This window comes from Neobacillus mesonae (genome assembly GCF_001636315.1).
Taxonomy (GTDB): Bacteria; Bacillota; Bacilli; order Bacillales; family Cytobacillaceae; genus Neobacillus; species Neobacillus mesonae.
Window position 1 is genome coordinate 1,505,419 of record NZ_KV440949.1, and the last position, 57,671, is coordinate 1,563,089.

Annotated in this window: 47 protein-coding genes (1 of these 47 running past the window's edge); 9 read left to right on the forward strand and 38 right to left on the reverse strand. The window is 42.0% G+C overall.

The annotated features are described in order from the left end of the window. The 8 genes from uvrA to A6749_RS07600 all read right to left on the reverse strand — a co-directional run. Window positions 1-749, reverse strand: the 5' portion of a protein-coding gene (gene uvrA, locus A6749_RS07565) for an excinuclease ABC subunit UvrA (RefSeq protein ID WP_066387341.1). It extends 2,125 nt beyond the left edge of the window; only the first 749 of its 2,874 coding nucleotides appear in the window; it begins with the start codon at window positions 747-749; its stop codon lies beyond the left edge, outside the window. A 7-nt stretch (window positions 750-756) separates the two neighbouring features. Next, entirely contained in the window at window positions 757-2,736 is a 1,980-nt protein-coding gene (gene uvrB / locus A6749_RS07570; protein WP_066387348.1) for an excinuclease ABC subunit UvrB, read from the reverse strand. 231 nt (window positions 2,737-2,967) lie between these two features. Beyond that, window positions 2,968-3,210, reverse strand: a complete 243-nt coding sequence (locus A6749_RS07575) for a CsbA family protein (RefSeq protein ID WP_236719628.1) — start codon at window positions 3,208-3,210, stop codon at window positions 2,968-2,970. Window positions 3,211-3,288: 78 nt separating this feature from the next. Beyond that, window positions 3,289-4,719: a sodium/pantothenate symporter gene (panF, locus tag A6749_RS07580; protein ID WP_066387359.1), complete on the reverse strand. Its 1,431-nt coding sequence runs from the start codon at window positions 4,717-4,719 to the stop codon at window positions 3,289-3,291. Then, on the reverse strand, window positions 4,716-5,000 hold the full coding sequence (locus tag A6749_RS07585) for a YhdT family protein (protein WP_066387366.1): 285 nt from the start codon (window positions 4,998-5,000) through the stop codon (window positions 4,716-4,718). Before A6749_RS07585 ends, panF begins: the two co-directional genes overlap by 4 nt. A 239-nt stretch (window positions 5,001-5,239) precedes the next feature. After that, complete coding sequence (locus A6749_RS07590) at window positions 5,240-6,163, reverse strand: cation diffusion facilitator family transporter (protein ID WP_066387370.1); 924 nt, start codon at window positions 6,161-6,163, stop codon at window positions 5,240-5,242. Between the two features lie 72 nt (window positions 6,164-6,235). After that, the gene (locus A6749_RS07595; protein ID WP_066387373.1) at window positions 6,236-6,853 is read right to left on the reverse strand and encodes a class I SAM-dependent methyltransferase; all 618 of its coding nucleotides are present in this window, start codon (window positions 6,851-6,853) and stop codon (window positions 6,236-6,238) included. A gap of 207 nt (window positions 6,854-7,060) precedes the next feature. Further along, the gene (locus tag A6749_RS07600; protein ID WP_066387380.1) at window positions 7,061-7,432 is read right to left on the reverse strand and encodes an ArsR/SmtB family transcription factor; all 372 of its coding nucleotides are present in this window, start codon (window positions 7,430-7,432) and stop codon (window positions 7,061-7,063) included. Window positions 7,433-7,524: 92 nt separating this feature from the next. On the opposite strand from A6749_RS07600, the gene A6749_RS07605 reads away from it, so the two are divergent. After that, on the forward strand, window positions 7,525-8,202 hold the full coding sequence (locus A6749_RS07605) for a YqjF family protein (protein WP_066387383.1): 678 nt from the start codon (window positions 7,525-7,527) through the stop codon (window positions 8,200-8,202). Window positions 8,203-8,209: 7 nt separating this feature from the next. Here the strand turns inward: A6749_RS07605 and A6749_RS07610 are convergent, their stop codons facing one another. The 6 genes from A6749_RS07610 to A6749_RS07630 form a co-directional block, all read right to left on the reverse strand. Beyond that, complete coding sequence (locus tag A6749_RS07610; protein ID WP_066387390.1) at window positions 8,210-9,385, reverse strand: chromate transporter; 1,176 nt, start codon at window positions 9,383-9,385, stop codon at window positions 8,210-8,212. Window positions 9,386-9,829: 444 nt separating this feature from the next. Continuing rightward, window positions 9,830-9,952, reverse strand: coding sequence for a cytochrome bd oxidase small subunit CydS family protein (gene cydS / locus A6749_RS29135; protein ID WP_269085736.1), 123 nt, complete (start codon window positions 9,950-9,952; stop codon window positions 9,830-9,832). Between the two features lie 14 nt (window positions 9,953-9,966). Next, window positions 9,967-10,992, reverse strand: a complete 1,026-nt coding sequence (locus A6749_RS07615; RefSeq protein ID WP_066387393.1) for a cytochrome d ubiquinol oxidase subunit II — start codon at window positions 10,990-10,992, stop codon at window positions 9,967-9,969. Then, window positions 10,977-12,335: a cytochrome ubiquinol oxidase subunit I gene (locus A6749_RS07620; protein ID WP_066387395.1), complete on the reverse strand. Its 1,359-nt coding sequence runs from the start codon at window positions 12,333-12,335 to the stop codon at window positions 10,977-10,979. The genes A6749_RS07615 and A6749_RS07620 overlap by 16 nt, the downstream gene beginning before the upstream one ends. Window positions 12,336-12,421: 86 nt before the next feature. Continuing rightward, complete coding sequence (locus tag A6749_RS07625; protein WP_066387397.1) at window positions 12,422-13,270, reverse strand: cytochrome c oxidase assembly protein; 849 nt, start codon at window positions 13,268-13,270, stop codon at window positions 12,422-12,424. A 151-nt stretch (window positions 13,271-13,421) separates the two neighbouring features. Continuing rightward, complete coding sequence (locus A6749_RS07630; protein WP_066387399.1) at window positions 13,422-15,866, reverse strand: penicillin acylase family protein; 2,445 nt, start codon at window positions 15,864-15,866, stop codon at window positions 13,422-13,424. Between the two features lie 377 nt (window positions 15,867-16,243). Here A6749_RS07630 and A6749_RS07635 point away from each other — a divergent pair, with 377 nt between their 5' ends. The 3 genes from A6749_RS07635 (at window position 16,244) to A6749_RS07645 (ending at window position 18,751) form a co-directional block, all read left to right on the forward strand. After that, on the forward strand, window positions 16,244-16,849 hold the full coding sequence (locus A6749_RS07635) for a TetR/AcrR family transcriptional regulator (protein WP_066387409.1): 606 nt from the start codon (window positions 16,244-16,246) through the stop codon (window positions 16,847-16,849). A gap of 119 nt (window positions 16,850-16,968) precedes the next feature. Beyond that, window positions 16,969-17,712, forward strand: coding sequence for an ABC transporter ATP-binding protein (locus A6749_RS07640; RefSeq protein ID WP_066387411.1), 744 nt, complete (start codon window positions 16,969-16,971; stop codon window positions 17,710-17,712). Next, window positions 17,690-18,751, forward strand: coding sequence for an ABC transporter permease (locus tag A6749_RS07645; protein WP_066387413.1), 1,062 nt, complete (start codon window positions 17,690-17,692; stop codon window positions 18,749-18,751). The genes A6749_RS07640 and A6749_RS07645 overlap by 23 nt, the downstream gene beginning before the upstream one ends. A gap of 69 nt (window positions 18,752-18,820) precedes the next feature. Here the strand turns inward: A6749_RS07645 and A6749_RS07650 are convergent, their stop codons facing one another. Both A6749_RS07650 and A6749_RS07655 read right to left on the reverse strand, forming a co-directional pair. After that, on the reverse strand, window positions 18,821-19,030 hold the full coding sequence (locus A6749_RS07650; protein WP_066387420.1) for a hypothetical protein: 210 nt from the start codon (window positions 19,028-19,030) through the stop codon (window positions 18,821-18,823). Between the two features lie 126 nt (window positions 19,031-19,156). Further along, a complete protein-coding gene (locus tag A6749_RS07655) occupies window positions 19,157-19,819 on the reverse strand; it encodes a TetR/AcrR family transcriptional regulator (protein WP_066387424.1) in 663 nt (220 codons plus the stop codon). A gap of 493 nt (window positions 19,820-20,312) precedes the next feature. On the opposite strand from A6749_RS07655, the gene A6749_RS07660 reads away from it, so the two are divergent. After that, the gene (locus A6749_RS07660; protein WP_066387432.1) at window positions 20,313-24,308 is read left to right on the forward strand and encodes a discoidin domain-containing protein; all 3,996 of its coding nucleotides are present in this window, start codon (window positions 20,313-20,315) and stop codon (window positions 24,306-24,308) included. Window positions 24,309-24,837: 529 nt separating this feature from the next. Here the strand turns inward: A6749_RS07660 and A6749_RS07665 are convergent. The 14 genes from A6749_RS07665 to A6749_RS07730 form a co-directional block, all read right to left on the reverse strand. Next, window positions 24,838-26,028: a PDZ domain-containing protein gene (locus tag A6749_RS07665; RefSeq protein WP_066387434.1), complete on the reverse strand. Its 1,191-nt coding sequence runs from the start codon at window positions 26,026-26,028 to the stop codon at window positions 24,838-24,840. Window positions 26,029-26,503: 475 nt separating this feature from the next. Further along, on the reverse strand, window positions 26,504-27,955 hold the full coding sequence (locus A6749_RS07670) for a S41 family peptidase (RefSeq protein WP_066387437.1): 1,452 nt from the start codon (window positions 27,953-27,955) through the stop codon (window positions 26,504-26,506). Between the two features lie 201 nt (window positions 27,956-28,156). Next, complete coding sequence (locus A6749_RS07675) at window positions 28,157-29,464, reverse strand: murein hydrolase activator EnvC family protein (RefSeq protein ID WP_066387441.1); 1,308 nt, start codon at window positions 29,462-29,464, stop codon at window positions 28,157-28,159. 145 nt (window positions 29,465-29,609) lie between these two features. After that, on the reverse strand, window positions 29,610-30,503 hold the full coding sequence (gene ftsX, locus A6749_RS07680; protein WP_066387443.1) for a permease-like cell division protein FtsX: 894 nt from the start codon (window positions 30,501-30,503) through the stop codon (window positions 29,610-29,612). Next, entirely contained in the window at window positions 30,493-31,179 is a 687-nt protein-coding gene (gene ftsE / locus A6749_RS07685) for a cell division ATP-binding protein FtsE (protein WP_066387446.1), read from the reverse strand. The genes ftsX and ftsE overlap by 11 nt, the downstream gene beginning before the upstream one ends. A gap of 313 nt (window positions 31,180-31,492) precedes the next feature. Continuing rightward, window positions 31,493-31,828, reverse strand: coding sequence for a cytochrome c551 (cccB, locus tag A6749_RS07690; protein ID WP_066387450.1), 336 nt, complete (start codon window positions 31,826-31,828; stop codon window positions 31,493-31,495). A 52-nt stretch (window positions 31,829-31,880) separates the two neighbouring features. Beyond that, window positions 31,881-32,747 (reverse strand): YitT family protein, encoded by an 867-nt coding sequence (locus A6749_RS07695; protein WP_066387453.1) that lies wholly within the window; start codon window positions 32,745-32,747, stop codon window positions 31,881-31,883. A 191-nt stretch (window positions 32,748-32,938) separates the two neighbouring features. Beyond that, window positions 32,939-34,040, reverse strand: a protein-coding gene (gene prfB, locus A6749_RS07700) for a peptide chain release factor 2 (protein ID WP_153043010.1) whose coding sequence is annotated in 2 segments (ribosomal slippage) — window positions 32,939-33,967 and window positions 33,969-34,040 — 1,101 coding nt in all. Because the reading frame shifts where the segments join, the coding sequence is not laid out codon by codon here. 132 nt (window positions 34,041-34,172) lie between these two features. After that, window positions 34,173-36,167, reverse strand: coding sequence for a cytochrome c3 family protein (locus tag A6749_RS07705; protein WP_066387461.1), 1,995 nt, complete (start codon window positions 36,165-36,167; stop codon window positions 34,173-34,175). Between the two features lie 219 nt (window positions 36,168-36,386). Next, entirely contained in the window at window positions 36,387-37,478 is a 1,092-nt protein-coding gene (locus A6749_RS07710) for a cytochrome c3 family protein (RefSeq protein WP_066387466.1), read from the reverse strand. 115 nt (window positions 37,479-37,593) lie between these two features. Continuing rightward, on the reverse strand, window positions 37,594-38,559 hold the full coding sequence (locus tag A6749_RS07715; protein ID WP_066387469.1) for a 6-bladed beta-propeller: 966 nt from the start codon (window positions 38,557-38,559) through the stop codon (window positions 37,594-37,596). 16 nt (window positions 38,560-38,575) lie between these two features. Beyond that, window positions 38,576-39,265: a tetratricopeptide repeat protein gene (locus A6749_RS07720; RefSeq protein ID WP_066387470.1), complete on the reverse strand. Its 690-nt coding sequence runs from the start codon at window positions 39,263-39,265 to the stop codon at window positions 38,576-38,578. Window positions 39,266-39,385: 120 nt separating this feature from the next. After that, on the reverse strand, window positions 39,386-40,540 hold the full coding sequence (locus tag A6749_RS07725) for a NapC/NirT family cytochrome c (RefSeq protein WP_066387472.1): 1,155 nt from the start codon (window positions 40,538-40,540) through the stop codon (window positions 39,386-39,388). A gap of 23 nt (window positions 40,541-40,563) precedes the next feature. Then, window positions 40,564-41,952, reverse strand: coding sequence for a NapC/NirT family cytochrome c (locus tag A6749_RS07730; RefSeq protein WP_066387474.1), 1,389 nt, complete (start codon window positions 41,950-41,952; stop codon window positions 40,564-40,566). Window positions 41,953-42,460: 508 nt separating this feature from the next. Here A6749_RS07730 and secA point away from each other — a divergent pair. Continuing rightward, window positions 42,461-44,971: a preprotein translocase subunit SecA gene (gene secA / locus A6749_RS07735; RefSeq protein ID WP_066387477.1), complete on the forward strand. Its 2,511-nt coding sequence runs from the start codon at window positions 42,461-42,463 to the stop codon at window positions 44,969-44,971. 261 nt (window positions 44,972-45,232) lie between these two features. On the opposite strand, the gene A6749_RS07740 is transcribed toward secA, so the two are convergent. Together A6749_RS07740 and hpf are read right to left on the reverse strand one after the other, a co-directional pair. Further along, on the reverse strand, window positions 45,233-46,843 hold the full coding sequence (locus A6749_RS07740; protein WP_066387480.1) for a gamma-glutamyltransferase family protein: 1,611 nt from the start codon (window positions 46,841-46,843) through the stop codon (window positions 45,233-45,235). A 118-nt stretch (window positions 46,844-46,961) separates the two neighbouring features. After that, window positions 46,962-47,504, reverse strand: a complete 543-nt coding sequence (gene hpf / locus A6749_RS07745; RefSeq protein ID WP_066387482.1) for a ribosome hibernation-promoting factor, HPF/YfiA family — start codon at window positions 47,502-47,504, stop codon at window positions 46,962-46,964. 257 nt (window positions 47,505-47,761) lie between these two features. On the opposite strand from hpf, the gene A6749_RS07750 reads away from it, so the two are divergent. After that, the gene (locus A6749_RS07750; protein ID WP_066387484.1) at window positions 47,762-48,256 is read left to right on the forward strand and encodes a spore coat protein; all 495 of its coding nucleotides are present in this window, start codon (window positions 47,762-47,764) and stop codon (window positions 48,254-48,256) included. A 185-nt stretch (window positions 48,257-48,441) separates the two neighbouring features. On the opposite strand, the gene A6749_RS07755 is transcribed toward A6749_RS07750, so the two are convergent. The 6 genes from A6749_RS07755 to A6749_RS07780 form a co-directional block, all read right to left on the reverse strand. Then, window positions 48,442-49,158: a ComF family protein gene (locus A6749_RS07755; protein ID WP_066387488.1), complete on the reverse strand. Its 717-nt coding sequence runs from the start codon at window positions 49,156-49,158 to the stop codon at window positions 48,442-48,444. Between the two features lie 143 nt (window positions 49,159-49,301). Further along, window positions 49,302-50,792 carry an ATP-dependent helicase ComFA gene (locus A6749_RS07760; protein ID WP_084797696.1) on the reverse strand — a complete coding sequence of 497 codons (1,491 nt, stop codon included), beginning with the start codon at window positions 50,790-50,792 and terminating at the stop codon, window positions 49,302-49,304. After that, window positions 50,774-51,772 carry a nuclease-related domain-containing protein gene (locus A6749_RS07765; protein ID WP_161487120.1) on the reverse strand — a complete coding sequence of 333 codons (999 nt, stop codon included), beginning with the start codon at window positions 51,770-51,772 and terminating at the stop codon, window positions 50,774-50,776. The genes A6749_RS07760 and A6749_RS07765 overlap by 19 nt, the downstream gene beginning before the upstream one ends. Before the next feature lie 697 nt (window positions 51,773-52,469). Next, on the reverse strand, window positions 52,470-53,309 hold the full coding sequence (locus A6749_RS07770) for a DegV family protein (protein ID WP_066387494.1): 840 nt from the start codon (window positions 53,307-53,309) through the stop codon (window positions 52,470-52,472). A gap of 169 nt (window positions 53,310-53,478) precedes the next feature. Beyond that, entirely contained in the window at window positions 53,479-54,162 is a 684-nt protein-coding gene (locus A6749_RS07775; RefSeq protein WP_066387496.1) for a response regulator transcription factor, read from the reverse strand. A 73-nt stretch (window positions 54,163-54,235) separates the two neighbouring features. After that, window positions 54,236-55,378 (reverse strand): sensor histidine kinase, encoded by a 1,143-nt coding sequence (locus tag A6749_RS07780; protein ID WP_066387499.1) that lies wholly within the window; start codon window positions 55,376-55,378, stop codon window positions 54,236-54,238. Window positions 55,379-55,723: 345 nt separating this feature from the next. On the opposite strand from A6749_RS07780, the gene A6749_RS07785 reads away from it, so the two are divergent. After that, window positions 55,724-56,359 carry a YigZ family protein gene (locus A6749_RS07785; protein WP_066387506.1) on the forward strand — a complete coding sequence of 212 codons (636 nt, stop codon included), beginning with the start codon at window positions 55,724-55,726 and terminating at the stop codon, window positions 56,357-56,359. A gap of 200 nt (window positions 56,360-56,559) precedes the next feature. Beyond that, complete coding sequence (locus A6749_RS07790) at window positions 56,560-57,555, forward strand: LCP family protein (protein WP_066387509.1); 996 nt, start codon at window positions 56,560-56,562, stop codon at window positions 57,553-57,555. The last annotated feature ends 116 nt before the right edge of the window (window positions 57,556-57,671 follow it).

The window sequence follows — 57,671 nt, forward strand, 5'->3', positions numbered from 1 at the left end:
TGATTTTCGCTAAACATCAGCTCCTCTTCCCCTATGACGTCCACAATGACCTTACCTTCGCCAAGACCGAGGGCGGTTTCTAGTGAGTCGGCAATCCTGGCAGCGATTCCTTCCTTGACAACAATTCGGTCGACGACGACTTCGATTGAATGTTTTTTATTTTTCTCAAGCTCAATGTCTTCACTGAGGTCTAGCATTTCTCCATCTACACGTACGCGGACGAAGCCTTGCTTTTTAATATCTTCGAACACTTTGACATGCATGCCTTTTCTTCCCGAAACAATCGGTGCAAGAATTTGCATCTTTGTCCGTTCCGGATATTCAAGAATCCGGTCCACCATTTGTTCAATCGTTTGCGAGGAGATTTCAATATGATGATTCGGGCAGGTCGGATGTCCCACCCTGGCAAATAAAAGCCGTAAATAATCATAGATTTCGGTCACTGTTCCAACAGTCGAGCGCGGGTTACGGCTTGTCGTTTTTTGATCGATGGAAATCGCCGGGGATAATCCCTCAATCGTATCAACATCCGGCTTATCCATTTGCCCGAGGAATTGCCGGGCATAGGCCGACAGCGATTCCACGTATCGGCGCTGTCCCTCGGCATAAATCGTGTCAAACGCAAGCGAGGACTTTCCCGACCCGGAAAGTCCTGTTATCACAACAAGCTGATCTCTCGGAATGGTGACATCTATATTTTTTAAATTATGGGCTCTGGCGCCTTTGATAATTAATTTTTCCATCGCCATGTGCAGGTCATCCTTCCGCTTTCAATTCCAAAATTAAGTCACGAAGCTCGGCGGCGCGTTCAAAATCAAGCGCTTTGGCCGCGGCTTTCATTTCTTTTTCCATGTCGGTAATTAATTTGTCTCTTTCCTTCTTCGTCATCTTGCCAAACGCAGCAGTTGGTTTGTACTCCTCCTGCTCCTCCGCCGCATGGGTGGCGCGAATGACATCGCGAATACCCTTTTGAATCGTTTTCGGCGTAATGCCATGCTTCAAATTGTATTCCTCTTGAATGCTGCGGCGCCGCTTTGTTTCACTGATAGCTTTTTCCATCGAATCAGTCATACGGTCGGCGTACATGATGACGCTGCCATTAGAATTCCGGGCGGCACGGCCAATTGTTTGAATCAGCGAACGCTCGGAACGGAGGAAGCCTTCTTTATCGGCATCGAGAATCGCCACCAGTGATACTTCTGGAATATCCAGACCTTCCCGGAGCAGGTTGATTCCGACCAGAACATCGTACGTACCAAGGCGCAGCTCACGGATAATTTCAATCCGCTCGAGCGTTTTTACCTCCGAATGCAAGTACTGAACTTTGATTCCGATTTCTTTTAAATAATCGGTCAGATCCTCAGACATTTTTTTCGTTAGCGTCGTGATGAGGACACGTTCGTTCCGCTTCACCCGGTCCTGAATTTCGCCGATGAGGTCATCAATTTGCCCTTCAATTGGACGCACATCGATGATAGGATCAAGCAAGCCGGTTGGACGAATAATTTGTTCAACCATCAATGGGGTGTGTTCTATCTCAAATGGACCCGGTGTTGCTGATACAAACACGATATTATGGATATGTTTTTCAAACTCATCAAACATCAGCGGGCGGTTGTCGAGAGCTGACGGCAGGCGGAAGCCATGATCGACCAGCACCTGTTTCCTCGCCTTGTCACCATTGAACATTCCCCTGATTTGCGGCAATGTAACATGGGATTCATCAATTACGATTAAAAAATCCTCAGGAAAATAATCCAATAAAGTATATGGTGTTGCCCCAGCCTGTCTTAAGGTGAGATGGCGCGAATAGTTTTCAATGCCCGAGCAGAAGCCCATTTCCCGCATCATTTCCAAATCGTAGCGGGTGCGCTGTTCAAGGCGCTGCGCTTCAAGCAATTTGTCTTCAGCCCTAAGGATTGCGAGTCGTTCCTCGAGTTCTTTTTCAATATTCTCAATCGCTATCCGCATCTTTTCTTCTCTGGTAACGAAGTGGGATGCCGGGAAAATAGCCACATGCTCGCGCTCACCCATAATTTCGCCGGTAAGGGCATCAACTTCACGAATCCGGTCAATTTCATCCCCGAAAAATTCTACACGAATGCAATGTTCGTCTCGGGATGCCGGGAAAATCTCGACCACGTCGCCGCGGACACGGAATGTTCCCCGTTTAAAATCGATATCATTCCGTTCATATTGAATGTCAACGAGTCGGTGCAGCAGCTGATTGCGTTCAATCTCCATTCCCGTTCGGAGGGAAAGCACCATTTCGCGGTATTCTTCCGGATTACCGAGACCATAGATGCAGGAAACACTGGCAATGATGATGACATCGTTGCGTTCGAACAACGAGGATGTTGCCGAGTGACGCAGTTTATCAATCTCATCGTTAATGCTGGCGTCTTTTTCAATAAACGTGTCTGTCTGCGGTACATAGGCTTCCGGCTGATAATAATCATAATAACTGACGAAATACTCGACCGCATTGTTCGGGAAAAATTCCTTAAACTCGCTGTATAGCTGGCCAGCCAGCGTTTTATTATGTGCAATGACTAAAGTGGGCTTATTTACCTCTTTAATCACGTTGGAAATTGTGAATGTTTTCCCCGTACCAGTTGCGCCAAGAAGTGTTTGATAGCGCTTGTTCTGGCGGATGCCTTCAACTAGCTCTTTAATGGCTCCCGGCTGGTCTCCTTGGGGTGAATATTTTGACACTAATTCAAATTGGTTCTCCACGAAAAGTTCCTCCCAAATTAAATTCCCGGTCTATCTACTTTGAAAAATTCAATAATATCATTTTACCACATTCCCCCTAAAACAAACCAACAATATGCGAACTAATATTCGATTTTTTTATATTAAAGGCTTAGATGGCGATTAAAACACAACAGGCAATGATGCATAAGAAAAGTCCTCATCCCTCATCAACAAAAAAGCCTGCCTTAAAAAAGACAGACCTTGAATGAATTATCCGTTTTTGGGTGTGCGGGGCTTCATTTTGGCGGCGAGCCAGAAGCCGGCCGTCAGTGATAGGGCATCGACAACAATTAAAATAAAGGAATTGGTGTACCCCTTATAAACTGAAGCCGCAATTAAAGCAACGGTTAGCACAAGACCAATTATCCGATTATAGGTAACGCGTGTGAACAATAACACGAGCAGGCCGGGCAAAATAAACCCTGATAAATATCTAATGATTACGATTTCCAAATGAGTGCACCTCATTTAATTAATTTCCTGTCCATTTATTCTAGGAATTAATTCGAAAAATTGCAATTAAAATGCCATTTATTTAACGGTTTTAACGCTCGCAGCATAGCTGACAACCACAAATCCAATCATTGAAATCAAAATCGGCATAACAACGGTGTGCATTCCGAAGGCATTTGGATAAAAACGGTCCAATATTATATAAGAACACATTCCTAAAACCATTGAAGCAATCGCTCCATATTTATTGCCCCTTGCCCAGTACAAGCCGAAAATAACCGGCCAAATAAACACCGACTCAAGACCGCCAAAGGAAAATAAATTTAGCCAAATGATTAAATCGGGCGGACTTAAAGAGAGAATAATCACAATCAAGCCGATGATGGCCGTTACACTAAAGCTGATTTTTTTCACATGGCTTTGGCCGGCATTTGGCTTAATGTAATTCAAATAAACATCTTTCACCAGCGCCGAGCTGACGAGAATTAATAAAGCGTTAACGGTCGACATGATCGCTGCCATTGGTGCGGCAAGAACAATTCCGGCAGCAAACGGCGGAAGTACCTTCATCGATAATAACGGCATGACGGTATCACCAATTTTAACACCAGGCAGCACCGGTCGCGCAAAAACCCCAATTAAGTGCATGCCAAGCATGATAAAGCCGACGACAATCGTCCCAATGATAATCGCGCTGTGCATCGCTTTGGAATTTTTATATGACATCGCCCGGACGGTGATTTGCGGAAGCCCAACAACTCCAATTCCCACTAAAATCCAAAAGGAAGAAACATAGGATGGTGTCAATGTTCGCTCTGCCCCAAATGGGCTGATTAAGTTCGGATTTTCAGCCGCTAAATCGGAAATGATTTTGGGAATGCCCCCGCCTGCTTTAATGGTAGCAATCAACAAAACCAGCGTACCGGCAAACATGACAACCCCCATAACCGCATCGGTCAAAGCAACTGCCCGGAATCCGCCAATAATAACAAAGATTAAGACAGAAAAAGCAAAAATCAATAATGCCGTTTTGTAAGGTAAACCGGTTAGGCTCTCAACAAGCCGCGCCCCTCCAATCCACTGGGCGGTCATAGAGGAAAACAGGAAAATAATAATGCTGGCCGCTGATAACAAGACAACGGTCTTACTTTGATACCGCTCTTTCAAAAAGTCTATTAACGTGATGGCCTTATATTGCCTCGCAACAATAGCAAACTTTTTCCCCAAGACCATTAGTGTAAAATAGCCGGTGGCTAGCTGGGCCATGGCCAAGAGAACCCAGCCAAGACCTTGAGTATAGGCTACGCCGGGACCGCCGATAAAGCTTGAGGCGCTTCCATATGTCGCGACCATTGTCATCGCGAGGATAAATCCGCCCATCTGCCGTTCGCCTAGAAAATATTCCTCCAAGAAGGAATTGGATTTAAGTACAAATTTATGCGACCAAAAGCCGACAGTAAAAATAATTAGTAAGAAAATTATTAATGGTGCAATAACGCCCCAATTCATCTGCGTTCCCCCTCTTCTTCATCAAAGGGAACATCTTTAAATAGGAATTTTACTGTGATGCTCACAAGGATCACCATCACAATAAATCCAGCAATACAGCTATAAAAGAACCAAGCCGGCAGCCCAAAAATGTATGTATATTCTTCCACCTTGTCCGAACCAAGCCCATAAGCAAACCCATACCACCAAAGAAAATTAATGATCACCAGAACAACGCCAATCAGCGCTTCCCGATGGGCAATCTTAAACCGCTTATCCTTGGGATTAACTGGCTTCTTCACCAGGATTCCTCCTTATCAAATGCTGCTATAATGCGAAATGATTACCGCTATTGTTCCCGTATCTTTCAGAAACAAAGCAAAAACCTTATTTTCACGGTATTTATCGTACCACATGAAAATAAGGTTTTGTACATTTTTCTATTACAGTGTCCACCCCAGGCGTACAAATGTCCACGAGTGGTGTCAGGCACCAAATTAGTACTGCCGCATCGGCACTGCGGCAGCGACACCACCATTGTTTAGTTGCAGGTTCCATGCGGGCTGGGGCAGCCATTTGCTGCTTTTTCGACTTGGATGGTGCTGTGTTCGATATGGAATTCGTCATGTAATATTTTTTGTGATTGGGCAAGGATTTCATCATGAATTCCATTATTGGCGATGGTGATGTGGCAGCTTAATACCGGGTATCCGGAAGTGATCGTCCAAATGTGCAAATCATGAACCTCCTGAACGAGCGGAACCTTCTGCAACGCCGCTTTTACGTCATTGGAGTTTATTTGCGTTGGTGCTCCTTCCATTAGAATATGGAAGGAATCCTTCATCACCCGCCAGCCGCTGATGAGAATTAATACGGCAACAATCACACTGGCAATTGGGTCAGCAATTCCCCAGCCAAAAAACATAATTAACAACGCCGCAATAATGGCCCCGACCGAGCCTAGCATATCGCCAATCACATGCAAAAAGGCGCTTCTGACGTTTAGGTTTTCGTCCTTATCACCGCTCATTAAAATCCAAGCGGCCACAATGTTGACCAATAATCCAATAACAGAAATAATCAACATTCCCGTACTTTGCACTTCTGGCGGGGCAAAAAAGCGGTGAATGGCCTCGTAAAATATAAACAGGGAAATTACAATTAGCGTTAAGCCGTTTAGTGCTGCGGCAATAATTTCAAATCGTTTATAACCGTATGTTTTTTCCTGTGAAACTGCCTTTTCCCCTAGCTTAATGGCAAAGAAGCTTAAACCCAATGCCGCCGCGTCGCTCAACATGTGGCCTGCATCTGAAAGCAGTGCTAAGCTGTTAGTTAAAAATCCTCCGATTACCTCGACAACCATAAAGGCTGCAATTAATAGAAATGCACTGAACAACGCTTTTTTGTTGTTTGTATGTGAATGGCCATGTGAGTGTCCGTGTCCATGTCCATGATGGTGACCCATAATTATCCCCCCTAGAACCGCAGCCCATGCGGCCCCCTGATTTCTCTCTTGCCTAAACCGAAAATGTTCCAATTAAGCTTTAGTTTTTCTAATCTTTATGTTTCGATACATATCGCCGAATAGGACGGGATGGTTTTCTAATAAAAAAATCGTTTGGCCATCGTGTTCTTCAACTATTTTTTCAAACGAGATACCGATATCTGTTCCAAAAACTTTAACGATGGGACGCATCAACTTTTTAACAAGCGAAGGTTTTGACGAAAATTTATCGAAAATAACAATCAGTCCGTCCGGCCGCGATACTCGAATCATTTCTGAAAAGGCCTTGCTGCTATCCGGGACAACGGAAAGAATTAAGCTTGCTACCACATAATCAAATGAGTCGTCGAGCAGCTGTAATTCTTGAGCGTCCATTTGATAAAACTTGATCACGTCGGACGAGAATTTCTTCTTCGCCTGCTGGAGCATTTCTTCTGAATAATCAATGGCTGTTATTTCCAGTTGATTAACGGGAATCAGTTCAAGGTCTGCACCGGTTCCGACACCCACAAATAAAACTTTATCTCCGGGCTGAAAGTTTATTCCGTTGAACACCTCGCGCCTAGCCTTTAAGAATGGCCCTTTGTTGAAAAAATAATCATATACAGGCGACCACAGACTGTAAATCCATTGATTCCAATGATTGTTCAACGAAATCCACCCCCTTACTTTGTACAGAACCAGCAGCATCTATATCGGCGAAATTTTGCAAGTTATCGGCGAATCGTAAAATTTAAGTGTACTCTTTTACCCGCATGAGCCGTAGACCATTTAAAGTCACAACAGCGCTCAGGAAAAACCTAAGACTCGCTAGACATGTTTAACAAGCGCCTCGACCATTGCCGCTCCCCTTCTTGTTTACTCACGTTCGGCCACCTCTTCTTGGTGTTCAAGCGCAATTTGAATTAATTGTTTTACATGGTCATCATCAAGGGAATAATAAACTAACTTCCCTTCTTTTCGGTATTTCGCTAAACCAAGGTTTTTGAGATGACGCAAATGATGCGATGCTGTTGCTGTTGTAGCCCCAACAATATTTGCAACATCGCAGACACATAGCTCATCTTCAAGCGTGAGCGCATAGGCGATTTTCATCCTGGTTTCGTCCGATAATGCTTTAAAAAGTTTCGTCACTTCAATGATATGGCTGGTTTGGGCAAGTTCCTGCTGGACGCGTTCGGTTTTCTCGCTGTCTACACAGGTAATCTCACAAACATCGCTCTCTTTCATTGGTCCACCTTCTTCATTCAAATATTCGTTTGAATATATCATATTCAAATACAGGTTTGAATGTCAATCACTTTATAAGGAGTTTTCTAAAAATGGGCTGGATTATGAAGCAGACTTGGGAGGATATATTATTTTGCCACTGGGAGGCGGCTCCTGAGCGTTTACGAGGATTTATTCCGGCTGAACTGGACCTGGATTTATTTGACGGTAAGGCCTGGCTGACGATTCTCTCGTTTCGGGTCAACCATCAAAGATTCCGATTTCTGCCGGAGATCCCGTTTCTGAACCGTTATTTAGAATTAAACGTAAGGACGTACGTCAAATATGGAGATACGGCAGGAGTTTATTTTTTCTCACTGGATGCTAATCATTTGCCCAGCATTATTGGTGCGAGGATGACGGCATTGCCATATGTGCTGGCTAGGATTTCCTTTTTTAAGAGGGACCGTGAGTTTATTTTTAACAGTAAGCGGATGTTAGGAAATGGGGAATATTCACTGCAATATAGGGTGTCCAGCGGTCCAGGCGAGCGGCTTGAGCCGGGAACCTTGGGTAATTGGCTTTTGGAGCGTTATTGCCTATTTACAACGTGGGGACCGTTTTTGTTGAAGGGAAATATTAGCCACGAAAGCTGGGAGATCAGCAAAGCTCAGATCAAGTTGGCGACGAATTTAGTTACCCCTTTTGGTGTGGATGAAGGTCCGCAGCTTGTCCATTATTGTCCGCATAAAACGGCATTTATTTTTCCATTAAAAAGGGTGCGGCGGTAAGGCATTTTCATAAAAATAAAATGCCCCCGACCGCACCCGTAACGACTATCACCCATGGCGGCAGTTTCCAATATGCAAGCATACTAAAAAGAATAGCCGCAATAGCAAAGTCTATCGGTGCTAAAATGGAACTCGTCCATATCGGATTATAGAACGCCGCAATCAAAATGCCCACCACTGCTGCATTTACCCCGATTAACGCCCCTTTGATTTTCGGATTTTGCCTCATTGGGTTCCAAAAAGGCAATGTTCCTAATATAAGAAGGAAAGCCGGTAAAAAGACCGCAATCGTTGCGACAAGACCGCCCACCCATCCATTCGTCACTGCCCCAATGTACGCCGCAAACGTGAATAACGGCCCCGGTACGGCCTGCGCCGCACCGTATCCCGCAAGAAATTCTTCTTTCGTTAACAAACCTGTGGGTACAAATTCCCGTTCCAATAATGGCAGTACCACATGCCCGCCGCCAAACACCAATGAACCCGAGCGGTAGAAGCTATCAAATAATGCAAGCCAATAGGACGATGTGAATTCTTTTAAAATTGGAAGGAAAATTAGCAAGCTGAAAAATAATACTAAGCAAATGGCGGCAAACCGGTGTGAGATGGCAACTGAAATGTTACCTGATGGTTCTTCTTTGGTTTGTTTGAACAGAATCAAACCGGCAGCAGCAGCCAAGACAATAATTCCGACCTGTGTAAAAGCAGTCTGCCACAAGAGTGTAAGTGTTAGGGAAAATAGGGCAATCGCTTTCGTCGGTTTATCAGGTGTTAATTTTTGGGCCATTCCTGCGATAGCATGGGCAACGACTGCGACTGCGACAATTTTCAACCCATGAATCCAGCCTGCGTCATGAATGTTCAATCCTTTTAACAACAGTGCAAACAGGATTAAAGCAATGGCTGATGGTGCAGTGAAGCCAATGAATGCTAGAATTCCTCCAAGGAGACCGCCTCGTTGGACACCAATTCCGATACCAACCTGACTGCTCGCCGGGCCGGGTAAAAATTGACACAGCGCCACCAAATCGGCATAACTTTTTTCATCAAGCCATTTTTTCCGGCGGACATATTCTTCGTGGAAATATCCCAAATGGGCAACAGGCCCTCCAAATGATGTAAGCCCAAGTCTTGTTGAGACTAATAGAATTTCCAATAGCTTGTTTTGATTATTCTGTGGCAATCTTCATCTCCCCCTGTGTTAATTCTATATTTATACTTTAGTAGACTTTCACACAAAAGCCAATTAAAAGGGGGTAGAAAATCATTTTTCCCGCTGTTGAATTTTTAACGGAGTTACGGGGAGAATCAGGTGCTGTTATTGACCGTTTGGAGCTTTGGATGGAGAGGAGCGGGCAGAATCGATACTCGATTTTTACCTTTTAGGCCCTCGGGTGGGCGGTGGCGGGCAGAATCAACCCTTTATTTTTAACATTTGCTCCTCTTGAGGGTATCTTCGGGCAAAATCATGCCTGGTTTTTGACCGTTAAGACTCTTGGGTGGCGGTACCGGCAAAATCAACGCTTTATTTTTACCGTTGCACCATCTTTTTCAACCTACGCGGGCAATTGAACTCACCTATTTTTACAAATAACGCCACCCAACACACACCCAATGGGCGATAGAACTATCTCCGCCCGCTCTTCCCATTATCCCTCACTGCCCGATCCATCGGGGCCAGCCAAAAAGCCGCCAAAATCGAAATCACCACAACAAGAAACGGTGCATAAAAAATAAAGAAACTCTCCACAGACATCCCCCTCCCTACACATGATCATCACGATTGCCCTGCACGTACTCTTTGTTAAACAGAAACAGCCGCAACAATAAATACAATGACGGCACCAGAAGCCCAAGCCCAGCGATAAACGCAATCACCAAGGAAGTTGCCATCGCTTCATTCGTAAAGCTGTCATAAATAGTCAAGTACGGATACATTAAGTACGGATAGTGGGAGATGCCGTACGCCAAAAAGGCAAGCGCAAACTGCCCGGTCAACAGCACAAATGCCAAGCCATAGGCAATTCCCTTCCACAGCAAATACACCGTACCGGCAAACAAGAGCACCGATAGCGCAAACATCCACCACAAATCTACAAGCCGGTCATAATGTTCCGGGTTATGGGTCCGCATCTCCACAATGATGCCAGCTGCCGTGATAATCGCCGGAAGCGACCATCCAAGCGCATATTTTCGCAGCAGCTTCACAGCTCCCCAGTCTTTTGCTTTCCGCGAATACCATGTTAAAAACACCGCCGAAATATACAACACCGATGTCAAACTTAAAACGACGATACTCCACGATAACGGACTAGTAAACAACGTCCAGTAATCAAGCGCTGGTCCAAAATGCTCCATCGTGACAAAACCGCCTTCGGAAATCACCAGCACGATTGACAAGGAAGCCGGAATAAACAAACCAGTAAGTCCGTATAAAAGGGTATAACGGCGATGCTTCAAACCGCCATAGATGGTAAAGGCATAATAAGAACCTCGGATGGCCAGCAAAATAATCGCAATGCTTGCCGGCACAAGCAATGTCGAGCCGTAATAATAAGCGGTTTTTGGAAAAAAGCCAACAATCCCGACGAAGAAAAACACTAAAAAGACATTTGTTACTTCCCATACTGGGGACAAATATCGTTGAATCACCTTCGTCAAAATATGCTGCTTGCCCGTTAAGGTGCTGTAAGCGTTAAAGAACCCGGCACCAAAATCAATCGACGCTACCATGATATAGCCAAAAAGAAACACACCTAAGACAGTAATCCCAATTATTTCAAGATCCATTTTTGATCCCCTGCTTTCTCTGCCGCTCGGTCAGCCAATTCGCGTTCCACTGGATTCTTACGGAACATCCTCCATAACACTAGAACGCTGCCAATTCCTAGAATTAAATAGAGCCCGACAAAAAGCCAAAGCATCACATCCACTTGTCCACTGCTGGTGGCTGCCTCATGTGTCCGCATTATTCCCCTAAGAATCCATGGCTGCCTGCCAACTTCTGCAAGCCACCATCCAGCTTCAATGGCAATAATCGAGAGCGGGCCGCCAAGAACGATAAGCCAGCGGAACCACTTTGCCTCAATGAAACTCCATTTTAACCACATACCAAGCAAATAAAAGACGGACAGACCAACCATCCACATGCCTATCGTCACCATTACATCAAACAAATAGTGGATATAAAGAGGCGGTATATCCTCTTCCGGAAATTGATCTAATCCAATCACACTGGAGTATAAGCTGCTATGGGCCAAAAAGCTGAGAGCATATGGAATCTTGATCGCATATTTCACTTCGTCATTAGCGAGAACTCCATATAAAATCAGCGGCGCTCCTTCTCCTGTTTCAAAATGCCATTCAGCGGCGGCTAATTTTTCCGGCTGATATTCCGCTAAATACTTGCCAGAGAAATCTCCGATAATGGCCGTTGCAATGGAAAAAACAAAACCAAGCTTCATCGTTAAAAATAACGCCTTCTTATGATATGTATGGTTGGAGCCTTTTAACAAACGATAAGCCCCAATCGCGGCCAGAATAAAAGCGGAGGTCATATAGGCGGTCACCAACACATGGGCCACTTTGGTCGGCATGGCCGGATTAAACATTGCCACGAGCGGTCTAACATTCACGAGCTGCCCTTTCACCAAGTCAAAACCCTGCGGCGCATTCATAAAGGCATTGACAATTGTAATGAAAATAGCCGAAAAGGACGCCCCAAGTGCAACCGGAATTAACAGGAGCAAATGCCGTTTCGCATTTTTAAACCTGTCCCATGTATAGAGATAAATGCCTAAAAAAATCGCTTCGAAAAAGAAAGCGAATGTTTCCATGAATAAAGGCAGCGCAATCACATTTCCCGCCAGTTCCATAAAATTCGGCCATAACAACGAAAGCTGCAGACCAATCGCCGTACCTGTCACAACGCCAACCGCCACAGTTATCACAAAGCCGCGCGTCCAGCGTCTGGCTAATAAAATGTAGTGTTCATCCTGTTTTTTGATCCCCACCCATTGTGCAATCATAATCATCAGCGGCACGCCAACTCCAATGGTTGCATAAATGATATGAAAGGACAACGTCAATTCTGTTAAAACCCGGCTAAAAAATACAGCCTCTTCATTTCCCATCTCTCAATCACCTTTCTCTTATCCCGAAAAAATCCGTCCAATAATTGACAACCCCAATACAAATGCCACAATCAAGGTAAGCCAAATCAACCCTCGTTCTTGTTTTTTATAGATAGGAATTCCTCCTTTATGTTTCTTTTCCCCATTTCCCAATGTTGTACTCTCTTTTCTAGGTAAAAAGTTAACAGAATGGATAATTTATGCATCCCCAGCATTAAAACCCCTGCCAGCAGCTGGTCCCATTGTGAATGAAAACCACCAGGCAGAATGTGCAAGTTATCGAGACCAGAAACAGGCATACAAAGGGCCGCGGTCATTTGCGCCAAATATGGCGTGTTGCCACCACCCATCCAGGCATTTACGATGAAAAGCAAACAAGCCGGCATTAAGAATAACCCGCTGAGAAAAGCAAAGCGTTTCTTTTTGGCATTAGTATGATCAGGTACAGCGATGGGCATCCACATACGGAAAGCCAGGACCAGCAGTACTAATAAATAGCTACTTTGAATAGCTGGATGCTGCGACAGAAACGTTAAAACAGCTGAAACATGGTACAGCAAGAACAACACAGCAAAGACCGATAAAGCAGCCATCGGTTTTGGAAAAATATTAGCCACCCCAGCTGCGCTTATTTTTCGAAAAGAACGCACCGGAATACCCAATAAACAAAGCGGCGGAAAAATAAAAAAGAGAATGCTCATTTGGACCATGTGGGTGCTAAAGGTCAGATGGCTTAGAGCCGCCAAAGGACTGCCGATTGTTATATATAAAATGGCTAAACTGGTAAAAAACAATAGCGGATGACGTCCAAATATTTTTATATTCGTAAAATAGGTAACGAGAATCCCATATAGAAAGGCGACTAGCAGCAGACCCATTAACAGCGGTATATTCCAAGCTAATTGACCGCTAAGCAACAGTGTGTAATAAAACATGAATCTTCCCCCTCTGCCTTTAATCCCTTGGCCGCTGACCGCACGACTCATGCTTTATAAATCCACTAATTAACTAATATGACAAAAAACTGAATTTCAGAATAAAAAGCGCCCAGAAACGAATGTACGTCCCTGGGCGCTTTTGATGTTCCTATTTTTTAAACTGTAAATAATCAATCGACTCAGCATTCGCCTTTACATCTTTTTCAGTAAAAAGAATCGGTTTAAATTCCCAATTGGCATACATGTCAATTTGATCTGCATAATGCTGATGAACCGTTCCGTATTTACTGATAAAACCAATCTGGCCTGGAGGTGTGATGTTAAAGCCATGTGGACCTTTTTTGGTCATTTCCACATAGTGATTCTCACTTCCCCTATTCATCTCCGGAATTGGTTTATCAGAACCAAGCCCATGCGGGAATCCGATAAATGAACTACCGCCAAAGGCTGTTGTCCGTGCTTTGGTTAACCATTGGTCCATTTTCTCGCCTGTCTTATTTTCCAATTGACTGATTGTTTGATCAAGGCTATCAAGAATCAATTGGTCTCGGGATTCCCCGTTTAACCAATCATAGCCTACAGGTTTTTTTGCATCCTTCCCTTGGAAAGTTCGTAAACATACACCACAGCCATAAGCCTGGTCAATAATTGGCTTTAACTCGCCATAACTTTCACCAAGGTCCGCTTTAAATAAGTTTTCAACTACACGGGACCACCAAGCTTCGAAAATCGTAACAGCAGGGCTGTCGTAATTTCCATCCTTGTTCAAATCTTCATTAAGGTTGTTCCAGTCTTTCAAATAGTGATAAACTTCCTCATATTTTTGATTCTTATCGAGATTGTTCTTAAGCGCTTCTAATAAATATGGCTTAAACCATTTAGTTCGCAAATTAGCAAGACTTGCATGATAGTTAAAGTCATTGATTTTTTCTAAAGTGATATTATCAGCTTCTTTAGCTTGGTCGATGTATTGCTGGACCCTTTGATCCGCGGTCCATCTAAAGCTTTGCTCCCCATTACCCCAGTCTGGAGCGGGTTTATTATTCCAGTTGGCCACAAAACCAGCCTTAGGATTAATTACATGCGGGTTATTTTTAGGATCTAGGAAGCCTTTCCACTCATATTCACCGGTACCTGGAGTTGGCAGCCTGTCATCTACACGCTTATCGCGGTTAGGAATTTTTCCAACATGGAAATACGCGATATTTCCCCGTTTGTCAGCATAATGCCAGTTGAGTGACATTGTGTATTTCCTTGCTGCTTTCTCAAATTCATTCAAGTTATGGGCATAGTTTGATTCTAAATAGGCAGACCAGCTCTGTGCCTCTGTTCCGCGGAACGCCCATGCTTTACTATAAGCAGAATGACTATTTTCATCTAAATAAATGACAGGACCGTGCACGGTTTCGTAGAATACCTTTTCTAGCTTTTTCGATTTACCGTCTTCTGTACGAACAGCAAAGGTCTCAACCCGCTTTTTCATATCATGCCATTTACCTTTGTAAAAATATTGATGCGGGTTCGCTGGATTGAGCTTTTCCTTGAAAATATCAACGACATTTCCATAGCCTGCGGTAGCCGTAAAGCCAATATCTTTTGTTGCGCCAAACATAATGAACGGATAGCCGGTGAATGCAGAACCTTCAATGTCAATTTCCGGGGAGTGGAGTCCGACTTCATAAATGAAACCCGGTGCCGTCAGCCCTACCTGAGGTCCCCCAAACACCATGGCATTCCCGGATTTTGATTTCTTAGGACCAACTACCATCGCATTGCTTCCCACTTTTAACGGCAGACCTAGTTCATGTGAGTTGGCTTCGAAATCCTTCCGCTTCTTTACGAGATTAGCGGCAGCCTCCGTTACCTCTTTAGAAACTTGCGATACATTCCTTGAGTGCTTGGCCTGAACAGTTGTTTTCGCTTCCATAATGCTGGTTGGTGATGCCGGGTCATCAGCTGGAATAATATCGTTGAACATTTTTTCCGCCTTTTCAGCCCCATATTGTTTTGTTAGTTTCTCTAAAATCGCAGCGTTCTGAACTTCCTGTTCCTGATCCATAAAAACAGTCATCGACGACATGTACAATCTTAGTACATCAACATCTGTCCATTTTTCTGGAGTAACATGGTAATCATGAAACTCTTTCGATAATAAATGGTCTGGATCTTTTAATGCCTCATTTACATACTGAGTAATCCCTTCAGCGAAGTATTCCATTACTTTTTGCGAAAACGGATCCATTTTGGCTATCATGTTTTTTATTTCCCGATCGCTGTAACCGTCCCGGCGCATTTTCAAATCAAGGTCTAGGTACTTTTCCCCGAAAACTGAGGCTACCTTCCCCTCATTGCTGAGGCGAAACATCATTAGTTGAAATAAACGGTCTTGTGCCATCGTATATCCATAGGCACGATATAAGTCTTTTGTCGATTTTGCGTAAATATGTGGAACACCATATTGGTCTCTCACAATTTTCACGGCACTCTTGTTATTTGTAACACTTTTATGATTATTTGGTTGTTTTGCCATTGTCTTTGTTGTAGAAAAGACTAAGATAAAAACAGTAAAAATAACTAGAATCCGTTTACACATAAAATATCCTCCTATTCCTTCATGGCTAATGTTCAGCATGCCGATTTATTAAATAATGTGAATTTTATGTAACGTTACAAAACGTAGTATAGTTGAAATGTTATTAATAAGTAAAGAATATTCAGTTAGTTTATGAAAATCAGTCCTATCATCATGTGAAAATAACACTATAAAAAAAGGAGAGCTTTTCCATTTATTACTTTTATCTAGGACTACGGTTATGCGTTAACGCATGATAGCAGTGTCAGTAAGCTCTATCTTTAACGTGGTTGTTAACGAATTCGGTTATACCATAAATGTAATGAACAAGCTGTTGATTATCTTCAGATTTGGATCATATAATTTGTCTATCAAGAATCGTAAAGGAGTCCATAACAATGACCGAACGAGCAGCGGAAAAACGAGTAAATCGCACCAAACGACTGATTCGCGACACTCTTACAGAACTAATCGAGGAGAAGGGCTTTGAAGGAGTAACTATCCGCGATTTAACCGAGAGAGCCAAGATTAACCGCGGTACCTTTTATTTACATTACCGGGATAAATATGATTTATTGGAGCAAAGTGAAGACGAAGTCATTAAGGGGATTGTTCAGCTCGTACATGGAATCAGTCCTATAGAAGCGGTTGCCTATACCAGCCAGAATGAACCATTCCCAATTATTCAAAAGCTATTTGAATACTTTCAGGAAAACGCCAATTTCATGAAGGTGATCCTTGGACCAAAGGGAGATCCCGCATTTCAAGTTAAACTTAGAGAACTCATTACCGAAACGTTTCTAAACAAAATGGCAAAAGAAATCAACAGCGAAGCGATGATGGTTCCTGTGGAGTTTTTAACAACGTATGTCAGTGCCGCACATGTTGGTGTCATTCAACATTGGCTCGAAACTGGAATGGAAAAATCCCCTCGTGAAATGACTTTAATTTTAGCAAAAATGACGCTGCTGGGACCTGGGCACGTGGCAGGATTGAAAAAGTAATTCCTAAACAATGAACACTTTACTCATTATTGTTCATTGTAATTCATGTATCCGCATTTTAAGATAATGGTATAGAAATTCAACACGGTGTTCAGTGCCGTGGGTCAGGAGGAATTGCCTTGAATCCAACTATTTCAGTAGAGAAAGTGAACAAAAGCTATGGAAAAAGGTCTGTTTTAAACGATGTAAACTTGACAATTGAACTAGGACAATTATATGGCTTAATCGGTCCTTCCGGTGCCGGAAAAACGACTTTGGTCAAAATGATTGTTGGCATGGAAAAGGCAGACAGCGGGACAATTCAGGTGCTTGATGAAAAAATGCCGAATCTCGCCATCCTCCAGGAAATCGGCTATATGGCGCAATCCGATGCTCTTTATTTGGAGCTGACCGGTGAGGAGAATCTAAAGTTTTTTGCCTCCCTTTTTAAATTAAATAAAGAGGAGCAGCGTAAACGAATTGCTTATGCCGCAGGTTTAGTTAACTTAACCGCCGATTTAAAGAAACGAGTTGCCGCCTATTCCGGGGGCATGAAAAGGCGCCTTTCGCTCGCCATTGCCTTGATTCAAGACCCTAAGCTATTAATCTTGGATGAACCAACCGTTGGGATTGATCCAGAGTTAAAATTGTCGATATGGAGTGAGCTTTTGCGCCTCAAAAATGAAGAGGGCAAAACGATTATCGTTACCACCCATGTCATGGACGAGGCTGAAAGATGCGATGTTGTCGCGATGGTACGGGATGGACGAATAATAGCAAGTGGTACTCCCGATGAGTTAAAAGACTTGTATCATGTTGGAAGCTTGGATGAAGTATTTTTAAAAGCGGGAGTGAAGCAGCATGAGAATCTCGGCGTTAATTAAACGAATCCTTCGGCAATTGCTGCGAGATAAGCGAACCCTGGCGTTAATGTTTGTCGCACCATTATTGATTCTGACCTTGATGTACTTTTTATTTAATGGCAATACCGTTGATCCGAAATTGGGAGTAGTGGGGATTGAAGAGCAGCTTGTGGATGGCTTTAAAAAAGCGGATATTCAGGTAATAAATTTGGAGAAGGCCAAGCATGATTCGGTGATTGATCAAGATCTGGACGGTTTGCTCCAGCCAGATCCTGATTCCGGAAAAATGATTTTAACGCTGCGTAACGATGACACAAGTAAGGCAAAGGCTTTGCAAATGAAGGTGAATCAAGTATCTGCGGCGCAAATGCAAAAAAAATTAATCCAGCAGAATCCGACAGCGGCTGGGATGGCAGCGGAACAGATTGACACAAAATACGTTTACGGTAATAAAAACACCGTCTTTTTTGATGTGCTAAGTCCAATATTAGTTGGCTACTTTGTCTTCTTTTTCGTCTTTATTATTTCGGGAATTGGGCTTTTGCGTGAGCGGACAACTGGAACGTTGGAGCGGCTGATGTCAACACCAATCCGCAGATGGGAAATCGTCACCGCTTATTTGACCGGCTACGGAATCTTCGCTGTCATTCAGACGGTGATCGTCGTACTTTATGCCATTAATGTACTAGACATCGTCTTGGCTGGCTCGATTTTTCATGTTATCCTGATAAACCTGCTGTTGGCGCTAGTTGCCCTTTCTTTAGGAATTTTATTATCGTCGTTTGCCGCTTCGGAATTTCAAATGATACAATTTATACCGGTTGTCGTAATTCCGCAAGTATTTTTCGCTGGGATTTTTCCGCTGGACGGAATGGCTGACTGGCTTCAGGGGATTGCCAAAATAATGCCGATGTATTATGCGGGCGATGCTTTAAAATCAGTTATGTATAAAGGCATGAGGCTAAGTGACATTAGCACTGATCTGATCGCCTTGGTAATCTTTGCTGTGATCTTTATCCTATTAAATATCTTTGCATTAAAGAAATACAGGACACTATAAACGAAGTTATAAAAGACTCCCATCACGGGAGTCTTATTGATGTATCCAAATTAAGTATAAACGGAACTTCTACTCATTCTCTCGATTCTCGGCACGGTCCATTGATCCATCGGCGCCTTCGCCCGCCTTATTGCCAAGTGCACCGCCAGCAATGGCCCCCGCAACAGTGCCAAGCGGGCCCAAAACAGAGCCTACTGCAGCACCAGCAGCAGCACCGGCACCAGTGCCCAGTGCTTCACCAGCATCGATATCATCGCGATTTCGTTTGTTGTCAGCCAATTATTTCACCCCCTAGTTTGGGATGTGCTGCTATTTTCTTTCACATCCCTAAGAAATAGGTTGCTCAATATATTGTTTTTCATTACAAACAAAACCGGGCAGCTTATTCATTCATAGCCCTTTTGTCTAAAAAATATCTTTCAAAGCAAGGTCCACAGAATGAGACTTGAGGAAGAACCTAGAATAGTTCGGGTTCTCACTTGCTTCCTTTGTAAGGACCGCATGTAAAATAATATCAGCATAAATATCAGCAATCTCCGGAATCGTGTAACGCCCATTGGTTTTATACCACTTACAAATCCAGTTAACCGCGCCGAAAATAGCCATCGAAATAATTGGTATTGGCAGTTCTTCTCGGAACTCACCGCAATCGATTCCATCCTGAATGACCCTGAACATTAAATCTTTATATTGGTCCCTCTTCACCTTAATTTCCGTAAAATATTCAGGAGCAAGATAGGAATATTCCTGGTAGAATACAGTAACTTGAGATTTATAAAGATCAAGCACCATAACAAAGGATTTGATAATTCCATGCAGCCTCTCTGTTGGCGTATTCCATTGCTTATATGCTTTCTTTCCTTCTTCTAATATGTAGGAAATAAATTGATCATGAATCACATAAAGAAGCTCATCCTTTGACTTGAAATTATGATAAAATCCTCCCTTAGAAGTATTGCTTTCTTTTACAATCTGATCAACCGTTACCTTGTGGTAGCCCCGAGCTTCAAACAAACGGAGCGATGTCTCAATAATACGTTCTCTTAATGATGATGATTTGTCAGCCATATAATATTCACCCTATTATATTTTAGCACCACTTTCTGAAAAGTGGTAATATTCTTCAACGCAGAAATTTCTTAATTAGACCAAAATAAAAAACAAAAGAAGCCAATGCTTCTCAAAAAATCTGCGCACAGCCTTTGAAACCCTTGGTTAAGCTGGGAGAGCTCCTCCTTCTTCGTTTAACTTGACGGAATATTCTGTAAAACAGTGCTTTTAGCTCATTAATTTTCATTTGATTAAAGGTATACTAGTTCTGATTGGTTCATATGTATCACATGTTACTGTTGCGAACAGGCATGGTGGTAAGTAAAAGGAATTCACAACCTTTTATTTCCCCATGCCTTTTTATTTTTTATGAAAAGGAGGAGAAAGAGTTTCAACGTTTTACTGCTGTGATAATTGTCTTATCATTATTTGAAAAAGGGAGGAGAGAATTTGAATTGATAATTTATGATTCTTTCCTTTCTAAGAAATCATTTAAGAGGAGGATATCGTTTTGAAAAGTTTGTCACGAAGTTTATTTGGAAGATCGATTAGTGTGCTGCTTACTATTCTATTAATTCTACCATCGTTTTTGACAGGACTATCGCTGGAAGCTAAAGCAGTCACGGAGCCAATCTACACTGCATCAGGATCTGAAACCGCAGCATTTGGTCCGGAAAAAGCTTTTGACGGACATTATAATCGGTTTACGAATAAGGATTCCAGATGGGCTAGCACAGTAGGATTGGCCTCAAAGGAAAATCCTAAATGGCTTCAAGTTGAGTATCCCGAAGCAAAAACAATTCAAGGATTTAAAATCCATTGGGAAAGAAAAAATGTAAATACATACTCCATCCAGGTGTCCAATGATGGTGTAAACTTTAAAAATGTGTATCACTCTACGGAAAGTAAAAATCAATGGATAGAAACCATTAAGCTGGCTAATGCCGAAACAGCTAAAATAGTAAGATTAGTCATCACAGATTTTGTATCTAATTCCCCTAATGTAGAAAAAGATGTGGATTGGGCTGCTGTCTCCGTGTATGAGTTTGAAGTTTTAGAAAGCTTAAATTCAGTTGTGGCCGAAACCGGTAATGCTGCGGTTGGGAAAACCGCGTCTGCTTCAAATACAGAAGCGGGAACAAACTTTGTCCCCGGTAATACTGTAGATGGAGACTGGAATACACGTTGGTCCACCGATAAAGGTAACAATGTTCCAAGAACGTTGACAATTGATCTCGAAGCCCTAACGCAAGTTCAGTCAGTCATAATTAACTGGGAACGAACAAATATTATTGCCTTTAACATGACCTATTCAGAGGATGGAACGCAATATTTTCCATTCTATCGTCAGACACAAAAGTCTGACATTCAACGCCAAATACTAAACATTCCAAGCCCTGTGAATGCCAGATATTTAAAACTAGAAATCACCCAATATGATGGCGGCACAATAAACTGGCAGAATGTTGGCATTAATGAAGTGGAAGTGTACTCCACCAAAAATAATGAAGCACCGGCAGAAATCACTTCACTAGAACAAATCACCTCCCTAACGGTAAATGAAGAAAAAGGAAAACTCAACATTCCAAAAGCGGCAAATGGAGAAATTGCTGTTGTGGGAAGCAACGCTTTACCTGTCATTAGCTTAGAAGGAAATGTAGTTACTCCATTAACAGATAAAACTGTTAAAGTAACCCTGAAGTTAACAAAAAAAGATAAAAGTACCGAGTCAAAGGAATTTAATGTTTCTGTAGACGGAACTTATAAAGATGAGGGGAAAAATGAAAAACCAATCGTCATCCCTGCCCTTCAAGAATGGTATGGTTTGGAGGGAACAAAAACAGTTGATGATTCAACTGCATTAGTGGTAAAGGATCCTGCTTTCCAAAAGGCTGCTAAAATTCTCCAACAGGATTTAAACGATCTAGAGGGACTTAATCTTTCGATTGGGGCAAAAGACACCAATGCGATTATTTTTAAAAAGGATGCAGCAGGTGTTTACGGTAAAGAAGGCTATGGGATTGAAATTCAGAATAACAATATTGTCGTGACAGCGGAAGAGTATACGGGGGCTTTCTATGCAACCAGGACCCTGCACCAACTTTTGAAGCAAAGCGATTCGAATGCAATTTCAAATGGGTTAATTCGCGATTATCCGAAGTATAAACTCCGCGGGTTCATGTTGGATGTCGGCCGTAAATTTACTGATCTTGATTATCTATATGATTATGTAAAGAACATGAGCTACTATAAATTGAATGACTTCCAAATTCATTTAAATGACAATGAATTAGAAATGCATTTATATGACACGATTGAAGATGCCATTAAAAATGCTTATGCCGGATTCAGATTGGAGTCCAGCATAGTTGGAGAAAATGGGGTTCCATTAACATCTCAAGATGGTTATTATACGAAGCGGGAATTTAATCAATTCATTTCGGATGCCGAGAATTATGGAGTGGATATTGTCCCAGAGTTTGATACACCGGGACATGCCTTATCTATGGTTAAGGTAAGGCCCGATCTTTACTATAAGGGTCAAATTGTAAACGGCAAACAACCTGAAGAAGCAGCAGCAATGCTTGATTTATCACATCCGGATACATTGCCGTTTATTAAATCCATATATAATGAGTACTTGGATGGTGAAAATCCAGTATTTAAAAACGCTCCTATCCATATTGGAAGTGATGAGTATTATGGAGGTGCAGAAGCATATCGTGCATATGTCGATAATATGTTGAAATTCGTTCGTGACGAAAAGCAACGAACTGTACGCCTGTGGGGAAGCCTTTCGAATAAAAGCGGCTCTGCACCAGTTACGTCTAAAGATGTACAATTGCAGGTTTGGAATACAGGGTGGGCTAATCCTCAACAAATGCTCAATCAAGGATTTAATATCATTAATATTGATGACGGCCAAGTTTATATGGTGCCGAGAGCGGGTTACTATAGAGATCGCTTAAATCCGCAAACCATTTACAATAGCTATCAGCCAAATAAGTTTTCTAATGGGACAGTTGTCAATGAATCGAACCCGCAATTTTTAGGTGGTATGTTCGCTTTATGGAATGACAAGGTTGGAAAACTTGAAAACGGAATTACTCCCTATGACATGTTTGACCGTGTGTTTGAGGCAATTCCTGCAATTGCTCAAAAGAATTGGGGAAGCGATACGACACATGTTCCTTACACAAAGTTCAATGAGGCAGCGAAGAAGACAGGGTTTGCTCCAAATACGAATCCAAAATTTGATGTGAAGACAGTTGGTTCAACTGTTATCGATTATGATTTTACTAAAGGTGACAAGGACAATAGTAAAAATGGCTATGACATTGTAGAAAAAGTTAATGCAAGTTTACCAGCTGAACTAGGCCTTCAATTAAATACCGGAAAGAGCTATGCACAAACGGGTTTAACCAATCTAGGACCTAATGCTGTTATGAATGTCACCCTGACATTAAAGGATACGAACGGTCCACAAATATTGGCAGAAGAGAGCCATGCTGGAACGAATAAAACCAATGCAACCATTTATGCCGTAAATAAAGATGGCTATGTAGGTTACGATTATGCAAACCGATCCTATTCCTTCGATTACAAGTTAGTTAGTGGTAAAAGAACAACGCTCACATTTGTAACAGAATTTGAGAAAACTAGATTATTTGTGAATGGTGAAGAAATACCACTAACAACCGAAACAAGTATGCCTTACAATACGCTGGTATTACCGCTTGAAAGAATTGGCAGTGCAACTGATTCTGTTCGTGGTATCATTTCTTCCTTTCATGTAGAAAAAGGAAAATTTGTAGACCCAACAAGAATTGACACTAAAACAATGAAAATTACCGCCACAAGTGAAGAAACATCCCAGGGGGACACGAATGTTGAAGGGCCGATTAAGCTTGCGTTTGATGGAAATGTAAACACGTTTTGGCACTCCAAGTGGAGCAAAAATCCGCCGCTCCCTTATGAAGTAAACATAGAGCTCGCTGAAAAAACTAAACTTGGCAAATTTGTCTATACTCCTAGACAAAGCGGCGACAACGGACGCATATTAAAATATCGTCTACAGGTCAGTACTGACGGGGAAACCTATGAAGAAGCGGCTTCTGGTACTTGGAGCAGCAATCCGTCCGTTCGAACCATTAATTTGAATGGGGTTAAAACACAATTTGTCCGACTTATTATTGAAGATGGCGTTGGCGGATTTGCAAGTGCGGCTGAATTCTCATTGCATTCTAAGGTCCAAGCCCCGCAAGTGACGATAGACGGCTTAGATGAAGAACTAAAAATAGCCTTTAATCTAGGGCTGATCACCAACAAAGGCATTCTTAACAGCCTGCTCGCCAAGGTTGACCAGCTTCAAAAAGCTTCTGGAGACGAAAAACAATTCCAAAACGGATTGACAGCCCTGGTAAACGAAATTCAGGCTCAATCTGGCAAGCATCTTGACAAAAACTACGCTGCCCTATTGCTCGAGATCATTGCTGAATTAAAGTGATGGTGGAGAGCGTTCATAGAACCGTCAAAAAGTATGATTGAAAGACATTTTTTATGATTTCTGGGGCGGATGTGTCCTTCATCGCGATTATGAAGGACACTCCGCCCAAACTTTAAGATGGATTAGTCCTTCATCGGGGGAATGAAGGACATTACTTTTAGTACCTGCTAAAGATTATATCCAATTTGCATTTTCATATTTATTAAAAAAAGCAGCACACTAGATATAACCTGTTATACTTCTTGTTCTAAAGGCTTTAGTATTTTTATTGGGGAATTAATGATCATAATTACTGACAAAAAAAACAGCGAGAGAATTACTTCTCTCGCATAATATTATTTAGACCCCATTCAAACATGAAAAACACTTTCATTGAATGATGGAATGGTTCAAGAAAATTTTTTAAAATTTTGTTCCGTTTATTTATGAACGTTTTCCGTTAAATTATGAAAAATAAATTCGGACTTTTTTGGTAGAAATCCAGGATTTATTGAACGAAATCCGCTCTTTTTTGGTGTTTTACATACAGTCAGGCACCCTTTTCATATTTCCGCTCATCCAGGACGAAGAGAATACCGAGTTCGTGGTGGTCGCCTTCGAATAGGGCGCGTTGAACGAAGCGGATTTCGCCATTTGTGTCGAGGACATCTAGTTTGCAGTGGGCGCGATTTTTCTGCAATGCCTCGTAGAATGTGTTTTCATCCCGAATCGCTGACCCATTGATTTTTGTGATAATTTCGCCAACCTTCAGCTCCATTTTTTCAGCAGGGGATTCCGGAATTATTCCAATAATCATTAAGCCGTTATTCTTTTTCGAAAAGTAAAACGGACGATTATCATCCTTTAAGTAGGCAATTAACGCTAACGATTCACGGCCGATTAAGGCAAGTGCCGCAACAATAATCGACACTAGCGGGTGCCAATAACCTGCAACCGCCAGGAGGGTAATCAACACACCCAATGTTGTCACCTGCCGCCCGTAACGTTCAATTGCTGCCTTTGGCAATGTTCCTTTAATTTGCTGATAAAAACTTATCGCAAAGGGTACAAAAATCAACGAATACTCTGTTGCTCCTAAATGGAAGACCGGCCACCAATCAAAAGGCAGCTGAAGGGCTGTGCCCGGAACCAGCAAAAACAGCGGAACCATCCAGAGGCGTTTGACCTCATGGACCCCAATAACTTGTCCGCGTTTACTTTTTGCCAGTTTTGGAGACGTGCCTTTATATCCGTTTTTCAAAATCAGAATCCCTTCGGCAACAATTAATAGGCCAAGGACAATAACGATTGAAGGATAAACCATATCGTTAATAGATTCAAATGCTTTTGTGAAAAAAGGAACTGACCAGTTATTTTGCGAAAATAACACGATGGCAAAAAAGGCAGCCCCGACTGTATACGCCGGCGACATCCAGCGAATATTGGTCGTAAGTGATAATAGAATCGTAAAGCCAGCAATAAGAACGACCGCAGCAAAAGGAACAGCTATACCTGCCGCAATAATAATGATGGAAAACACCAGACCGATTATTAGCCCTTGGGGAAAGAGTTGTCTTAGTTCGAAATAAGCATCTTGCGCCCTAACATGAAAGTTCTCCCGCTCACGTTTTACTCTCATTACCCCTAAAATTCCTGATAAAAATACAAGATAGTATAAAACAGGATGAAGAAATAACTTGCCTGTTCCCTTCAGAAGCTCCACAAGCCATATTTGCACCATACCTGCCACCTGCCTCTATTAAAAAATATCTAACTTAATATGAAATAGACTCTTACCCTTTATTTTACCAAATTACAACTATAAAACATATTGCTAGTTATAGAAATAGATAAATTATCATAGATTTTATTTTTTGTTGAGTTTTTCAATAGGGAATTTCGCGGGTTTTCAGAGAATTTTCGCGTACTTTCGGATTTATTTCGTGGAAATTTGCAAGGATTTCGCGGAATATCTAATTAATTTCGCGAAATGACTTTTGATAGACCTATTTGTATCCATTTCGTAAGCTATTCCGCGGTTTCTTCAATAATTCCGCCGAATTATTGGTTTATTCCGCCGTTTCTCGTACTATTTCCGCGGAAATTGTCTTGAATTCCGCGAAAAATGACAATGAATCCGCCAAACCGCAACACCCCCTCCGACAATCAAAAAAAGCAGTGAACCTCACCACATGAAGTTCGCTGCTTCCCTAAAATTATTTAACAATTAGCCTCAAAGCCGTTTGCAGCTGCATATCATTTTTCTGCTTTTTCATTTCCGCCACAACCGCTTCCTCTAATTTGGAGGCTGTCACTTCATCAATTTCCCCGGTTGCCGGCAAATCATTATATTGCTGGAACCCTTTTACCGCAGTCGTTGTTTCTGAATTGAAATATCCGTCTTTGCGTCCAGGTGCAAATCCTAAGCCGGCGAGGATTTCTTGGGCGTTTTTGACTTGCTCGTTGTTCATATCCTCCGTGAGCGGCTCTTCAATTTGAAGCGGGTGGGTTGAAAATATGGCAGGCTGTGCTATCTCAACATCTGGCTTGATTCCTTTTTTGTGAATCCAATTGCCGTCTGGCGTTAACCACTTGTATAAGGTTAATTTCACATTACTGCCGTCTTCCATTTCCAAAGCCTGCTGAACGGTCCCTTTGCCGAATGTAGTTTCCCCCACAATCTTATATCCTGCTGCTTCCTGAAGTGCCCCGGCTAAAATTTCAGAGGCAGAAGCGCTTCCTTTGTTTGCCAACACAAGAATTGGATAGTCCTTCTTTTCCGAAATGGTTGAGAAGAATCGGCGCTTTTCACCTGTGCGTTCCTGAATCTGCACATATGGTTTATCCTTTGGCACGAGCTCTTTTAATATCTCTTCAACACTGATTAACAATCCCCCGGGGTTGCCGCGAACATCTATGATCAGCCCTTTAATATCATCATTTTCCAGCGCCTTTAATTCTTTTTTAAAATCAGCAGCTGTATTCTCAGAAAATGAAGTAACCTCCAAATAGCCGATTTTTTTACCATCTTGCATTTTCACATCACTGTGGACAGTCTCAAGCGGAATTTCATCGCGCTTTACTTTTATTTCAAGCGGATCCTTCAGTCCTTTTCGGGCAATTTCTAATTTGACGAATGTCCCTTTCTTTCCACGGATTTTCATTGTCGCTTTATTAAGATCTAGACCTTCAACACTTTTTCCATCCACTTTTAAAATTTGATCATTTGGTTTGATACCAGACTTTTCTGCTGGTGAGTTTTTAAACGGCGAGATAATGACAATTTTTCCATCAACCATACCGACCTCAGCCCCAATCCCTTCAAATGAGGATTCTAAGGTTTGGGTAAATTGTTTGCTCGTTTCCTTGTCCATATAAACAGAATATGGATCCTTTAAAACGGAAAGCATCCCTTGAATGGCACCTTCCACCAGCTTTTGCTCGTCAACCTTTTCCACATAACGTTTAAGAATCAAGTCATATGCCTGTTCAACCTTATCAAGATTGTCTCCAGAAGCACCATCAGATGTTACGGTAATGCTTTTAGGATTCATCGCCTCTTCCAGCTCTGAGCTTTTATTGTCTAAAAGCTGCATTCCGGCGTACGTTCCACCGGCGCCTGCCAAAAGGGAGATTGTCATTAATAGGGCTATTCCTTTTCGATTCATCGAAACCCTCCTTGTAAAAAAACATGTCTATTCTTTTAATTAAAAACTACATCGATCCAATGCCCGAATAGTAATAGTTATGTAAAGAATGGACGAGTTATGAGTTTTTCTGATGAATCGAATAAGCGAACTTCGCAAAAAGTGAAAGCTATCAACAGATCGTATGCAAAAAAAAGAGCGAAGCATCATGCTTCACTCTTTTTACAATGGGACAATTCCCATCGGATTAATCGCTGAATGAAATTGCCAGCGTCCTTTGTATAATTCAAAGTGGAGATGCTGACCTTGGGAATCACCGGTATTACCCATAATTCCAATTTGCTGGCCTTTTTTAACATGCTGCCCCGCACCGACCAAACGCGATCTCATGTGTGCGTAAACAGTCGTGTACATTTGCCCGTTAATGTTATGCAAAATATAAACTACATTTCCGTAGCTTGATGAATAGTGAGAAACATACACTTCTCCGTCAGCCGCAGCCACAATTGGAACCGTGCCGCCTTGTGCAATGTCAACACCCCAGTGGAATGTTCCCCAGCGGGCACCATAAGTGGAAGTGATGGCACCAGCAGCCGGTCTTGTGAAGCTGCCGCCGGAAACTGCCGGAGTTGATGCCACAGTACCACCACCGCCGCTTCCTGAGCTGGAACTTGATGATTGCTGCTGTCTCGCTTGAGCTGCCTTTTTGGCTTCAGCTGCCCTCTTAGCCTCGGCTGCCGCTCTTGCCTGGCGATCTTCCTCAGACTTAATAGAACGCTGAATTGCTGCCTCTTGTGCAGCAAGAATTCCTTCTTGTTCCTGTAAATTCATCGCATGCTCATGGGCTTCATTTTCTTGAACCTTCAATTTTGATAGCAATTTATTTTTCTCCGCCATCTGCACTTTTAGCTCTTGGCTCATCTTATTTAAGTCAGCCAGCATGGTCTCAAGACCAGCAAGATCCTTTTTCACTTTTTCCTGTTTTTTCTCAAGCTCAATTTTATCCGCTTCATGCTGCTTAAAGATTTCTTGGTCTGCCAAAACCAAAGTTGCTACCGCATTGGCCCGGTCGATAAAATCGTTGAAGCTTTGCGCCCCTAATAAAACATCAATGTAATTCACTGCACCGCCATTTTCCTGGTAACTGCGGGCACGTTCCTTCAAAAGCTCACTACGCTTTTTCATCCTGTCCAAAATTACCTTTATATCACCTTGAAGTTTATTAATCTCAGTTTTTGTGGCGTTAATTTTAGCCTTTTTGTCGTTAATTTTTTCAGTTGTATCACTAATGGCAAAATCAATTCGTTTCATCTCATCTTTTACATCTGATTGTTGTTTCTGGAGATTATTGATTTTATCATTTACTTTATTAATGTCTGATTTTACACCTGAGCGCTTATTCTGAATTTCACTTTGTTTCCCTTTCAATTCGGAGACTGATTCAGCTTCTGTTTTCGCTGCATATCCGCCAAATATCGTCCCGAATCCAACCGCTGCAGTCACGGCAAGCGTTAAAACTTTCTGTTTCATCCGACTTTTCCTCCCACTGCTATTTCTCTATGTATAGGTAAATCGTTCTTTATCTGTATACTGTTTAAATCTCTTTTACGGTGGTATAACAAATGACAAAATGAAATCAGGAAAGACTGTATGAACAGGCCCTTCCTGATAAACATCACACCTTCAAGAATTTTCTTACGGACATCAAGCTTCCCCATACACCAATTAAACCGCCCATTAGCAGAAGTATACCGGAAACCTGATACATAAATGGGTCAAACGGCAGGATTTTTATAAACGTGCCATTAAGCTTGGGGTTTATATAATCAAATGCGCGATAGTAGGCAATCGAAATTAAGATAATCGGCAAAATCGATCCTAATACACCGAGCCATAGTCCTTCAAGGAAAAATGGCCAGCGAATGAAGGAATTAGTTGCCCCTACTAACCTCATAATCTTAATTTCTCTTCGTCTAGCAATAATGGTAATTTTAATCGTGTTGGAGATTAGGAAAATCGCTGTGAAGAATAAACCGATAATCAGCACGATCCCCACATTTCGGCTGGCCTTAATAAATTTAAACAGCTTTTCCACTTTGTCCTGACCATATTTTACTTTTGCCACAAAATTAAGTTTTTCAATTTTGGAAGCAGCTTTCATCGTATCAGTAGGTTTTTTCGTTTTAACGATAAACACATCATTTAATGGATTGTCCTGTTCAAAAAGCTTAAACGCCTTTCCTTCCTCACCCATACTCTTTACCAGCTCTTTCAGCTCATCCTCCTTGGATGAGAACTGAATCGTCTTAACTTCCGGTATTGCCTGAATGGCTGACTTTAAAGTTTCCTGATCCTGCTTGTTTGCCGCAACATCAATGTGGACGCGGATCTGCACATCCTCTTCAACTGTCTGGGCTACTGTATTTAAGTTCATCATGATAACGAAAAAGACACCGACTAATATAAGCGTTACCGTTACGGCACTAACGGAGGCAAACGTCATCCAGCCGTTCCTGCCAAGACTTTTCATACTTTCGCGGGCGTGACGACCAATTGTACTAATTTTCATAACCGTAATCACCTCTTTGCTCATCACGAACAATTTTTCCGCCTTCAATCGCTATTACGCGGCGTTTCAATGTATTCACAATGTCTCTGTTATGCGTCGCCATTATAACTGTTGTTCCACGGTTATTAATCTCTTCAAAGATTTTCATAATTTCCCATGTTGTTTCAGGGTCAAGGTTACCGGTCGGCTCGTCCGCAATCACCACTTTCGGTGAGTTAACGATAGAGCGGGCAATAGAAACACGCTGCTGCTCCCCGCCGGAAAGTTCATTTGGCAGCATTCTTGCCTTATGCTTCAAACCGACAAGGTCAAGAACCTCCATGACTCTCTTTTTGATATACTTTTGCGATGCTTCAATTACCTCTAAGGCAAAAGCGACATTTTCATAGACTGTCAGAGTCGGAAGCAGCTTATAGTCTTGGAAAACCACCCCAATATTGCGGCGGTAAAGCGGCACTTTTTTCATTTTTAATTTTGCCAGGTTCACACCGTTCATTAAAATCGTGCCGGAAGTAGGTATTTCCTCACGGTACATCATTTTAACGAATGTCGATTTCCCGGCGCCGCTAGGACCAACGACATAGACAAATTCACCCTGGTTAATACGAACGTCAATCCCGTTGATGGCCGTTACGCCATTCCGGTATTTTTTATATACCTCTTGCATTTCAATCATAGTTATCACCCATATTATTATTGTTGAATAATGATTATTCGACAATTTTCATTTTTTATCTACAATCCATACCAAAATAACAAACATTGTGTGCACAATTTCGCATGGCTCTATTATAACATCAAAAATCGGCAAAAAAAGCTAAAATAATATTACAGTTTCGTTTCAAACAATACAAATCCTTACAATTCTCCCCATTAGCAGACTTATTTTTTTCACGTAGAGCGTTCATTTTGTCGAACTATTTTAAATGAATTTTCGACAAAAAAACACCCTGTCTTTTAATAGACAGAGTGTTTTTAGAAATCGAATTTTATTTTTTTTCTGACAGCCAAACAGCAACTTGTTCAGCATCATCACCCTTAACAATTCCTGGAGGCATCATACCTTTGTCACCAGATTTACCATTGTTAACGATATCTAAAATCTCATCTTTTGAGTATTTAGACCCAACTTTTGTTAAGTCTGGTCCAACTCCACCCTTTAAATCTCCACCATGGCAGCTCGAACATTTTTGATCGTATATTTTTGCTCCTCCAGCTGAGGCAGTATCTTTCCCTCCATCAGAGCTGTCAGAACCGCCGCCGCATGCAGCAAGTCCCATCACTAAAGCTGCTCCCATTATTACTGTTCCTAATTTTTTCTTCATTGCTACTCCCCCTAAGTGAAAATAGTGCCATCACTGCTTAATTATACCAGCATTATCCGCGTTTAAAACCCTCACCTAATACCTCCGCAGCGTCCATAACAACGACAAATGCAGACGGGTCAAGGCTTTTGACCAATTGTTTCAATTTTGTGAACTCGGTTTGGTCAACGACACACATTAATACCGGCCTTTCATGATCGGTAAATCCTCCAAAGGCTGAAAATTTTGTGACACCGCGGTCTATTTTCTTCAGGATCCCTTCGCGTACTTCTTCCTGCTTATCTGTGATGATCATCGCCATCTTTGACCGGCCGAAACCGATCTGTACTAAGTCAATCGTTTTGCTGGTAACATACAAGCCAATTAAGGCATACAGCGCTTTTTCAATGTCAAAAACAATGGCTGCTGTCAGGACGATTAATCCATCAATCATCACAATGCATCTTCCAAGTGTAAAACCAGTATATTTGTTGATAATTTGCGCTGCTAAATCTGTTCCGCCGGTTGAGGCATTGCCGCGAAACACTATTCCGAGTCCAAGGCCCACACCAATACCGCCGAATAAAGCGCCTAGCAAAGCATCATGTGTCCACGGCTCCCAGCTTTTTGTCAAAAACACCACAAACGGAAGAAAAATAGTCCCTGCCAACGTTTTCACTCCGTAGTGTTTTCCTAATAAAACCACTCCGGCGATAAATAATGGAATGTTAAACGCCCATTGTACATACGCCGGCTCCAGCCCAAGGACAGATTTCAAAATCGTACTAATGCCGCTGACCCCGCCGGATGCCACCTTATTCGGCAATAAAAATACATTAAATGATATCGCTATGATGGCTGAGCCCAGAAGAACCAATAAATAATCTGCTGCAATTCGTAATTTGGGGTTTGTTTCTGTTAGATGATTGATTCGATTCATGTGTAATTCCCCTCTAAAATGCTTTTAACCGCTACTGAGTATAGCATGGGTAAATAATGGTGTAAATGCCAATTAACTGCCGTGTTAAATCAGTAAATTTCTAATAGCATTTGCTATTAAAGGGGGTTTCATTAGGGTACATACAATAAAAGCCTTTGCCGAAACTCTGCCGGCAAAGGCTTTTATTTTGATTATGAAATTCTCGAACGCAGGTAAGCATTGATAAACTGATCAATGTCACCATCCATTACCGCTTGAACATTACCGGTCTCGGTGCCTGTACGGTGGTCTTTTACCATTGAATAAGGGTGGAATACGTAGGAGCGGATTTGGCTTCCCCAGCCGATTTCCTTTTGCTCACCACGAATTTCCGCAAGCGCCTTTTCCTTTTCTTCCAGTTCCCGTTGGTAGAGTTTCGCCTTTAACATTTTCATTGCATGTTCCCGGTTTTGAATCTGGGAACGCTCCGTTTGGCAGGAGACAACAATTCCTGTTGGTGTGTGCGTGATTCGAACTGCAGATTCCGTTTTATTGATATGCTGCCCGCCGGCACCGCTCGCACGGTACGTATCAATCCGCAAGTCTTCCGAACGAATCTCAATTTCAATATCGTCATTGAATTCAGGCATTACATCACAGGAGACGAATGAAGTATGACGACGCCCTGAAGAATCAAATGGGGAAATCCGCACAAGACGGTGAACACCTTTTTCTGCTTTCAAATAGCCATATGCATTATGACCATTGATGCCAAGCGTAACACTTTTGATTCCGGCTTCATCACCAGGCAGATAATCTAGGGTCACTACCTTAAACCCCTTACTCTCAGCCCAGCGTGTGTACATCCTGAGCAGCATCGAACCCCAATCCTGCGACTCCGTGCCGCCAGCACCCGGGTGAAGCTCTAAGATTGCATTATTTTTATCATATTCATCGCTTAAAAGAAGCTGTAATTCAAAATCATTTAAACGATTTGAGAGCTGCCCTAATTCTTCTTCAAGTTCTGACTGAAGTTCTTCATCAGCCTCTTCTTTAACGAGTTCATAGGTTAATTCAAGATTCTCAAATGTTTCATTGAGTTCATGAAATTCATTGACTTGGTCCTTTAAGCCATTCGCCTCGCTGATTACCTTTTGCGCTTCCTGCTGGTCATTCCAAAAATCAGGATGCAGCATAATATCGTCTAGCTCCGCAATTCTGGCTTCCTTATTTTCGAGGTCAAAGAGACCCCCTAAAGTCAGCTAATGTCACAGCCATTTTTTCAAGTGTATTACGAATTTCTGCTAGTTCCATGTTTTCCACCTCTATAATAAATGTACAATATTTTAATCGCAACATCCTTGTTCGTTCTTGTCCACCATATATTATAACGTGAAAATAGGGGGAAATTCAAAATTTAAAAAAACGAGGGAATTCCCTCGTTTTTTATTGACTAACCGGATTATCCAATTCAGAAGCACTCGGTTCTGCATTTGGTGTTTGATTAGTTATACTCGGAGCGTGGGCTGCTTCGATAAATGTTTTTGATTCTCCACCATGACATTGAGAACATACAAGATCTTTCCCTTGATGTTCAATTATTGTCTTATTAAACTTAGCAGTTCTCCCGTATAGGACAGTATTATTTTTAGTTTTGTGACATGCAAGGCAAAATTGGCGTTCAGCCGCCGCATTCCACCTTCCGCTTGTTTTTGAAAATTTACTTAGATTTTCATCTGGCTGAATATTCCCTAGGTCTTCCCTTAACATTTTTATGTTATTAGACCCATGTGTTTCATGACATTCTGCGCAGGGCAGCTGGCCTTTTAAGCGGCTGCCGCTATCTTTCGTTTTAATAATATTATGTCCGGATTGATTAGTGAAATTTTCGTTTGTGTAAAATTGAGCGATATTCTTATTCTTTGATTTATTGTGGCAGCTCAAACATAATGAAAAATCGTCAGCACCGCCTGCTGCTGTGCTTGCTTTTTTATAGGTATAAGGTTCAAAATGGATTCCATTTTGGTCTTTAACCTTGTAGCTTTGCAAACTGTTCGGGTTAGCAGGTGTCCCAGGTATATGCGGATTATGACAGCTCGTACATGCAGCAGCTTTTTCCAAATGATTCTGAGCATGTTTAAATTTTGAAGTATTATACTTATCAGCTTCTGGGATACCAGTACTGCTCAATGTACCGTCATGACAAGCCAAACAGAGATTATCTTCTTTAGCCCTTATGGTTCCTCCCTCAAGATTGGGATTTCCCCCATTATGAGTGCTATGACAATAGGCACAGGCATTCGTTACATTCGAATAGTTTCCATGAATATTAAAATCTAAAGACCTCTGATCGTCCGGGATGTCGGCAATATGTTCGCCGGTTCCTTGATTAAAATCCTTTACATCTTGATGATGGGCGCTGACAGTCGTAAATTTAAGGAATCTAGGAATAATATTAAACTCCAAATCATTTTTAAAATTTGGATTTAAGTAAACATCATAACTTGTTCCGGCAGTAAAAGTTTTTTCAGGTGTAAAGGTATATACATAAGCCGTAACGTCTTCATCTATTATTGTTTCCTTAATTCGTTTTTCTTTCCCTTCAACAGCTTCTCCAAAAACCGTTATCAAAGGTTGATTTTCAGGTATTGATCCGGTACTTCTAACTTCAATTAAAATTTGATAATTCAAAGGTACTCTAGTCATATCCTCAGCTGGCAGAAATCCTCTTGGAGCTTTTTTACCAGGGGTATATTGATCCGCCCTTCCTCGTGGTATAAGAAACATGTTTGCCATATAAGGTCTATTGCCTATTTTTTTGACAGTGAGCTGATTTCCCGTGGTTTCGTTAGAAGCAGGCTGGTCCATACTTGGATTTTCTTGATCAGGTTCACTTGTACCAGAATCAACAGTACCAGGCTGCTTTCCATCCATTTCCGCAGGATTGTCGCCTGCAGCAGTTGGTTGAGCAGAATCGGCTGTCCCATCGAGAGCCGCAGCAGTCGTTTGTGACTGCCCAACAGTAATTGTTTGTTCTGACTTATTACTAAAACCTTGTTGATCAGATACAAAAAATGTAATCTTATGAACCCCTTGACTGAAATCTTTTACATAAGTAAAATCAGCAAAATTTGCCTGGGGTGTTATCGTCAGCTTTCCATCCTCAGTAATATCAATAGGCTGCTCAGCATTCTTCGGCTGTTCAAATACCTTTACTATCAGTTCATTTGGCGGGGTTTGTTCATCGGAAATTATTCCTGTAAATTCAACCGTTGTAACTTCAAATAATGATCCCGCAGCTGGAGCCGTTACTGTGATTTCCGGTTCTCCAGATGCTGAAAAAACATGTGTTTCAGGAGAATACAAAAGGAAAGAACTTATAAAAAGACTCAATATGACAACGTATAAAACAAATTTCCGTTTGTAGTTCATCCTTTTCATGATATTCATCCTTTTCTCTTTACTCTCAACCTAGAAAAAATGTTTTATTTTATTATATCAACTGAATCATCATTAATTTTCTTCATTAGTTTAAGATTTTTGACAATTTTGCATCAATCTGGAATAATAAACAAGGCAGTAATAATTACTATTACTACCTTGTTAATTTACATTACAATTTTCATCGGCTAACTAATAGTGGGGCTATTGGTTAGCTTTTTATCTAATGTCAGATTTACCTTTAAATAGTTTAATAGGGTTGCCGTATCTGTCTACCCCATCAGTTAAGTATTTATCTTCAGGCTGCTGTGTATCGATCGCATGTGAAGATTGGTGACATGTCCAGCATACAGCCATGTTGGTATATTTCTTAAGTGATGATGTTTTCACGCCTTTACTGTTCACACTTACATCCTTCATATAAGCTTCAGCTTTTTCTTGAGTCCACCCACCATTTACATAATCAGCAATTGTTTTTCCTTGAGTATCTTTAAGCATTGTAATATCGGTACCATGTGCATAGTGACAGCTTGCACAGTTTCTTCCGGCAGAAGAACTATTTGTGGTATGTCCGTAATGGTTCGTATGGTTAGGAGCACCACTGCTGCCTAAGTAGTCATCATGGCAGGCACCACAGAATTTAGCATAGTTCACTTTGTCAGTGTTGCCTTTAGGGCCGACAGATGTTGTGATTTTTAACCCAGACATTGTCGAGCTGTTGTTGATATCTGCATAAGCAGGGTCTTCCTTCAATTCAAGATTAATAGACTTTGTTCCTTTTGTAACACCAGAATAGCTAACTCCAATGACAGATTCACTTAGTAACCTGTCATTAACAGATCCGTGTGGATTGTGACAGCTGGAGCATTCTAATTCACCAACAGATTTATTGGCATATGCCCCTGGAGCCGATCCAATCTGGATGCCTTTGCCAACATCATGCATTGAAGCACTTTCATGTGTACTGTTAAAAATACCAGCGCCAGATGCTGTTTTTACGTTATAGAAGCCCATTGTACCGTCATGGCAGGATAAACACATATCGGGCTCTGAATTTTGAAACTTAAGTAACGTTTCGTTACTGCCATTATGGGCGCTATGACAGTTTCCGCAGGAGTTCGTATTGTTTTGGAAATTGCCATGGGTCCTGTGTTGATTAGCATCACCATTATTATCAACAGTACCAACATTAATGCCAGGTGCTGGGTTGCTCGGCGTTGCCGTGAAACCTTCTGCGGAGGCCAACGCGGCAAACATACCAAGTAGAATAAGCGTTAACAGTGCAGAAAAACCAAGTTTAATCTTACTCATGTCTAAAAACCTCCCTAAAAAAATCTTTCTCTCTGTTTTTCTCTGTACCTTTTACGTCTTGTCAAAACGAAATTTCCTTCCTCCCGGGCCTCACCCCCTTAACGTCATACAAATGTTAATAGAATACTTGGATTCTTTTATTAACTGTATCCGTGACATAAATTGCCCCATTTTCATCTATAAACAGGCCGTTTGGCAAATAAAATTGACCATTATCAGTCCCCATTCCGCCTAATACTTCTGCCTCTTTTCCATCTTTGTCATAAACATAAATGTTATGGGACATATTGCTCACGATATAAACATTTCCTCTTGAATCAACACCAACACCTCTTGGATTTACAAAAATTGATTCACCTTTTCCATCCTGTGATCCATTAATAATTTTTAAAAACTTACCATCCTTATTGAAAACTTGAATTCTATTATTTCCTGAATCGGTAACATAAATCTGCCCTTCCTTGTCAACGGCGACGGCATTTGGTGCAATGAATTGTCCATTTCCGGTACCAGCCTTGCCAATTTCCATTGATTTTTTGCCGTCCATATCAAAAATAAACAATTTGTTTTCTTTAATATCCGTAACATATAGCTTTTCATCATAGATCCGCAAACCGCCGGGAGCTTTAAGAAGCTTGTCTTGATCCGGGAAATACTTGATAAACTTTCCATCCGTATCAAAAATTGAAATATTGCCGTTGTAGAGATCCGCTACGTAGATATTCCCGCTCTTATCACCGGAGATTCCGTACGGAAATTGCAATTCCCCTTTATCTGAACCAGCTTTACCAAACGTTGAAATATTATTACCTGACTGGTCAAATACTTGGACCTCTTGGTTATTTGTGTCTGTTGCGTAAATCAGGCTGCCAATTTTCGCAACATCCATCGGTTTATTCAAAGGCTTTTCGAAGTTTCCATAAAACGCCTGCCTAAACTCCGGTGTACCCCCCGCTGGATTAGCCGCAGCGACAATTGGTTTAATGGCAGGATCCAAATTTAAAAACGTAATGCCGGTAAAAAGAGCCGCCGTAAGGACAACAATGGTTCCCATCCATATATAAACAGATTTCTTTTTCACTCGTGGTCATCTCCTCTTAATGATCCTTGGATGCAATTTTCGTTAATGCTTCCGACGCAGGCTTATAAAGCGGATCATAGCTTAATGCCTTTTTGTAGAGTTCTTCGGCATCCTTTACTTTGCCTTGATCCTCCGCGACTTTTCCCATTTCAAAAATAATATCGGTATTTGCAGGCATTAATTTGTTCGCCTTTTCAAGAGATGCCAATGAATCTTTGTACATTTTCAGTTTTCGATAGATCATGCCTTCCAACAAATGGCCTTTATAATCTTTCGGCGCTAATTCTACCGCTTTTTTGGACTGTTTTAAGGCATCGTCATAGCGTTTTTGGTCGTTATAAACTAGTCCCAAATTGAAATAGCCGCCCACATTCTTTTTGTCTAAATCAATGGCAATCTGTAATTGTTTTACAGCTTCATCATTCCTTCCTTTTAAATGGTAGGAGTAACCGAGATTAATACGATTTTCTGGATTATTTGACTCCTTACTAACCATATCCTCGTAGTAAGCAATTTGTTCATCAAGTCTGCTTTGATTTTTATCCGTCCAGACGAATTTATCACATATAAAGTAGCCTCCAATCAAGCTGATTAACAATGTTCCGATAATCATCATTGTTGCTTGAAGTTTGGTAAAGTAATCTTTCTTCCTATTTATTCGTGACGGTTCATCTGTTTCGATTACAGGGATTTTTTTCGCCTCCATAAGTATCCACCTCTTTTTTCATCAGTTACCTATTGGGAAACCGCATGCATGTCTTTTAAATGATTAAGCCCCAACTATGAGCTTTAACATCTCAGCCAATGCCAATAACTTCCTGATCGATTATTTTTTATGACAAGATGTACATGTTTGTTTCACATGGCAGGTGTAACATCTTGCATCAGGTCGTTTGATAGTATCAACAGGGAACGGGTGCCCTTGGCGCCAATTATTCTGGTGTTTCATTTGGTGACAGGTTGCACAATTGATCGTGTTGTTACTGGATGTATTGGTTCGATTCGGGTCATGGCATGTATAGCATTTTTCCTGATTTTGATTTGCCAGTGTTCCATGGTTTCCTATAAACGAAACAGCGTGGCTGGCCGGCCGTTTCTTATGGCAATTTTGGCAAAACGTATTTTCCTTCGCATAGGTGTGCTCATTTTTATTTGACGTCTTCTGATCAGGGTTTAAATACTGATCCACAATCGATGTGTCTTCATACCCCTCAAGTGCCGCAGCAGACATATATTTATGGCAGGAATTACACTTTTCTAAATCATTTTTCGCGATAATTCCATGTGTTGTTTTAAAATCCGCTGTTTTATGACTTTTTGGAACCATTCCAGTTGCATGGCAGGCTTCACATTTTGTTGTGATTTTCCTCGCTATATGACAATCCATGCAGGTTTGCATCGACGGCAGAGTGAATTTCAAATCGGCCATAGCCGCTTGTCCCACCTTACTGTCCCATTTATCATAATCTGTTTTAAACGTCATGTTTCGATCGGCAATCTTACCATGGGCAACATTGTTATGACATTGTGTACATTTAATTTTTTTCTCTATATGCCGATCATGCGGAATGATCAAATCCCCGGATGCGGAAACCTGGCGTTTTGACATATCATGGCACTTCTCGCAGGCGCTATTCGGTATTTCTTTTGTCATGCGAATAATGGCTGCCGTCGTAATCGCTTCATTACGTATATTCTTTACAGCTCCATTAACTTGAGCCTTAGCTATCTGTTTGACCCCTGGATCCTTATGACAATTAACACAATCTACTTCGGCATGTGTTGAGGCCTTCCACGTATAATACTCAGGCTTCATCTCGTGACATGATGCACAGTACTTGGAGCTTGTGGCTGCTTCCTGCCCGAAGAACCCCAACGATAAAAAGACAATGAGAAAAAATAATGTTAAAGTCATAATTTTAAACAGCTTATATCGAATACGGGGAGGGGCCGACCGCTCGTGTTTGTGCTCTTTATCCATAAAAGCGTCCCTCCAGAGTTTGATTAGTTAGTTTTTACGTCGTTTTTAAATCCAGTTCTATGACAGTATTGGCAATAAACATCTGTTGGTGCTTTTGCATGGGTTGAGTCAGGTTTGGGCTTTTCTTGATCATGACAGACGAAGCATTGCACTTTTTGATCAGCTGTTTTCGCTTTGCCAGCATGTGCCGTCAGCCATTGATCACTGTCGCCATGACTATCAGGCCGGTCGGTGTGACAGGCGCTGCAGAACTTATTAATTCTAGATTCCTCTTTTGCCAATGCATAATTAGGTGTATATTTTTTCTTTTCATTTCCTAATTTCAAAATGGAAACAATGTCTTCTTTTGGAATATCACGTTTCCACTTAGAATCCTGGTGGCACTCCATACATTGATCCAACTTGGCAACAGCTGTTCCTCCATGATTGTTATTCCAATTTGCGGTTTGGTGGTTTTTAGGAATAGCCGTCGATTTATGACAAGTTTCGCAAGCCATCGAAATTTTGACATTCTTTTGCTGCTTGCCAATTGCCTGGAGAATCAGCTTTTGTGTTTGTTCATCGTGTTCGGCTAACCCTGCCTCTTCACTTTGGTTAGCAGCAGCTTCCGTCAACTCGGTCTTATCAGACACTTTTTTCGTATTCTCCTCCAGCTTTTTCTCCATCTCCTCTGGGTTTGGCGGCACGAGGTAAGCCACGTCTTTCCAAGGCTTTTCACCTTTATTTACCTTGTCATGGCAGTCAATACAACTTCCCATGTTTGGAGATAAGTATTTCTTCTCCATGATTTTTTCTGCTTTTTCTTTTGTATATTCACCACGAACCTCATCGGTATTAATCCCCCGGGCGGCCATTTTGGCATGGACGACCCCTGCGTGACATGAGATACATGGAACACCTTCTTCAAGATGGCCTTTATGGTTAACTTTTAAGTCCCCAGATGGTGTCACCAGTCGGTTCTTCGAGTGGCATTGTAAACAGTTTTCATCCGAAACTGCTTCGTCCTCTGTTTGGACAATTTGCTTCGGTACGCCGGTTACATGGTAATAAACCTCTTTCATCGATTTCATCTTGTGGGTCAGCATGTTGATGGCGCCAGGTTTTATATGACACTGCACACAGGTAATATTATTGTGGGCGCTGGCAGTAAACGTTGAATATTCCGGTGCCATTTCGTGACAGCTCGAACAGAATGCTGGCGAGTTCGTTAAAGCAATTGCCCCGTATCCGCCCGCACCGACAACAATTAGCGTAATCAGTGAAATAAACATCAATTTCCAGCGGGTAACCGGATCCTTCCAATCTATGTTTCTGACTTTTTGCCAGAGTCTTTTGATTATGCCCGCTTTTTTTCTTTCTTCTCTTGATTCGGGATCGGTCTCTTTATTTTTGTTTTTTCCCCAAAAAGCCACTATCCTCACCCTTCCCATAATGATTGGATTCTCTATTTATTTTCCATTGATACCTCTCTAAAGGTAGTATCTAACAATATGCAGGTATAATCCAATGTACAATTTGTGAATATTTTTTCATATATTAAAGGTTTCGTTTTTCTCTAAAAACAACATATAAATGTTGTTTTGAAAGGGTTTGTTTAGCACTATTGCAATAGTATTAAGTTTGGAGTTTTATGAATAATTATTTTAAAATGTAAATATTTATGCGATGTCATTCTCTTTTTTAAAAGACTTTCACTCTATGAATACGAATTCGACATAAAACGTCACAAACCCGTCAATTTTGACAAAAACATGACAAAAAAACTTTATTACACCCACTGATAAAATTTCCTTGACTGCCAACATTGTTGTCACTGTTGCCTTTAAAATGGTAAGATATAAAAGGAAAAGTATCGCTAGATTTGACTGGATTTTCAAAAAATAATTGCTTTTTTAAGTAAAAAAGGAGCGTTCTTCAAATATGGGGATTTTAAATAAAGTCTTTGATCTGAACAAGCGCGAGTTAAAACGGTTGGACAAGCTCGCTAATAAAATTGACGCACTTGCTGCAGAAACCGAAAGACTCAGCGACGAACAGCTTCGTGAAAAAACAGAAGAGTTCAAAGCCCGTTACCAAAAAGGGGAAACACTTGATGATTTGCTTGTAGAAGCTTTTGCAGTTGTCCGTGAAGGTGCCCGCCGCGTGCTCGGTCTTTATCCATACCACGTTCAACTGATGGGGGGGATTTCCCTTCACGAGGGGAATATTTCCGAGATGAAAACCGGGGAAGGTAAAACATTAACCGCCACTATGCCGGTTTATTTAAACGCACTGTCTGGAAAAGGCGTACACGTTGTAACCGTCAACGAATACTTGGCAAGCCGCGATGCTACCGAGATGGGACAGCTGTATGAATTTTTAGGCTTAACTGTCGGCTTAAACTTGAACAGCATGGATAAGGATGAAAAGCAGGCTGCCTATGCCGCTGATATCACATACGGTACCAATAACGAATTCGGCTTCGATTATTTGCGCGATAACATGGTTCTTTATAAAGAGCAGAAGGTCCAACGCCCGCTTTTCTTTGCGGTTATTGACGAGGTTGACTCCATCTTAATCGACGAAGCGCGGACTCCGCTGATCATCTCTGGCTCGGCGCAAAAGTCTACTGTTCTATACATTCAAGCCAATGCCTTCGTCCGCACCCTTTCAAAGGACGTTGACTATTCATATGATGAAAAAACAAAAGCCGTTATGCTGACGGAAGAAGGAATCAGCAAGGCTGAAAAGGCTTTTGGCATTGAAAACTTATTTGATATTTCGCATGTTACTTTAAATCACCATATTAACCAGGCATTAAAAGCCAATGTCACGATGCATCTGGATGTTGATTACGTCGTGCAGGAAGGTGAGATTGTCATCGTTGACCAGTTCACCGGCCGCTTAATGAAGGGACGCCGCTACTCAGAAGGCTTGCACCAAGCAATCGAGGCGAAAGAAGGCGTCGAAATTCAAAACGAAAGCATGACCATGGCGACGATTACGTTCCAAAACTACTTCCGGATGTATGAAAAATTATCTGGTATGACTGGTACGGCGAAAACGGAAGAAGAGGAATTCCGCAACATTTATAATATGAACGTTATCGTTATTCCAACAAATCGCCCAATTGCCCGTGACGACCGTGCGGATTTAATTTACGCTTCCATGGATGGCAAGTTCCGTGCCGTTGTTGAAGATATTGCTGAGCGTTATCAAAAGGGACAGCCTGTTCTGGTTGGTACAGTTGCGATTGAAACATCAGAACTTGTTTCCAAAATGCTGTTGAAAAAAGGCGTACGCCACAATGTCTTGAACGCAAAAAATCATGCTCGAGAAGCAGAAATTATTGCGGAAGCCGGACAGCAGGGTGCGGTAACCATCGCCACTAACATGGCCGGTCGTGGTACCGATATCAAGCTTGGTGAGGGTGTACGTGAACTAGGCGGCCTTGCCGTAATTGGGACCGAGCGTCACGAAAGCCGACGCATCGATAACCAGCTGCGTGGACGTTCCGGTCGTCAAGGGGACCCTGGTGTGACTCAGTTCTATCTTTCAATGGAAGATGAGCTCATGCGCCGATTCGGTTCTGATAATATGAAAAACATGATGACCAAACTCGGTATGGATGATACTCAGCCGATTCAAAGTAAAATGGTGTCTCGTGCCGTTGAATCAGCACAAAAACGCGTTGAGGGTAACAACTTTGATGCCCGTAAACAGTTGCTGCAGTACGATGACGTGCTTCGCCAGCAGCGCGAAATCATTTACAAACAGCGTGATGAAGTATTGGAATCAGAAAATCTTCGTGACATTGTTCAAAACATGATTTTACGTTCCATCGAGCGTCATGTTAACGTCCTAGCACCAGCCCATGCAGATGAGGAAGAATGGAACCTGCAAGGCATTGTAGATTACGTTCATGCTAACCTGCTGCCTGAGGGTGATATCACGTTAGAGGACTTAAATGGAAAAGATTCTGAAGAAATGATTGAGATCATTTTTGCAAAAGCGAAAGAACGCTATGCGGAAAAAGAAGAAATTCTCGATCCTGAGCAAATGCGTGAATTCGAAAAAGTGGTTACCCTTCGTGCCGTCGACTCGAAGTGGATTGACCACATTGATGCAATGGATCAGCTTCGCCAAGGAATTCATTTACGCGCCTATGGTCAAACCGATCCGCTTCGTGAATACCAGCATGAAGGCTTCGCGATGTTTGAAGCAATGATCGAGTCTGTTGAAGACGAAACGGCAATGTACATTATGAAAGCGGAAATCCGCAATAATCTCGAGCGGCAAGAGGTTGCTCAAGGTCATGCTGTGAATCCGAAAGAAGACGGCGAAACGGTTAAGAAGAAGCCGAAAGTCAACAAGGAAACTATCGGCCGAAATGATCCATGCCCTTGCGGAAGCGGCAAGAAATATAAAAACTGCCATGGAGCAGCGATATAAGTTTTGATTTTTGAGCACTGGCGATTGGGCTGGTGCTCTTTTTTTATGTTGTTGGGGGCGGGGTGGCGAAATTTTTTTAGTTTTCCGCGAAATTCTAGCGAAAGTCCGCGAAATCATTCTTAAAATCAGCGAAATTATGGGCGAAATCCGCGAAATTAATTTAAGAAATCTCCAAAAGTAAAAAAACAAGAGATTGTCTTAATAAAATCTCTTGTTTTTCCTCTTATATAAATTCGCAAATTCTCTGTATTTTGTACCAACTCACCAGGCAGCAATGGCCCCGTCGGTCCGCGCTTCTGTCCCACCCATCAGCACACCGGTTTCGGGATCACGCCAAATAATCTGACCACGGCCAAAGCCGCCCGAATCAAGTGCAACTTCCACTTGATGCCCTTTTCGTGCTAGCGCCTGAGCAATGTGATTAGGAAAATGTGATTCAACCTGGACCCTCTTACCCTCAAGCCACTGCCATCTTGGGGCATCCAGCGCTGCCTGCGGGTTTAAACCAAAATCAATTGTATTCATCACCACCTGCATATGACCCTGAGGCTGCATAAATCCCCCCATAACTCCGAAAGGTCCAACAGCCTGATTTCCCTTAGTTAAAAACCCCGGGATAATCGTATGATATGACTTTGCACCAGGTCTTAAAGCATTCGGATGATTACAATCCAACGAGAAATCATAACCGCGGTTTTGCAGGGCGATACCGGTGCCTGGCACCACAATTCCAGAGCCAAATCCCATATAATTACTCTGAATAAACGAAACCATGTTGCCTTCTCCATCTGCTGTCGCGAGGTAGATGGTTCCTCCACGCGGCGGCTGGTATGGGAGCGGCTCAATGGCATTTTCGGTTATTTCCCGTCGTCTCTCTTCCCCATATGCATCGCAAAGAACGTCGTCTACTTTTATTTTCATATGAACAGGGTCGGTAATACAGGCCTTTCCGTCAGTAAAAGCAAGCTTCATCGCCTCAATCTGCTTGTGGTAAGTATCGACGGTTTCTTTTTCAGTAAAATGAAAGCCTTTGACAATGTTCAGCCCGAGCAGTGCTATCAAACCTTGCCCATTTGGCGGTATTTCCCATACATCGTAGCCCCGGTAGTTCACTTTAATTGGGGCTACCCATTCCGCCCTGTAGGCCGCTAAATCTTCTTTGGAAAGGAACCCACCGAAGCGTTCGGAAAAGGCAGCAATCTTATCCGCAAGTGCACCTCGATAGAAACTCTCTGACCCTGTTTCAGCAATTTCGCTTAAAGTAGCAGCATGTGCCGGTGAACGCCACATCTCCCCTATCCTAGGAGCTCGTCCGTTTGGGGCAAACGTTTCAAACCATGGCTGGAATTCATCACCGATAAGATTTTGCTTAAATCGATTATAGGCATAACCCCAGTATTTTCCGAGTATCGGCGTTAACGGATAGCCTTTTTCCGCGTATTCAATTGCTGGTTGTAAGATTTCTTTAAATGAAAGATGGCCAAATTTTTTCGACATTTCCGCCCAACCGGATGGTGCTCCCGGTACCGTTACCGGAATCAGGCCGTAAGCAGGAATTTTTTCAAAGCCCCTCGACTTAACCGCCTCGATGGATAATTTTTGCGGTGCAGGACCGCTGGCATTTAGTCCAAACAGCTTTCCCTTGGTCCAAATTAAAGCAAAAGCATCCCCGCCAATTCCGTTTGAGGTCGGTTCAAGCACGGTTAAAGCGGCGGCAGCTGCGATAGCCGCATCGATGGCATTTCCTCCCTTTTTAAGAATATCAAGACCAGCCTGGGCAGCAAGGGGCTGCGATGTGGCAACCATTCCGTTTCTGGCGAACACAGTGGTACGCTGTGAAGGATAAGGATTATAGTGAAAATCAAAATTCATGAAGTTACCCACTTTCTAGTAATCTTATTTTTATTATAAAAAAGATTCAGAAAGTGGTATATCAAATTTTTACAGTAAAAAACACCGCCCCAATAAGGGCGGCGTTTTCTGAGTTTTGTTATTGTGCTTCAATTAAGCCGTAGCGGCCGTCTTTACGCTTGTAAACAACGTTTGTACGGTTTGTATCGGAATTTGTAAATACAAAGAAGCTGTGGCCCAGCATGTTCATTTGCAGGATGGCTTCTTCGCTGTCCATTGGCTTCAGGTCGAAGCGCTTCGTACGGACTAACTCTAAATCATCATCGTCATGAACTTCTGTCGTTGTATTTGTTGTTAATTGGAAAGGCTCAACACCTTTTTCACGGAACTTGCGGTTTACTTTTGTTTTATGTTTACGGATTTGACGCTCTAGTTTGTCAGAAATCAAGTCAATCCCTGCATACATATCGGTGTTGGTTTCTTCAGCACGCAACACTAAATTTTGCAGCGGGATGGTAACCTCTACTTTAGATGTTTTATCTGGATTGAATCTTAGATTCACATTTACTTTTGCATCGGGTGCTTCAGTAAAATAACGCTCCAATTTAGAGATTTTCTTTTCTACATACTCTCTGATTGCTGGAGTTACCTCAATGTTTTCACCACGTACGTTATAATTCATCTGTGGACTCCTCCTTTTTTAAGGCTATGTATTTACATTTCTATTTTACCCTATGATTCTCCTGCTAACTCAAGCAAAATTAGTCGATTTAATGACAAAAACATTGGGCAAATAGTGACAATGCCTGACATAACCCTTGTTTTGAGAAGATGAAGAAATTGTTTTCTTCTCCTTTATTTTAATATTATGTGGGACAACTTTCCAGTAAAATGCTCATGGAATAAGGTAAATATGAATGACGAAAAGGAGGGCCCATAATGACACAAGAAGAGAGAAAATTACTCGCCTGGCATGAGACGTTGGAACTGCATGAAATGGTTGCTTTCCAATCGACCGGGTTAATGAAATTAAAGATGTCCATTAATAAGGTAACAGATCATGAGCTCAAGGAACTTTACCGAAAGTGCATTAACGACCTTGAAGGCAATTTGAAAGAGCTGCTTAAATTTTACCCTCAAGCCCCAGGGTATCAAGCGCGTGAGGATGATGAGCGGGAAGATTTAGGCTTTTTTGCCGCCGATCTCCTTGCCCTTTCCAAGACATTGGTACGCAATCTCGCTGGAGCCATCACTGAAACCGCGACACCTACTTTACGCCATGTGTTTACCAGACAGCTCCAAGGGGCCATCCATGGCCACGAGCGCATCTTTACCTACATGCACAAACACGGCTACTACCCTGCCTATGATCTAGGCAAGCTGTTAGGACATGACATCGAGAATGCTAATAAAGCTCTAAGAATGAAGTACTAGGACGGATAACAGGCTCCGGCATTAGAAGCTGCAGCTTATTGTAGCTGACAGTCTTTTTGGTGCCTGACACCACTCGTGGACATTTGTCCACCCTGCATGGACACTCTTCCAGATATTGTGTCCTTCCAAGGTGGACAAATTGGGGTGTTTATCTTTTTGTGGTGCCTGACACCATTTTACATTTTTTACCTTGCTACCGTAATTGATTCTATGTTTATGGCGCCAGCCTGTTTTAGTAGCTTGGCTGCGTGTCTGAGGGTGGAGCCGGTGGTATAGATGTCGTCGATCAGTACGATTCGTTTTCCTTCAATGTCTGCTTCGGGTGTGAGATTGAATACTTGCGGGAGATGGATGCGTTCGCTTCGTGACTTTTTGGATTGTTTTTCCGAATGGACACGGGTGAGGATTGAGGCCGCGGGCAGGTCGGCTTCCCGTAGCAGTGCCGCGGCCTGATTGAACCCCCGCTCATATAACCGCTCTTCGCTCAACGGGATGGGGACAAATAAATCAGCTTTCATATTTGCCGCCAATACTTTTACATACATGGCAAACACCTTCGCCAGCACATAATCCCCCCTAAATTTAAACTTCGCAATGACCTCTTTTAAAAAATCATAATAAAGGAATAGCGAAGTGTTTTTCGTCAAATATCCTCGCCATTCTTCATCCCCCTCCCAGCGAAAACAGTCATGGCACAAATCATCATCGCGAAACTTTGCATCTAACAAATGTAAGGGCCGATTGCAGATCCGGCATGTTTCGCCGTCAATTTTTTCAAACTTCCGTTCACATTCTACACAAATCAGTTGTTCTTTCTCCACAGAAAAAAGCGCCCGCCAGCCAACATCTGGCAGGATTATTTCATGACAGATAAGACAGTGGTTTTGCTGGAATAAGTTCATTTTAATATCGCCTTCTTTGATTTGCGGATATCTTGCTTAAAATCGCGGATATTCCCCATCGAAACAAGGAAAAGTGACTCCGATTCGCGGATATTTCCGGAAAATTCGCGGATAAACTATTTCATCTTACTATTTCAAAAACCTCAAACATCAATCAGTCCGCGCTTTACCCCTTCTCGATTCATGGAAACAATTTGCCTCCTCGCCCTAAGCATCGCCTCCGTTTTTCCATAATGGAAAAACGTTACCACTCCTTCTGGATAGTCCTTACTCCTCCCTGACCGGCCGGCGATTTGCACCAACGCACTTTCTAAAAAAATGTCATCCTCCGCTCCTACAACCGCAACATCGATATTCGGAAACGTGACACCACGCTCTAATATCGTTGTTGTTAGCAACAACGGGATTTCCTTGGAGCGCATTTTTTGCACCTTCTCTTTTCGCTGCGGGTCTTCGGCATGCACGGCTTGAATATTAGGTGTAAACTGCCTTAGAATCGGAAGGGCTTTTTCCATTAACGGAATATGCGGGAAAAAGACAAGTGCCTGTTTACCATTATTGAGCCGTTCTTTGACCCATTTAAGCACATTCGGAGGAAGCCTGTTTTTTTTGAGCTGCTTTTGCCAGTTGCCGCACCACTGGAATTCCGGGACAGGGAGCGGGTAGCGGTGGAACCTGGCAGGAATGGTGGTAAAAGCTCTTTTACCGGAGTGACATTCTTTCTGCCATTTTGCATTTGGTGTCGCCGTCAGATAAATCATGGCTGACTCCGGTTTTCGCGCCTGAATGGCCGCATGCTGCAGCGCTTCCTCTGCCGTATATGGAAATGCATCGACTTCATCTAAAATAATTGCATCAAATGCATGATAGAAGCGGAGTAGCTGATGGGTGGTGGCAATCGTCAGTGGCGCGAACTTGTGGCGGTCCTTGCTCCCGCCATAAAGGGAAGCTATTTCAATTTGCGGGAATGCCGCCTTAAGACGTGGTGTTAATTCAAGAACAACGTCTGTCCTTGGTGTAGCAATACATAGTCGTTTGTTGGCAGCCAAACCTGCTTCAATTCCCTCGAACAGAACCTCCGTTTTCCCAGCCCCGCATACTGCCCAAACGAGCCATTCTTTATTATGTAGAATGGCATAGGCTACCCGTTGCGATGCTTCCGATTGCCCTTCCGATAATGTCCCCTGCCAGGCCATAATTTGGAGCGGAAGTTCGGTGTCAGGCACCGGTCCTTTCCAGCCGATCAGCGGTGTACATTCGCTGATTCTCCCCATCATGAGACATTTGCGGCAGTAGAAACAGGTTTCACCGCATCTCGCGCACGGAAACGTTTCGAACCATACCGTGTCTTTATTGCCGCATCTTACGCAAAACGGCTTTTTTCCGTCATATTCTATTCCTCTTCGGAAAGTAATATATCCATTGTCATAATGTATCTGGATTTCATCGAGCGGGTATGGGAGGTCGTCGAATAGGAGTTGTTTTCCGCTGAGAAGCCTTTGTAATTCGGGATTAAATTGAAAATTGGAATTAAGCGGCGGTTGAGGGATATCATTGATTTGGGTAATTTTCATCGAGTCTTCTGAAAAGTTTTTGACAGCCTTAATCCTGCCGTTTAGAAGTCGAAATCGCATGGCGGCACCTTCCTTGGCGATAAAAGATAAACACGATTTTTTGTAGTACCTGTTGATGGTAAATGAAGAGAATGAAGCTTTTTTTGGGCAACATGTACGGTTGGAAACAAAAAGAACTGACGGAACTCAGTATTGGTGATGGTTGGCTTATACAAATAAAAATAATCATCCAACGCCTCCGGGAATGTTTCGTCCGATAGGGTTTGGCAGATCGGGCAGCGCCATTTTCCTCTTTCGTACCTCATCGGAATGTGCAAACAAATTGGGCAGAGAACACCGGGGCGGACATCCGTTTTATCAATCTCAAATTCTTTTAAAATATCAATTTCCTTCGGGCAATGCTGAGCGAGTAATAAATTCCCCAACTCCACTAGCGAATTATAGTTTATCTTTGTTTGGTTAAATTGCTTTTCCAAACTATAAATCCTATTAAATATATCTCTAGCCTTGCAAATTTTTTGAGCATCCCTAATGGTGCCGTTGCGGTAAGACTTTAAGTTGGTTTTGTTACTGGCGAAAAAAATCAGATAATCATGTGGGAGCATGTGGAATCCGTTTTTATTGAGCCAATCTCCCAGCAATGACCGATGCCATCTTGCTTGAACGCGAGGGTCCTCAAATACTTCTTCGATCCCATCCTCATTAGGCCGGATCAGCTGGTTAAATTGATCATCAAAATATAGACTACCTTGGATATTTTTTGCTTCAATTGGGAGAATCAGGTTCTGTGATAGAAGAATGTTGTCTATTTGGATGTGGAAACCGTTGTGCTCCAGGTGGAGGTCATGGATGATATGGTATTTATCATTTGGAAGCTGTTTAAGGTATGTACTTAGCATTTGTTCGCCCCAAAATCCTGCCTTTCTTCTCGCCAGACTACTGTCAATTTGAGGATGTTTTTCGTGGCCGGGGATTAATCGACGTTTTAATGCTTTTGTCTTAAGGAGCCTTTGCGGCGGGGTTAATTCTTTCAAGTCCAAAGGAATCATCACACTTTCTGTTTTATGAAAAAAATTCTACAAAATATGCTAAAGTTCCTTCCAGATTGTCTGATTATTTATGGCTATTTTATGACTTTTGAAAGTGGTAAAGATATATTTCGCTGGTTCGGGTTTGGATTTCGCGGGTTTTCAGATTTATTTCGCGGACTTTTTGAATTATTTCGCCGACTTTGCCCATAATTTCGCTGAATTCCTCATTAATTTCGCCAAACCTTTTTAAAGGTACCTCTTCCAGAACGGATCTATCCTAGTTTGAGAACACACCTGGACTTGCTGCTTATACTCAAAACGGATTTCGCGGATTTACATCAGGATTTCGCCGGTTTACGTATTTATTTCGCCGACTTTTGGATTTTTTTCGCCGACTTTGCCCATAATTTCGCCGAATTCCTCATTAATTTCGCCAAACCTTTTATTGTTACCTCTTTTTAGAATGAATCTATCCTAGCTTGGGCGCTCGCCAAGACTAATGCTCAGACTGGATTTCGCGGGTTTTCCGTTTTATTTCGCGATCATTACTACTAATTTCGCCTACTTCTCTATTTTTTTCGCGGACTTAACAATTATTTCGAGGAATTCCTCAATTATTTCGCCAAATTCCGCCCACACCGCACAAAGAACTAAAAAACCATTCCGGCCTAAAGCCGGAATGGTAGCAAACTTCAAAACTAAACATTTATTTTTTCATCCAGCCCATGCCCATGGCGCCTTCGCCGAGGTGGGTGCCGATGACCGCACCAAAATAGCCTATTACAAATTCAACATTTGGATACAACAACGACAGTTCCTGACGCCAGACTTCAGCTTCTTCCTCTCGGTTGGCGTGGATGATGACGGCGCGATACTCCTCGCCCCCCGATACGTCCTCGCCTAATAAATCGGCGATCCTTTTCATGGCCTTTTTACGAGTGCGAATTTTTTCAAACGGGACAATGACTTTATTTTCAAAATGAAGCAGCGGCTTTACCTGCAATAAGCTTCCGATAAACGCGGCTGCGCCGGACAAACGGCCGCCGCGCTGTAAATGGGATAAATCGTCCACCATAAAATAGGCGCGGGCTGATTTCTTCAACTCTTCTAAACGGGCCATGATCGCTTCCGCCCCCTCACCGCGGGAAGCCCATTCGGCTGCCTCAAGCGCATAGAAGCCCTGAACCATACAGCTAATTTCAGAGTCAAAAGCATACACCTTAATGCCGTCGACCATCGTGCCGGCACTTACCGCTCCTTGAAACGTGCCACTGATGCCGCTAGAAAGGTGGATGCTGATGACCGCATCATAATCCTTTGAAAGCTTCTCAAATAACTCAACAAATTTGCCGATAGGCGGCTGGGAAGTGGTCGGCAGTTCCTTTGTCCTGACTTCTCCATAGAACTGCGGCCACGTAATATCAATTTCTTCTTGATAGACCTCGTTTCCAAAAATCACATTCAACGGGATCATATGTATATTCCATTTTTCACGTATTTCTTTCGGAATGTACGCGGTACTATCGGTTACAATTGCCGTTTTCATATCGCTAACCATCCTTGTCTATTTCAACTAATAATCTGCATGTTTAATATTCTATCTGAAACAAAGGCAAATTGCATTATTTATCCTTAAAATGCGATTTTTACAAAAAAATTCAACAATAAAAAGAGCACGCATATTAAAGCCTGCGTGCTCTTCTTAAAAAGCTAACCTATCGTACTTCGACCCAGCCATTTTTGATAGCCGACACAACAGCTTGGGTACGGTCGTTTACATTCATTTTTTGCAAGATGTTGCTGACGTGGTTTTTCACCGTTTTTTCACTGATATATAGCGCCTCGCCGATTCCGCGGTTGCTTTTTCCGTCTGCCAGCATTTGCAGAACTTCACACTCACGACGTGTTAAGAGATGCAGCGGGCGGCGGATATCAGATGCTGGAATATACGAACCGCCGCGGGCAACACCGGCCACAAGCTTGCGATATTCGTTGACCAAATTATGGGTCACTTTTGGATGCAGGTAAGAACCGCCGTCTGCGACAACACGCACAGCATCGATTAAGGCATCCGCATCCATTTCTTTTAATAAATACCCCATTGCACCTGTTTGGAGTGCATGTGTGACATAGTTTTCATCATCGTGGATTGATAAGATGATGACTTTTGTTTTCGGATACTTTTCAATTAGTTCCCGTGTTGCTTCGACACCGTTCATTTGCGGCATGTTAATATCCATGATCACGACATCCGGACGATGCTCTTCGACAATGGCCAAAGCCTCTGTACCGTCATCACCTTCTGCAACAACTTGGAACGATTTTTCAAACTCTAATATCCTTTTAACACCTTCTCTAAATAGTTGGTGGTCATCGATAATCGCAATTTTTGTAGTCATTCTTGTACCCTCCTGACAGTTCACTTATAAAAATTTCACTAAATTTCGGCGAATGGCCGCCACTAAAAATACACTAGTTGATTAATGGGACACGAATGAATATCTCAGTTCCCTTACCAATTTTTGAGTCAAAAGTAATTTCACCATTAAGCAGGTCGACACGTTCCTTCATCCCAATGATTCCAAACGAGTCCGGCTTCTTCTTGTTTAAATCGAAACCGACTCCATTGTCTTTAATTAAGACAGCAACCGCTGTATTACTTATTTCCAGTCTTACTTTAATCTGGCAGGCATTGGCATGTTTCAAGGCATTTTGGACCGACTCCTGAATCATTCGGAAAAGGGCGACTTCATACTTTGTAGGCAGCCTGTTTTCCAGTCCAATATTTTCAAAATCAATGCGCGACTGATTATGATATTCTTCAATGGTCCGCAAATATTTTCTAAGAGTAGGGACAAGCCCTAAATCATCCAGCGCCATCGGCCGTAGATCATAAATAATCCGACGGACTTCGTAAAGCGCGGAACGCACCATTTTTTTGAAGCTCTGAATCTCATTTAATGTCGCTTCCGGACCATCTTCGCGGTAAACACGATCAATTAAATCTGAACGGACAATGACATTTGCCAGCATTTGCGCAGGACCATCATGAATTTCCCGCGAAAGCCGTTTTCGCTCTTCTTCTTGGGCCTCGATAATTTTTAAGCCAAAATCCTGTTTTGCCTTTGCATTCTCGTATGCCTCGCCGAAATATTTCAAATCACTTTGTAAATAATTCATGACAACGGAAATTTGCGAAATGAGCTGATCAGCCCGTTCAATGGTTTCACTTAGACCAATAAGTCTATGCTCAAGGTCATTACTTTTCTCCAGCAGCTGTTTTTTGAACTGCCAGTTAATCGATAGATCCATTTGCAGCTGGTGTGCCTTTTCGTACGCGACTCGAACCTCTTCCTCACTGAAGTTTTTAAAATCCCTGCTCACTTGTGACAGCCTGTTTCGTGCCTGATTCACCTGTGTTTGCAGCTGCCCCTCTTCTTCCATAAGCTTGGCCATCGTCTGCTTAATTTCAGCTAATTCATTTTTCAGTTTTTCATAATCTTGGCGGCATTGTTCACTAATAAGGAAAATGTCACTTTTACTGCATGTTACAGTTTCAATCATTTCCTCACGAATCTCATCAATAGATTTAATCTTTATTTGTTCTAATTTCATTTCCATTACCTCCAGGGGCGTATTTTCCCCATTGGCTCAATAACATATTTTACCTGTATATGCAGCGTATACCAATAATTTTGCTCAGCTCAATCACTCAGAAAGCCCTCAAACCTTAGAAAACATAGTATAATAAAAAAATATTGCTGGTTTTAATTACTTAATTAACCCCATTTTATTTAGTTATTATATCATTCGAACTTTACACCTATATTAAAGGTATATTTCATTATTTTTTAAAAAAAATTTCAAGACTTTTGACTCACAAGCTTTTTAAAAAAATAAATGTGGGTTGGGAACGCTGTTGTAGCACTTCCCATTCACATAAAAAGGAAGGAACTTTAGATGTTATCTCATTACTATACAGTTAAAGAATACGGTGAACATGAAATCATTATTCAGAAATCACGATTCATTGCCCACGTTAAGCGTGTCGAAACCGAGGCAGCAGCACAAGAGTTTATCCAGGAAATTAAGAAAAAGCATTGGAATGCCACCCATAATTGCTCAGCTTACTTAATTGGTGAGCACGACCAAATCCAAAAGGCCAATGATGACGGCGAACCAAGCGGCACGGCGGGTGTACCGATCCTTGAGGTATTAAAAAAGCGAAACCTGAAGGATACCGTTGTGGTTGTTACCCGTTATTTCGGCGGGATTAAGTTAGGTGCCGGCGGTCTGATTCGCGCTTATGGCAAATCAACCTCTGAGGGTCTTGATGCTGTCGGAATTGTCGAAAGAAAATTAACGCAGGTTGTTCATGTCAAAATCGACTATACATGGCTTGGGAAAATTGAGAAAGAACTTAGGGCATCTGAGCATAAAATCAAAGAAATTCTTTATCTGGATACAGTTGAAATTGAAACATTCGTCAATGATCATCTGGTTGAGAGCTTTCGGGACTGGATGATTGAGCTAACCAACGGGCAATGTACACTGCAGCAAGGCGAAACCGTTTATTTAGAAGAATCCATTAGTTAGTAACGGCATTATCTTTGAGAATGATTATATTTCCACTTGAAGAAAAATACAATTGGGAAAATAGTCGAGCTTTTCTGTTCAATTAGTAAATTATTGCCTTTAAAAAATAATATTTTACCAATCTGGCAATCTATTATAAAATAAAGATTGGCTTATCATTTTAGCCATGATTCGACACCTTTTTATCAAGGAGGAAATGTATGTCTATCAATAGACAATCCTATATACAAACTCAGAAGAAGAAAAAAAGACGATTGAAGCGCTGGGTCTGGTTGGTCGCTCCGATTTTAATATTACTTTTAGGAGCGGGAGTCTATGCCGGCACATTGTACAAAAAAGCAGAATCTGTGATGAATAAATCCTATAAACCAATCGAACGCGAGACAGCGAGGGTAAAGCCGCTGACCATTGATAAGACTTCGATTTTGTTTATTGGGGTCGATGACAGCGACAAGCGAAAGAAGAATGGACCCGCCCGCTCAGACGCACTGATGCTGGCTACTTTCAATAAAGCTGATAAATCGGTCAAGCTGCTCAGCATTCCGCGTGACTCTTACGTTCACATTCCGGAAAAGGATATTTATACAAAAATTAATCATGCCCATGCCTATGGCGGTGTGAAGCTGACGCTTGAAACAGTAGAAGAGTTGCTTGATGTTCCAGTAGATTATTATGTAAAAATGAATTTCAATGCATTTATCGATGTTGTTAATGCACTTGACGGAATTACAGTTGACGTTCCATATACTTTCTCTGAACAAGACTCGAAGGACCGTGCCAAAGCAATTACGCTCGAAAAAGGTGAACAGCATTTAGATGGTGAACAAGCCCTTGCGTTTGCCCGTACAAGGAAAAAGGACAGCGATATTCAAAGGGGCGAAAGACAGCAGCAAATTATGAAGGCCGTCATCTCAAAGGCTGCCTCTGTAAAGTCGCTTGGAAATTACACAGGTGTCATGGAAGCGGTTGGGAAAAACATGGAGACAGATTTAACATTTGACCAAATGAAATCATTTTTAGGCTATCTGCAAGCAGGCAACAACTTAAATATTGAAACACTTAGCCTTGCCGGTGAAGATTCTTATATCAACCGCGTTTACTATTACCAATTAGATCAGACAAAATTAGAAGAAACAAAGAAAGTCTTGCAGGATCATTTACATGTAACGAGCGAGACAGCTGAAGTTGCAAACTAACCCGGAGAATTATTCTCCGGGTTTTTCATTTTGTCATCTCCTACTAACCTACCTTTATCTTAAATTATTCACAATTGAATAATAAATGCAGAAATGAATTTCAATTACAAAATACA

Coding starts and splice junctions, on each gene's coding strand:
- A6749_RS07740 (WP_066387480.1), bottom strand. CDS start 46,843: ATGAATTTTGATTTTCACTATAATCCTTATCCTTCACAGCGTACCACT.
- A6749_RS07655 (WP_066387424.1), bottom strand. CDS start 19,819: ATGGCTGACAAATCATCATCATTAAGAGAACGTATTATTGAGACATCG.
- secA (WP_066387477.1), top strand. CDS start 42,461: ATGGGGATTTTAAATAAAGTCTTTGATCTGAACAAGCGCGAGTTAAAA.
- A6749_RS07770 (WP_066387494.1), bottom strand. CDS start 53,309: ATGAAAACGGCAATTGTAACCGATAGTACCGCGTACATTCCGAAAGAA.
- A6749_RS07790 (WP_066387509.1), top strand. CDS start 56,560: ATGTCTATCAATAGACAATCCTATATACAAACTCAGAAGAAGAAAAAA.
- ftsX (WP_066387443.1), bottom strand. CDS start 30,503: ATGAAAATTAGTACAATTGGTCGTCACGCCCGCGAAAGTATGAAAAGT.
- A6749_RS07775 (WP_066387496.1), bottom strand. CDS start 54,162: ATGACTACAAAAATTGCGATTATCGATGACCACCAACTATTTAGAGAA.
- A6749_RS07590 (WP_066387370.1), bottom strand. CDS start 6,163: ATGGGTCACCATCATGGACATGGACACGGACACTCACATGGCCATTCA.
- panF (WP_066387359.1), bottom strand. CDS start 4,719: ATGAATTGGGGCGTTATTGCACCATTAATAATTTTCTTACTAATTATT.
- A6749_RS07605 (WP_066387383.1), top strand. CDS start 7,525: ATGGGCTGGATTATGAAGCAGACTTGGGAGGATATATTATTTTGCCAC.
- cccB (WP_066387450.1), bottom strand. CDS start 31,828: ATGAAGAAAAAATTAGGAACAGTAATAATGGGAGCAGCTTTAGTGATG.
- A6749_RS07630 (WP_066387399.1), bottom strand. CDS start 15,866: ATGTGTAAACGGATTCTAGTTATTTTTACTGTTTTTATCTTAGTCTTT.
- A6749_RS07620 (WP_066387395.1), bottom strand. CDS start 12,335: ATGGGAAATGAAGAGGCTGTATTTTTTAGCCGGGTTTTAACAGAATTG.
- A6749_RS07725 (WP_066387472.1), bottom strand. CDS start 40,540: ATGGATAAAGAGCACAAACACGAGCGGTCGGCCCCTCCCCGTATTCGA.
- A6749_RS07755 (WP_066387488.1), bottom strand. CDS start 49,158: ATGAACTTATTCCAGCAAAACCACTGTCTTATCTGTCATGAAATAATC.
- A6749_RS07710 (WP_066387466.1), bottom strand. CDS start 37,478: ATGAGTAAGATTAAACTTGGTTTTTCTGCACTGTTAACGCTTATTCTA.
- A6749_RS07750 (WP_066387484.1), top strand. CDS start 47,762: ATGACACAAGAAGAGAGAAAATTACTCGCCTGGCATGAGACGTTGGAA.
- A6749_RS07695 (WP_066387453.1), bottom strand. CDS start 32,747: ATGAATCGAATCAATCATCTAACAGAAACAAACCCCAAATTACGAATT.
- A6749_RS07670 (WP_066387437.1), bottom strand. CDS start 27,955: ATGAATCGAAAAGGAATAGCCCTATTAATGACAATCTCCCTTTTGGCA.
- A6749_RS07785 (WP_066387506.1), top strand. CDS start 55,724: ATGTTATCTCATTACTATACAGTTAAAGAATACGGTGAACATGAAATC.
- A6749_RS07675 (WP_066387441.1), bottom strand. CDS start 29,464: ATGAAACAGAAAGTTTTAACGCTTGCCGTGACTGCAGCGGTTGGATTC.
- A6749_RS07645 (WP_066387413.1), top strand. CDS start 17,690: ATGAGAATCTCGGCGTTAATTAAACGAATCCTTCGGCAATTGCTGCGA.
- A6749_RS07665 (WP_066387434.1), bottom strand. CDS start 26,028: ATGGTGCAAATATGGCTTGTGGAGCTTCTGAAGGGAACAGGCAAGTTA.
- A6749_RS07625 (WP_066387397.1), bottom strand. CDS start 13,270: ATGTTTTATTACACACTGTTGCTTAGCGGTCAATTAGCTTGGAATATA.
- A6749_RS07600 (WP_066387380.1), bottom strand. CDS start 7,432: ATGAAAGAGAGCGATGTTTGTGAGATTACCTGTGTAGACAGCGAGAAA.
- A6749_RS07780 (WP_066387499.1), bottom strand. CDS start 55,378: ATGAAATTAGAACAAATAAAGATTAAATCTATTGATGAGATTCGTGAG.
- ftsE (WP_066387446.1), bottom strand. CDS start 31,179: ATGATTGAAATGCAAGAGGTATATAAAAAATACCGGAATGGCGTAACG.
- A6749_RS07720 (WP_066387470.1), bottom strand. CDS start 39,265: ATGGAGGCGAAAAAAATCCCTGTAATCGAAACAGATGAACCGTCACGA.
- A6749_RS07760 (WP_084797696.1), bottom strand. CDS start 50,792: ATGCGATTTCGACTTCTAAACGGCAGGATTAAGGCTGTCAAAAACTTT.
- hpf (WP_066387482.1), bottom strand. CDS start 47,504: ATGAATTATAACGTACGTGGTGAAAACATTGAGGTAACTCCAGCAATC.
- A6749_RS07705 (WP_066387461.1), bottom strand. CDS start 36,167: ATGAAAAGGATGAACTACAAACGGAAATTTGTTTTATACGTTGTCATA.
- A6749_RS07615 (WP_066387393.1), bottom strand. CDS start 10,992: ATGGATCTTGAAATAATTGGGATTACTGTCTTAGGTGTGTTTCTTTTT.
- A6749_RS07635 (WP_066387409.1), top strand. CDS start 16,244: ATGACCGAACGAGCAGCGGAAAAACGAGTAAATCGCACCAAACGACTG.